Raw genomic sequence first — 57671 nt, 5'->3', positions numbered from 1 at the left:
TCCTTTTTGGGATCGCTGTGCGGCGTCTTCAGGCGGGGGTGGCCCGCGCGGCCCTTGAACGGGCAAATCATTTGGCGCAGGCGGCAAAACTGCCGGTCCTGATCGCGGAAATCGAAAAAGCATATGTAACTTTGAATGCACCGGCAGCGCGGCTTATTGCAAAGGGCGAGGAGCGGCTTGTCATCCTGCAGGAAGTCGAAGACCTGATGGCATCGGACATGCTTGTTATTGATGCGTGCCGGTATGGCGTTCGTCAGGGGCAGGTAGCAATTTCGCTTTCAACCCGGCCGGTGCTTTTCAACCTTCTACGTATTCTTGGCGAAAGCTGGCCCAAAGATGCCCCCAGAGATTCTCTTTTATCGGGAGCATTTGGTGTCCGGTATGTTGACGAAACGCATCGTGCCCGATTGCGGGTCGAAATCGGTCGGTTGCGTAAACTGATCCGGGTTTTCGCAAATATTACGGCAACGGATTCCGGTTTTATCCTGAAGCCCAAATCTGTTGGGAAAAATCAGTCGGTAATGGTTCTGCTTCCTCCGATGGAGGATAATAACGCGAACATTCTTGCGCTTTTGGCTGATGGCGAAGCATGGTCGAGTTCGGCATTGGCGATCGTGCTTGATACCAGTGCACGGACCGTGCAAAGGGCGCTTGAAGAATTGGCGCGTGCTGGCAAAGTTCGTGCAATTGGCCGCGGACGCGCACGGCGATGGACGTCACCACCACCGCCCGGTTTCACGACAACATTGTTACTCCCTGGCCGACTTCCCGTTGACTAGGCTGTGTCTTGCGTAAGCGAAACACAATCATAGAAAGGGCTTGAAAATGACTGATCGAAAAGCTGAGATTCTTGCCGAATATGGGCCTTTCCCGGGTATAGATAAGGTGCATGGGGTAACATATGATGGATGCCATGTGTGGATTGCTGCTGGTGAAACGATCCATGCAATTGATCCCGACAACGGAACCCCGATACGCATGATTGAAGCCGCTGCCGATGCTGGTACGGCCTTTAACGGTAGTCACATTTTCCAGATCGCCGAGGATCGCATTTACAAAATCGATCCGGAAAGCGGCCATGTTCTGGATTCCATTCCGGCACCCGAAGGTGGCAATTCCGGCATGGCTTGGGCAGAAGGCAGTCTTTGGGTAGGGCAGCATCGCAACCGGAAAATCCATCAGGTCGATCCGCAAACGGGCGAAGTCCTACGCACGATTGAATCAGATCGTTTTGTCACCGGTGTTACCTGGATCGATAACGAGCTTTGGCATGGAACGTGGGAAGGTGATGAAAGCGACGTTCGCCGGATTAACCCGCAAACCGGCATGGTTCTGGATCGGTTGACAATGCCAGCCGGTGTTGGTGTATCCGGTTTGGAAAGCGACGGTATCGCGCGTTTCTTCTGTGGTGGTGGTCCCAGCGGCAAGGTTCGGGTCGTCGGGCGGCCGGCACGGCCATAATCGTCAGTGAAGATGCCCGTGGTTGCCTTCGTCATCAAAACGATCGGACTGTTCTATCCATTCCTCGACCTCGTGGGCACTTTGCATCGCCAGCGCAATTTCAAGGTCGTTTTGAACATGGGCGAGACTGTCAAACATCGGGCACCAGCCAAATGCCTGAATACGTTCATCTGTCGTAGATGAAATCGTATACAGATCACCATCGATCCGGTGCACAAGGCCATGGATGACATCATCTTCACCGATGATCATCCAGCCATCCGTTGCACCGGCAAGCGTGCCAAGCTTCACTTGCTTCAATTCGATTTTGGCTGTTTTCATGGTTGATCAGTCCGATTTCTGGGGCAGGTGTAACAATATCAAAAGAAAAAGGGACCGAACAAGTTGTTCGGTCCCTTTTTAATTGGCTCCGGCAGCAGGACTCGAACCTGCGACCCAATGATTAACAGTCATTTGCTCTACCAACTGAGCTATGCCGGATCAGGGTTGACGCTCCGTTCGAAGCGCGTGGCAGGGGTATAATAAAACGGCTTTGTTCCCGCAAGACCTTTTTGTGAAAAAATGACCCGAAATTTGTCTTTTTTAACTGTACCGGGATATCCGTCGCTTTCCGGTTTATTGAATACAGGTTTCCTGTGCCTTTAAATGCTTACGGGACCGGATGACATTGTGCGGTGACCAGAATTTCAAACCAGTCCTGACGGTCAAACTGAGTGCTGCAAGACAGTGTCGCGTCTGCAATGCGATGGGCTTTCATGGTGCCAAGTACTGGCACCGGCTGACAGGGCAGGTGAAGCAACCAGGCTATCGCTACTTCGGCAATGCCGGGCAGGGCGTATTTGTCGCGCATTCTTTCAAGAACGGGGCGCAGACGTTTGGCTGCCACGTCGTTTTCGGTGTTAAACAGGCGTGCGCCGCCCAGTGGCGACCAGATCATCGGGTGAATGCGGTTTTGTTGCATCTGATCGAATGTGCCATCAAAGATCGCAGCAAGTTCTAGCACCGAACATTCGACCTGATTGGTGGCAAGCGGCACATCAAGGCGGCTTTGCAAAAGATTGAATTGTGACGGAGTGAAGTTTGAAACACCGAAATGGCGTACTTTTCCCGCCCTGCGAAGTTCGTTGAAGGCTTCGGCAATCTCGTCTGCGATCATCAGGGGATCGGGGCGGTGGATCAAAAGCATGTCGATATGACTGGTTGCCAGATTGCGCAGTGAATTTTCAACCGATTGCAGGATATGGGCCTTGGTCGTGTTGTAGTGATTGATCCGGTGATCGGGCCGCGTATCCTTGACCAATGCCACGCCACATTTGGTGACGATTTCCATTTTGCGGCGCAATTCCGGCGCTTTTGCCAATGCCTCGCCGAAATAGGCCTCGCATTCGTAACCACCATAAACATCAGCATGGTCAAATGTCGTAATGCCAGAATCAAGGCAGGCGTGGACCAGTTCCAGAATATCCCCGGTATTCCTGATATCCGCGCTGTTGCGCAGACGCCATGCCCCCCACGCCAGTTGCGAGAAACTCAGATCCTTGGCCATTTGGCGGCGTGAGACAGGAGATGACATCTATCGATCCTTCGGGAAATTTATTGCGACTGGTTGCGTCATTGGTAGCAATTTGCGGGGCAGGGCACAAAAGCAAAAACCCCCGGAACAGAGTTCCAGGGGTTTGTGGCTCCGGCAGCAGGACTCGAACCTGCGACCCAATGATTAACAGTCATTTGCTCTACCAACTGAGCTATGCCGGATTAGTGGAGGCGCGAGCCGGAATCGAACCGGCGTGCAAGGATTTGCAGTCCTCTGCGTAACCACTCCGCCATCGCGCCTTAGCGTTGGCTGGCCGGTGTATAGCCCTATCGAATACAGGCCGTCAAGCACCCAATTTTACATTTTTAAACAGAATGCAGACCGGGGGATCGCCAACAAACAATTTGCGCCCGGGTAAATCCATTCTGGATATGTTTTCAACATGTTTTAGCGAATAATTGCTCCGATCTTCTTGATCCGTTGTTGTCAGTTGCCCATGTGCTGACTATAAACAGGGCAACATCTGTGACGTGGTTTTGGGGACAAAGACCGGTTGCAGGCTTTTTCTCGCGAGAATTTTCAGGTCAGATAAACATGGATTACCAAATCGCGCGCCGTAACATGGTGGAAAATCAGGTTCGGACCAACAAGGTCACCGATCCCTTGGTCATCGCTGCGATGGAGGAGGTTCCACGCGAACTGTTCCTGCCGGAAGGCAAACGTGGCATTGCCTATGTCGATGAAGATATTCCTGTCGGAAATGGCCGGTATGCGATGGAGCCGATGGTAATTGCGCGCCTGATGCAGTCTGCCGAAATCTTACGGAGTGACGTCGCCCTGGTGATCGGTGCGGGATATGGCTATACGGGGGCGGTTCTGTCACGTGTTGCCGAAACCGTGGTTGCGGTCGAAAGCGACAAGGAAATGGCATCGATTTCCGAAAAGACCTTCCAGGCTCACAGCTATGACAATGTCATCGTGGTCGAAGGCGATCTGGCCGACGGCTATGCCAAGCAGTCACCTTATAACGTTATCGTCTTTGACGGTGCGGTTGCTGAGGTTCCGGCCAATATTCTTGGTCAGTTGTCCGAAGGTGGTCGTTTGCTGGTTGTGGTCCGCGCACCGGGCAAGGTTGGCGTGGCACGTCTTTATGAACGTGAAAATGGTGTTGTCGGGCATCGTGATCTTTTCGATGCGAACATTCCCTATCTTCCCGGGTTCGAGCCGGCGGAAAGCTTCATATTCTGATATGACTTTGTTTTGCCCGGGGATATCTCCGGGCAAAATTTTATCTAAACCAGCCGAACAACCTATCAGGAAACCAAGGCAGGCAAATGGTGCGCGATATCCGATGCAGTGAACTGGCAGCGAGCCTTGACGGAACCAATCCGCTTTTACTGGTCGATGTCCGCGAAGATTGGGAAATCGAGATTTGCGCAATTGCGGGCGCGATCCATATTCCTCTTGGCAAACTGGCTGACAGGGCAGGGGAATTTGCCCCGGAAAAGCCGGTAGCACTTCTTTGCCATCATGGTGTTCGCAGTCGTCATGCCGCGATGCTGCTTGAGGATCGCGGATTTAAAGATGTTTTTAATGTTGCGGGCGGTATAGATGTCTGGGCGCTGGAAATTGACCCGGATATGACACGTTACGATTGATGATTTGACGGTGGGAAAAGACGGCAATTTTATTTTTTCTCAAACAATTGCCTCTTTTCTTGGAAAATTTTCGTTCCGTCGTTACCATATGCGAAACTGCGCCGGGGTCGGGACTTGGTGTAGGATCTTACAAGGGTAGATAAATGTTAAAACGGTTCTTGCTGACCTGCAGTATTCTGGCCACCGGCGGTATCGCTGCCAATGGGGCTTCTGCAGAGAGCCTTGAAGAAGCTTTGATCAAGGCATATCAGAGCAACCCGACGCTGGAATCCGGTCGTGCGGCGCTCCGTGCGACGGATGAAGAAGTCTCGCAGGCGCTGTCAAACTGGCGCCCGAACGTTTCGCTTTCGGGCGAAGCTGGCTTCCGGGACTTGAATACTGATCAAAATGGTACTGAAACCGACAACAGTCTGACGCCTTATACTGTTGGCGCAGAAGTTGTTCAGCCACTGTATCGTGGTGGTCGTACCGTTGCTGAAACTGATCGAGCGGAATCGCGTATCCGTGCGGCACGTGCAGCCCTTCGTTCTTCTGAACAGGATGTGCTGCTGCAGGTGGCGACTGCTTATTTCAACGTTCTGCGTGACACAGCTGTTGTCGAATTGAACCAGAACAACGTTCGCGTTCTGGAACGTCAGCTTGAAGCAACGCGTGACCGTTTTTCGGTTGGTGAAGTGACCCGTACCGACGTTTCACAGGCCGAAGCCCGTCTTGCCGGTTCCAAGGCCGATCTGATTTCGGCTCAGGGAAACCTTGCAAATACCCGCGCGCAGTACGAGCGTCTGGTAGGGAACAAGCCCGATAACCTTGAAATTCCGAACCCGCTGTCTGGTTTGCCAACCAGTGTTACGGATGTTCTGGCTATTGCCCAGGAACAGCATCCGGACGTGGTTCAGGCCCAATATACCGAAGACGCGGCGAAATCTGACATTCGCCTGAGCGAAGGTTCGCTGTATCCGGAAGTCAATTTCACCGCCGGTGTTCAGCGTGCTTACGAATCCTCGCAGGAGGATTTGACGGCTGACAGCGCCGAAGTCCTCGCTCAGGTCACTGTGCCTCTTTATCAGCAGGGCGCGGTTTATTCATCGGTTCGTGCCGCTAAACAGACTGCCGGTCAGGCCCGTGTTCAGGTCGACGAAGCACGTCGTGCGGTGATTGAGAACGCCACCAGCTCTTGGGAAACCCTTGTGACGGCACGTGCCAGCATCGAGTCACAGCAGGCACAGGTCGCTTCAGCCGAAGTCGCCCTTGATGGTGTTCAGCGCGAAGCATCTGTCGGTTCGCGTACCGTTCTTGATGTTCTTGATCAGGAACAGGAATTGCTGCAGGCACGCGTTAACCTTGTTGGTTCGCGCCGTGATGCCGCGGTTGCCGAATTCCAGGTCAAGGCAGCGATGGGTGCCTTGAATGCGCAGGTTCTCGGCCTTCCGGTCGAAATTTATGACACTGAATCCAACTACAATAAAGTCAAGGATCAGTGGTGGGGAACGGACTGACCTGAATACTGACAGGGCCTTCGGGCCCTGTTAGACCTTGGGGAGAAGGGCGGTTCGGTAATGAAATCTAGTGCGGAAGTTAAAAAATGAGTGACGGGCAACAAGAACCTTCAATGGAGGACATCCTCCAGTCCATCCGCAAGATTCTTGCTGATGAAGGGGATGACGACAAGAAACAGGCCGCTCCTGAACCAGAACCGATGCCGGAACCTGAACCAGAGCCCGAACCGGAAATAGAAGAAGAGATCGACGAGCTCGAACTTGACGAAGAGCCCGAAGAACTTGAATTCGACGAAGAACCCGAAGAACTCGAACTTGACGAACCCGAGGAAGAGCTCGAACTCGACGACATGCTCGATTTCGACGAAACCCCGGAAGAAGACGAATTCGAAGAGCCCGAACCAGATCCGATTGATGACTTCGATGAACCCGAACCGGCAATGCCGGCGGTTTATGAGGACGACGAAGATGACGAGCCGCTGATTTCGCGTGTTACCGAAAACACGGCAACCGGAACCATCTCGGATTTGGCGCAAGCAGTTGCAAAGAAACGCGCTGTTGCTCTCGGCCTTAATGCGGGCCATATCACGCTTGAAGATCTGGTGCGTGATATGTTGCGCCCGTTACTTAAGGAATGGCTTGACGAAAACCTTCCCTATATGATCGAACGCCTTGTGAAAAAGGAAATCGAGCGGATCGTGAACCGCGCCGAAGACCTGTAGGCGAGCCGAAATATGATTCACAGCGGCGCGCCACCGGTGCGCCGCTTTTTCTTTGTACAGTGATAAAACCCGCAGCGGATCAAAAGACCATGTTGGAGAAGACATACAGCCCGGCCGACGTTGAAGGCAGACTTTACGATAAATGGGAAAAATCGGGGGTATTTGCTGCCGATCCGGCATCGAATGCCAATCCCTATGTCATTATGATGCCGCCGCCCAACGTGACCGGCAGCCTCCATATGGGGCATGCGCTGACCTTTACGCTGCAGGATATCCTGGTGCGCTATAACCGGATGTCGGGCAAAGACACCCTGTGGCAACCCGGTACTGACCACGCAGGTATCGCAACGCAGATGGTTGTTGAGCGTCAGCTGGGCGAACAGAACGTCACGCGCCATGACCTTGGCCGCGAAAAGTTCGTCGAAAAAGTATGGGAATGGAAAGAAAAGTCAGGCGGTACCATCACCAACCAGCTTCGTCGTTTGGGCGCATCGCCGGATTGGCCGCGTGAACGTTTCACCATGGATGATGGCCTCTCGGCTGCCGTGCGCAAGGTGTTCGTGACCCTGCACAAACAGGGCCTGATCTATCGCGACAAGCGTCTGGTCAACTGGGATCCAAAACTTCTGACCGCGATTTCTGACCTTGAAGTCGTTCAGAAAGAAGTCAAAGGCCACTATTGGCACTTCAAATATCCGATCGAGGGCAAAGAAGGCCAGTTCATCACTGTTGCCACCACCCGCCCGGAAACCATGCTGGGCGATACCGGTGTTGCGGTTCATCCGGATGATGAACGTTACAAGGACCTGATCGGGCAATATTGCATTCTGCCGATCGTCGGTCGCCGCATCAGAATCGTTGCCGATGAATATGCCGATCCTGAAAAAGGGTCGGGTGCGGTTAAAATCACCCCGGCACATGATTTCAACGACTTTGAAGTTGGCAAGCGCAATGATCTGGAAAAAATCAACATCATGGATGACCATGCGCGCATCAATGATGAAGCGCCAAATGAATATCGTGGTCTTGATCGTTTCAAGGCACGCGAACTGATCGTTGCCAAAATGGAAGAGCTCGGTCTTCTGGAGAAGATCGAGGATACCGTTCACATGGTTCCGTATGGCGACCGTTCAAACGTCGTGATCGAGCCTTACCTGACCGATCAGTGGTTCGTGAATGCTGAAGTTCTTGCCAAACCGGCGACCGAGGCAGTTGAAGACGGCCGTATCAAGTTTGTGCCCAAGAGCTGGGAGAACACGTATTTTGAATGGATGCGCAACATTCAGCCTTGGTGCATTTCGCGCCAGCTGTGGTGGGGCCATCGCATTCCGGCATGGTTCGGTCCGGATGGTGAAATCTTTGTCGAGGAAACCGAAGAAGAAGCTCTGGCTGCTGCCAAGGCGCATTTCGGCAAGGATGTTGAACTGACCCAGGAAACCGACGTTCTTGATACATGGTTCTCGTCGGCATTGTGGCCGTTCTCGACCCTTGGCTGGCCGGATAAGACCCCGGAACTGAACAAATATTATCCGGGCGATGTGCTGGTTACCGGTTTTGACATCATCTTCTTCTGGGTTGCCCGCATGATCATGATGGGCATGCATTTCATGGATGGTAAAGTTCCGTTCAAGGATGTCTATATCCATGCACTGGTCCGTGATGAACACGGTCAGAAGATGTCGAAATCCAAGGGTAACGTGATTGATCCGCTGGAGCTCATTGACGAATATGGCTGTGATGCTCTGCGTTTGACCCTGACGGCACTGGCTGCACAGGGGCGCGATATCAAACTTGCCGCGTCCCGCGTCGAAGGGTACCGGAACTTTGCGACCAAGCTTTGGAATGCGGCCCGCTTTGCGGAAATGAACGAATGCAAACCGGTTGACGGTTTCAATCCTGCCAATGTCAATTCGACACTGGCACGCTGGATTGTTGGCAAAACCGCCGAGGCTGCCAAAACCGTTGCTTTGGGTATCGAAAGCTATCGCTTCAACGATGCCGCAAATGGTGCGTATCAGTTCGTTTGGGGGACTTTCTGCGACTGGTATCTGGAACTGGCAAAGCCGGTTCTGATGGGGCAGGACGAAGAAGCAAAGGCCGAAATTCGCGCGGTGACTGCATGGGTTCTGGATCAGATTCTTTTGATTCTGCATCCGGTCATGCCTTACATCACCGAAGAACTTTGGGAAAAGTCTGCCGACAATCGTGCAACACTTCTGATGTCGCAGGCTTATCCGAAATTCGACGATGTGCTGATCGACCGTGTCGCCGAAGATGAAATCGATCTTGCCATCCGACTGATCGGTAACATCCGTGGTGTTCGTTCCGAAATGAACGTACCGCCTGCGGCCGAAGTACCGATCTATCTGGTCGATGCGTCTGATGCCATGAAGGCTGCGGTGACCGCACAGGAAGCCCAGGTTAAACGTCTGGCACGTGTGGCCGCGGTTGAATTCAACGGGCAGGGCGATGTCGAAACCATCGCCAAAGGGGCAATCCAGACCGTTGTTGATGGTGTGACCGTATTTGTTTCGGTTGCCGATTTCATTGATATTGCGGCTGAAAAATCCCGCCTTGAAAAGGAAATCGACGGCAAAACCAAATATATCAAGGGGCAGGAAGGCAAGCTTTCCAACGAAAGTTTTGTGAGCCGCGCACCTGAACATATTGTCGCGACCGAAAAAGCCAAGCTTGAGGAAGCCCGCGATACCCTTGCCAAACTGCAGGAAGCACATGCTCGCATCGCGGCGATGTAATTCCGGTTGATGTCATTACGTCAAAGGGCCAGTCCATCGGATTGGCCCTTTTGCGTTGCGCACATCAATATCTTTGACAGATTTTTGAAATTCATCCTCGCCAGAATGCCAGAATCGCATAAATTGGCGGCCATTCCGTCACACCGCGATCCGCCGAAACGTTATCCAGACCACAGGTCGAAACCGTAAAATGCTGATTGAAGAATGCCCCTATATCGAACCGCTTGACGCTTATGGCGCTTTTTCCGGATTCGCAGACAGTCATTTTCTTGATTCTGGTGACCGGGACCGCTTTGCTTATGTCGTTGCATCTCCGCTCCATAAACTGACGACCAAGAACGGGCAGGTGGTGCTTGACGGTTTTCCTGTTCCCGGTGATCCCTTCGCGGTTTTTGCCGATCTGATGGCGCGGTATCGTATGGAATCAGCTCCGGATTTGCCGCCGTTTCAAGGCGGGGCTGTCGGTTATTTCGGATATGAGCTTGCGCAACAGCTCGAATCGCTTCCCAAAGCCCCGCAAGACTGGCTCAATATGCCCGATATGGCGGTTGGTATTTATGATCTGGTCATCGCATTCGATCAGATTGAACGCCGCATGTGGCTTATTTCGACGGGGATTCCCGAAGCATCTGCGTCAGCACGGGAAAAGCGCGCTGAGGATCGCATGGAATTGATTCGCAAATACCTGCGTTTGGCACGCCCCATGGGCGAGATTCCCGATGTACCGCATGTGCCCGATATAATGCCGTGGCAATCAAACTTTGACTGCACCGGGTACGAAAACGCAGTTCAGACCGTTGTCGACTACATTCATGCCGGAGATATTTTTCAGGCCAATCTGTCGCAAAGCTTCCGGGCCGAATATGCCCATGATGCTGTCCCGAAACGGTTTGACCTTTATCGTCGTCTAAGTCTTGCCAGCCCGGCACCTTTCGGGGCTTTCCTGAATTTTGGCGAGGTCGCGGTTTTGTCAAACTCGCCAGAACGGTTTCTGAAGGTCACCAACGGCCATGTTGAAACCAGACCGATCAAGGGTACCCGACCACGTGGCAACATGCCCGTCGAAGATGCTGAGCTGGCACAGGAATTGATGTTATCTGCAAAGGATCGTGCAGAAAACATTATGATTGTTGATCTTTTGCGCAATGACTTATCAAAAGTCTGCAAGCCGCACACAGTTGAAACACCACAGATTTGCATGCTTGAAAGCTATGCCAACGTCCATCATCTGGTTTCGACCGTCACCGGTGAATTGCAGGATGGCAAGACTGCCGTGGATTTGCTGGCCGCCTGTTTCCCGGGCGGATCCATCACGGGGGCACCGAAAATCCGTGCGATGGAAATCATCACCGAACTTGAAGGGGCTACACGCGGCGCCTATTGCGGAGCAATCGGCTTCATCGGCTTTGATGGCAGTATGGATACCAACATTGCGATCCGCAGTATTTGCGTGAACCAGGGGCGCATGGCATTCAATGTCGGCGGCGGTATCGTTGCCGATAGTATCCCGGCAGGGGAATATGATGAAACGCTGGTCAAGGCTGCCAAGCTTTTCGAAGCGCTGGGGATTAATCCCGATGGATTAAAACCTCACTGAACCAAACCTAAGCTAGGTTTTCGCCATTTTTACTCCTCTGTCAGGAGGATTGCGGCCGCGGGCACAATGAGGTTGCTGCTAGATATAATTAAGAACATAATGGGAACATATCAAGCCGGACGAGAATACTTATACCGGTTTCCAAATCCGGCGATGGTTCGTCTGCACGGTAAAATGTGCTGTATTAGCCAGAGTATTCTCGGAACGTTTTCGTGTTTACAGGCCTTTATATTCTAGCAATCAGGGGAAGATAATATGCCCTACACTAATTCCGCTGCCTCAAACCTCAATCATGGGTTTGCTGTTGCCATCAATATAGTGGCCAAAGAAGGCAAGGGTGATGCCATGGCCGAGATTCTACGGGGGCTGATTGAACCGACAATGTCGGAAGAAGGTGTGAAATTCTTTGTGCCATATCGTTCTCCAACTGATCCCTTGTCATTCTTTGTTTATGAGCTCTATGTCGACGAGGCCGGATGGGAAGCGCATAACAATGCACCTCACTTCCTGGACGTTGTTGATGAACTGGTTTCTCTGGCTGCCCATCGTCAGCGGATACCATTCGTTCCTTTTGCCTAACGCAGATAACCCGCTGCGGGATATATAGAATTAATCCCGATGAGATGTAAGATCACCACGCTTAAACAATGCCTTGAACAACATCATAGGTGGATTGGATCGAAATGATCCTGTTGATCGACAACTACGATTCCTTTGTTTTCAATCTGGCACGCTATTTCGTGGAACTTGGCCAGCAGGTTGAAGTCGTGCGTAATGACCGGATTGACGTTGAGGAAGTTCGCCGGTTGAACCCGGATGCTGTTGTCTTTTCCCCCGGTCCCTGCGGCCCGGACGAGGCGGGAAACAGTATTGCTCTGATTACCGCATTGGCGGGCGAATATCCGATGCTGGGGGTCTGTTTAGGACATCAGTCGATCGCTCAGGTATTCGGTGGTACGGTCAAACGTGCGAACCGTCCCGTTCACGGGATGACATCGGCGATAACACATGATGGATCGGCACTTTTCAACGGCATCAAATCTCCGTTGACGGTGACGCGGTACCATTCGCTGATTGTTGATCTGCCGGTGGATGGCTCTTTGGTGCAGACCGCCACAGGTCCAAACGGCGAAATAATGGCCTTTGCCCATCGGGACCTGCTGATCTTTGGCGTTCAGTTCCATCCGGAAGCCGTCCTTACCGAGCAAGGGCATGATCTGCTAGCGAACTTTCTAACTATTGCCGGGGCAGCCGTTCAGCGAAAGGTTACGTCGTGATGAAAGTCTGGCTTAACGGCAATATCATTGATCAGGCGGATGCGCATATTGCGGTTACGGATCGCGGATTGCTGTTGGGGGATGGTTTTTTTGAAACCATGCGTTCACACAGGGGCAGGGTCGCATGGCTTGACCGACATTATGAACGCCTTGAAAGCCACGCGGAATTAATCGGGCTTACCCCGGATTTGCTGCCAAACATTTCCGAGATCGCGGATGCTGTTCGTCTACTTTGTGCTGAAATTGACGGGGAAGGTGCCGTTATTCGCCTGACCGTTACGCGAGGCAGCGGTCCGCGCGGCTTGTTGCCGCCCGTGGAATGCCATCCAACAGTTTTGATGACGGCGGCCCCATTTTCTAGACCGGCACACGATAACGGTTTGGCCCTAGCGACATCAAAACAGGTGCGGCGCAATCCGTGGTCCGTTGCAAACCGGATCAAAAGCCTGAATTATATGGATAATATTGCCGCGCGTCGTGAAGCTGCTGCTTGCGGTGCGGAAGAGGCGCTTGTCCTATCGGTCGACGGTTCTGTTGCGGAAACGACAATTGCCAATCTGTTCGGTGTTCGCGATGGTGCATTTTACACGCCACCTACCGATAGTGGTATTCTCTCCGGACTGGCCCGGCAATTCGTCATTGATTGGTGTAATGATCTTGACGTTGTTGTGCATGAGACATCTATTCTTCCGAATGAACTGTCATCCATGGAATCGGTTTTTGTCTGTAATGCCTTGCAAGGAATACGATTTGTTCGGTCGATTGATGAGGTTGCTTTCAAGTCTGATCTGATCAAAACAGATATTCTTATGCAATTGGCAGACGATATCGAAAAATCCCTATGCCTTGGTATAGATGTTTAGCTAAAATTAACTTCAATAAGGCATGTTCATCCCCCACGCCTTTGGACGGGAATGCATATGACCGCGTCTTCAACAAAATCTGAACTCAGCCTCGCAAGGTTTGTTGAAAGCCTTCGCAAATATGCGGCGAACGGTAAAAGGCCGATTGTTGGTCTTCTTGATATTTCGGTATCCTTGCGTCTTGAGCCGCAGGACTATCAGGATATTTCACGTGACGCATTCCATCATCTTCCAGAAAAGACACAGGAATACCGCCTTGAAAACGGGATGGTCGTTTTTATCAGGTTGGTCAAAGCGTTCGGCGATGTTGATACATTCATTACCAGTGTCAACGAAACGCTAAAGGATGTTATCAGTCGTCAGGGGCTGGGTGATTTGCCCGTTAAACTTTGGCATGAATTGCGCTGGCCCGAGGATCGTAACACCCTTTACAATCTGCTTGACCTGCCCGAAGAGAACCATTTCGCAAACGAAAGCCTGCAACGTTTTGACATGGCTGAAATGCTGCGCGGGGCGGTCACCGAGGAAGCGGTTTTTGACTCCTGTCGTCGTCAGGCGATCCTCGAGTTCCATGACAGTCGCCGCGAAATTCTTGGCCATGAACTATATTGTTCACTGGATTATCTGCGCCAGCATCATCTGGCCAGTTTTCTGCTTGAGGGCTCCGGCGAAGTCGAAATTCTATCGCGGGTTCTTGATGAAAAGGTGATGGATATCACCAAAGGTCTGGCGCCGCAGATGCTACCAGATACCTTGCATCTAAATATGATGGTGCAGACGATATTCAGCGATCGCTTTGCCGAGTTTCTTGGGTCGGAGGACAGCCGGTTCGCCGAAAATCTGTCGATCGAGATATCACTTGAAAACGCGATTGCTGATTGGTGGGAATTTGAAGATGCCTGCAAATTGTTGCATTCTGCGGGGGTCCGGGTCGGACTTGATCGCATTACCCTACCATCACTCGAATTCCTTTCCCCGCGCAAGATCAATGTCGATTTTATCAAAGTCATATGGGATCAAAACATCATAGGATCGAAACGGGCGGAGGCAACAGACCGTCTGCGCGAGTTTGCGTCCATTTTTGCAGATCGCAATTTGATCCTGACCAGGTGCGACAGCCGTACGGCATTGCGTATGGGCCGAAGCCTTGGTGTGGATGCCTTCCAGGGCAGTTACATTGATGCGCTTCTGGGCAAGTACCTTAACAAGGAATGCAAATCGCGGGGTACAACGTCAGACCGCAAATGTGCGGTTTGCCAATGGGCACCGCGCGAATTACGCAAAAACGGGTGTGATTTCCATTTCAAGGCCGGAAAAATCCTAGCAGAGATTTGACGCGCGCAAATCTTTTGTCAGCAACAAAGTGTTTCCTGGAATGTTGCGCCAGCAGGTTTGACAACTATCTTTTCATTTTCTAAAGTGCGGATGCTTGATCAAGGATGATCAGGCATGTCGTTGAAACACGGCGCTTATTCTCAGGGCAGGGTGAAATTCCTGACCGGCGGTAATTCTGATTTCAGGAAAGCCCGCGAGCGCCTGCCAAAGCAATTTGGCGGGGTCAGCAGATCCGGTGTAACTCCGGAGCCGACGGTAACAGTCCGGATGGGAGAGGATAAAGCGTGACGGATAACGGGGGAACCCGTTGTCGTCTGCCTATGACTGACGTGCGGCGTTGACGTACGTTCAGGCCTTTCTTTTGATGCCTTGATTCGTAAGCTCCTTAAACGGAGAACCGTTATGAATCAGAGTGTTCATCAGGAACCGGAACTTTCGATCTTTGGCAACCCGATTACGCGTATGGAACGTGCGCTTTCGGATTTGCGCAATGGCAAGGGGGTTCTGGTCGTCGATGATGAAGATCGCGAAAACGAAGGCGATCTTATTTTTTCCGCAGAAAATCTGACCAATGAACAGATGGCGATGCTGATCCGCGATTGCAGCGGGATCGTCTGCCTGTGCCTGACAGATGAAATGGCAACGGCACTTGATCTGCCGCCGATGGTTGCCAACAACACATCGAGCATGGGAACCGGCTTTACCGTTTCGATTGAGGCCAAGGTCGGTGTTACCACCGGTGTTTCGGCTGCTGATCGCGTGACCACGGTCAAAACTGCGATTGCCGATGGGGCAAAACCGGGTGATTTGGCTCGTCCGGGACATGTTTTCCCGTTGCGTGCGCGTGCAGGTGGCGTCCTGGAACGTCGTGGTCATACCGAGGGTACGGTTGATCTGATGCGTCTGGCAGGTTTCAAACCGGCTGGCGTGCTTTGTGAGGTGACCAATCCGGACGGCACGATGGCACGTTTGCCAGAACTGATTGCCTATGCGCAACAGCACGACATCGTCGTGATCAGCATCGAGGATATCGTTGCCTATCGCGGTGTTCTGCAGCAGGCCGCAGAATAGGGAAAAGCGGTCGTGGCTTTGTAAACGCAGAGACAACCGGATTTTCGACCATTTGCGTTCAAAGTAGCCAATCCGATTACAAATCAAAGAGGGCAGCAGATAGTCCTGCTGCCCTTTACATTTCATATTCGCTATCAAATCCCGGTTGATTCGGGTTTTCGAATCATTCGTCGATCATGCACCAGACCGGGGTGTGATCCGATGCCTTTTCCTTGGCGCGTGGGTTGCGATCAATATCCGATGCGCTAAGACGGTCGGTCGCCGCCGGGGTCAGCAGCAGGTGATCAATGCGAAGGCCGTTATCCTTGTTCCATGCCCCGGCGCGATAATCCCACCAGCTATATTGATGCCCCTGCGGATTGAAGGTCCGGAAGGCATCGGTGTAGCCCATATTCATCATGGTCCGCAGCTTCTTACGCTCTACGGTTGAGCAGAGAACGGTTTCGTGCAGTTTGATCGGATCGTAAACATCGGAATCATCGGGCGCGATATTGTAATCGCCGCCCATGACCGCCGCATCACCACTTTCGCGGATTTTTTCAAAGCGTTTGACCAGGCGGTCCAGGAAATTCAGTTTGTATTCGAATTTCTCCGATCCGACCTCGCTTCCCATCGGGACATAGATCGAAGCCACGCGAATCGGGCGATGAGCGGCTATAACGGCTTCGATATAGCGGGCCTGTTCGTCACCATCATTGCCCGGAAGGCCACGTTCAATATCCTCAATGGGGAACTTTGATAGGATCGCGACCCCGTTATAGGTTTTCTGGCCATGAAGGGCGATGTTATAGCCGAGATCCTCGATTTCCATGGCCGGGAAACCTTCATCGACGGTTTTTGTTTCCTGAAGCAGGACAACATCGGGCTTTGCGTCGCCAAGCCATTCAAGGATGTTGGGCAGACGGGCCTTGATCGAGTTAACGTTCCAGGTGGCGATTTTCATAAGGGCCTCGGTGTTCGGGATTAATTTTGCGGCTTTATGCGCAAGCAAAAACGGGGTTCGTAAAACACGAACCCCGTTTTATAAATCGTTTTTCCGATGCGGATCAAATCGAGAAACTGGATCCGCAACCGCATGATGACGTTGCGTTCGGATTATTCACACGAAAGGCCGCACCGACCAGTTCGCGAACAAAGTCGATTTCCGCGCCGCCGAGCAGGTCGAGCGACACGTCATCAATCACCATTTTCGCACCGTGGTTTTCGAAAATGTGGTCTTCTTCGGTCTTGTCGGAATCGAGCGAGAATTCATACTGAAAACCGCTGCATCCGCCGCCCGAGACCTGAAGGCGCAACATCATGTCCGATTTGCCGTCGCTGGCAATCAGTTCCTGGATGCGTTTTGCCGCACTTTCGGTCATCTGGACCTGCCGGGCAGTTTCCGTCATTCGACACTCCTTGATGTGCTATCCCGCGATATTCCATTTAGCGGACCATCCACGGGCAACCCAACGGGTATATTGACGATCATGGTGCCAACTTTAGCACAGCCTGATCGTGTTCCTTAAGGCTCTATTTAGCGTGCATGGCAGAAATGTCAAAACCTGTGATCAGGGCAACCAAGCGGTTGCTTGCGTTTTGATGCGAAATGTCCCAAAACAGCCACATCAAAATGGTCGTGATGGACCATGAACGAAATTTGCAAAGACCAAAAGTGATGAATGTTTTCAGCCTGTTGAAAAGCGACATCGAGAATCAGATTCTCGCCCTTGAAAAAGACGGCGTTTTGCCCGCTGGCAGCGATACCGCACGTATCACGGTCGAACCGCCGCGCGATGCCGCGCATGGCGATGCCGCGACCAATGCCGCGATGCTGCTTTCCAAGGCTGCGGGAATGAAGCCGCGTGATTTGGCCGAAAAGCTTGCTGAAAAGCTCGGCTCGCTTGACCATATCGAACAGGTCGAGATCGCCGGACCCGGTTTCATCAATCTGCGCATGGCCGATGATTTCTGGCTATCTCAGATCACTGAAGTGCTTGAAAACGGCAAGACCTATGGCAACAGCAATCTTGGTGCAAACACCAAGATGAATGTCGAATATGTGTCGGCCAACCCGACCGGTCCGATGCATGTCGGCCATTGTCGTGGGGCGGTTGTCGGTGATGTTCTGTCAAATCTTCTGGCCAAGGCCGGTTATGATGTGACCAAGGAATATTACATCAACGATGCGGGTGCACAGGTTGATGTTCTGGCGCGTTCCCTGCATCTGCGTTACTGCGAAGCGCTTGGCGAAACCATCGATGAAATCCCGGCAGGTCTTTATCCGGGGGATTATCTGGTCGCGCCGGGCAAAAAGCTTGCGGCACGTGATGGTGATAAATGGGTCAATGCACCCGAAGAAGACTGGTTGGAAGAATTCCGCGGTTTTGCCATTGTCGAGATGATGGCATTGATCAAGGAAGACCTGCGTCTTCTGGGCGTTGATCATGATGTCTTTACATCCGAAGCAGGATTGGTTGCCGCAGGCAAGGTACAGGCTGCGTTCGAACATCTTGAGAAGAAGGGCGACATTTATGTCGGCGTTCTGGAACCACCAAAAGGCAAAACCCCCGATGATTGGGAGCCGCGCCCGCAGACCCTGTTCCGGGCGACCGAATTTGGCGATGATGTTGATCGCCCGCTGAAAAAGTCGGATGGCAGCTGGACCTATTTCGCGTCTGACATTGCCTATCACTTCGATAAATACGAACGTGGTTTTAACCACATGATCGATATTTTCGGTGCCGATCATGGCGGTTACGTCAAACGCATGAAGGCAGCGACCAAGGCGATTACGGGCGGCGAGGGCGACCTTGATGTCAAGCTGTGCCAATTGGTCAGCCTGTTTGACAATGGTGAGCCGGTTAAAATGTCAAAACGTGCCGGGACATTTGTGACCCTGCGTGATGTTGTCGAGCGCGTCGGCAAGGATGTCGTGCGTTTCATCATGCTGACACGTAAAAACGACGCGACACTTGATTTCGATTTCGCCAAGGTCACCGAACAGTCCAAGGACAACCCGGTCTTTTACGTTCAATATGCCCATGCACGTGTCAATTCGGTGTTCCGTCAGGCCCGTGAAGCGTTCCCTAATCAGGATTTCTCGGATGCGGCGCTGGTCGGGGCTGATCTGTCGGCCTTGGCGTCTGAAGACGAAAAGATGCTGGTGCGTCGCATGGCGGAATGGCCGCGTATCGTTGAACAGGCTGCCGTTGCCCACGAACCGCACCGTATCGCATTCTTCCTGAGCGAAATTGCCGCCGAATTCCATGCATTGTGGAACAAGGGGCGCGATAACACTGCACTGCGCTTTATCGTTGCCGATGATCTTGCGGTGACGCAGGCGCGCCTTGCTATGATCCGTGCCGCCGCACTGGTGATTGCGTCGGGGCTTGATGTACTGGGCGTTGCCCCGGTCGAGGAGATGTAATCACGATGAACGAAGAACAGGGTTTCGGCCTTCGTGCGGAGCAACGTCACCAGGAGGCAGGCAGAAAAGCCCCGGGTGGGGGCTTGGCAAATGGGGTTGGAACCATCGTTCTTGGTCTTGTGATTGTTGTTGGTGGTTTGGGTGGTGCGGGTTACTGGTTCTATAATCAGGGGCAACCGGCACAGGAAGAAGGCAAGTTGCCGATCCTTTTGCCCGATCCGCTACCGATCAAGTTGCGGCCTGATGATCCCGGCGGAATGGAAGTTCCGCACCGGGATACGACAATTTACGAGCAGCTAGACAGTAGCCAGCCCGAGGATCAGGTGGTTCTTCAGGAATTGCCGGATATGCCGAAGGCCCCCGATGTCATGCCATCCCTTGATAGTGCTGAAGCCCCCGCCGTGATCGAACAGACGCCAGAGGCAGAAATTGTTGCCGGTGCCGTGTCAAATGGTTCGAACGGGGATGATAATGCGGCTGCGACAGCACCGGTCGGGATGACGACAGCTGCCCCAAGTGACGCAGAAAAGGCGATTGCCGCCGCCAAAGCCAGAGAGCAGGACGCCCAACCGGATGTCTCCAGTACAGGCAGCGTATCGGAACAGGATTTCCGCATTCAATTAGCGTCGGTTCGCGATACATCAGGTGCCGAAGCGGAATGGAAAAGATTATCGTCGAAAAACAAGGACTTGCTTGGTAGTCTTCAGATGTATCTGAAACGTGCCGATCTTGGCGACAAGGGCGTATTTTATCGGCTGCAGGCCGGTCCACTGTCAGATGCTGCTGCGGCTGAAACGCTTTGTGGTAAATTAAAACAACGCAATGTGGGGTGCCTGATTGTCCGGCCTTGAGGTAAGAAAACCGCGCGCCTGTATTCTTGGTGTTGAAGGTACAGAGTTAAGCAATTGGGAGAAGGGCTTTTTTCGTGAAGCCGATCCTTATGGCTTTATCCTGTTCGCCCGCAATATCGCGGATCAGAAGCAGGTCAGGGCACTGAACAATCAGCTGCGCGAGGTTGTCGGCAATATCAATGTGCCGATTTTCGTTGATCAGGAAGGCGGACGCGTCATGCGTCTGAAGCCGCCACACTGGCGCAAAATTCCGGCGGCCGGTGTGTTTGGCCAATTATTTGAATCCGCACCTGAAGATGCACGCGAAGCCGCCTATATCAATGCGCGCCTGATGGCCGTCGACCTGCGTGATGCCGGGTTTAATATCACCTGTGCACCGGTGCTTGATATCCGTTTTCCTGGCATGAGTGACGTGGTTGGCGATCGTTCCTATGGGGAGAGGGTCGAACAGATTGTGCCGCTGGCAAGCGCGGTTGCAGCCGGATTGCTTGACGGCAGCATCGCGCCGGTCATCAAGCATATTCCCGGTCATGGCCGCGCGTCGGTTGACAGCCACAAGGATTTGCCGATCGTGACCGCATCGCGTGAAGAACTGAGCCGCCTTGATTTCGAACCGTTTCGTCAGATGAAGGATGTGGTTGCGGCGATGTCGGCCCATTTGCTGTTTACCGCGATAGATGATCAGCGTCCGGGCACCGTATCGGCCAAGGTCATTTCCGAAATTGTCCGCGGTGATATCGGGTTTGAAAATCTTCTGATCAGTGATGATCTGTCGATGGAAGCCCTTGGTGGTTCGATTGCCAGCCGGACCCATGAATGCCTTGCCGCAGGCTGTGATATCGCGCTTCATTGCAATGGCAAACGCACGGAAATGGAAGAAGTCGTCTCGATGGCTCCGAAACTTGCCGGCGAGGCGCTGACACGTTCGCAATTGCTGAGCAATCAGATTGCCGGTTTTAACGTTGCGCAGCCATCTTCGGCGCAGATTGCCGACTGGCAGGCCCGACTGGATGAGTTGTTGTCACCGGTCTGGTCGGCCGAGGTTTAAGCGCAGAGGAAGCTCAATACGTGAACGACATTATCGAGATTATCATTTCCGCGTCCACGTGGGTTTTGCCCGTATTACTGGCAGTGACGCTGCACGAGGCGGCACACGGCTTTGCCGCCAAGCTGTTTGGTGACGATACGGCACAGCGCGCCGGTCGGCTTAGCCTGAACCCGATCCGCCACATTGATCCGGTGGGGACGGTTCTGATCCCCGGTTTGCTGTTATTGACCGGTGCACCGTTCCTGTTTGGCTATGCCAAGCCGGTGCCGGTTGCGTTCCATCGTCTGCATCCACAGCGTCTTGGCGTGATCGGAGTTGCGATTGCAGGACCGGCAACCAATGTTTTGCTGGCGATTGTATCGATCCTATTGCTGGTCGGGCTGCCGTCCTTTTCACCGGCGGTTAATGACTGGCTGGCAACAACATTGCAGCAGTCGATCTGGCTGAACTGCATCCTTGCGGTGTTTAACATGCTGCCAATCCCGCCGCTGGATGGTGGGCGCGTTTTGACGGCGATATCGCCGATGCCCATCGCGCGGGTCTTGGCGCGTATGGAAAAAACCGGCATGATCCTTTTGATCGCGCTGATTTTCCTACTGCCTTATGTCACGGGGCTTCTTGGCGTCGATCTGCCGATTTTCCATTGGCTGGTGATTGAACCGGCATCGGCACTTGTTGATTTTCTGGCCGGTATTTTTGCCTGATAACAGGCAGACGGTCCGGGGGGATTATGGCCAAACAGTTCGAGCTCGATATTCCGGATGAGATATTTGACCAGGCGCCCGTTGATGATGGGCCAAGCCTTGCCGAACGCCTTATGCTGGATCTGGACGGGTTTGAGGGGCCGCTTGACCTTTTGCTGGAGCTGGCACGTGATCAGAAGGTCGATATCATCCGGATTTCGATCCTTGAACTGGCCGAACAGTATCTGAATTTCATCAATACCGCGCGTGAATTGCGGCTGGAACTGGCTGCGGACTATCTGGTGATGGCCGCTTGGTTGGCATATCTGAAATCGCGACTGCTGCTACCAAAACAGGACAGCGACGAGGAAGAACTTAGTGCCGAGGAAATGGCCGAACTTCTGGCGTTTCAGCTGAAACGTCTGGAAGCGATGAAAGCGGCCGGTGAAAAACTGCTGGAGCGGCCCAATCTGGGTCGGGATTTCTTTGGTCGCGGTGATCCGGAAGAAGTCCGGGTCACGACGGCGTCGGTTTACGATGCGTCGCTTTATGACCTGTTGAAAGCCTATGCGCAGATTATGCTGACATCTGAATCCAAGACATTGGAGATCGAGGCATTTGATCTTTATGCCATGGATGATGCGATTCGGCGGTTGCGTGATTTGTTCGGGCGTCGCGTGGTGCCAACCTGGACCAAGCTTTTGGAATTTATGCCCCACGGACTTGGTACGCCGTTAAAGGCACGGTCAGCATTGGCAGCGCATTTTGTCGCCAGCCTTGAAATGTGCCGCGATGGCGAGTTGGAAATCTCGCAGGAGCAGGTATTTGGCCCGATCATGTTGAGATCACCGCAAAAAAGACGCGATCCCGAATTGGACATCACATCCGGCGATTACAGCGATATGGACAAGCTCGGAGTCAAATCCGGGGCAGGGATGGATAATAATGGCGACTGAGACAGTAACCGACCCGCAGTTTGAAATCGACGGTATCGAACATGGTCCGCAAATCGATTTTCAGCATCTTCGAATTGTTGAAGCTGTGCTGTTTGCATCTGCCGAACCGGTCAGTGAACGGGTTCTTGCCGCGCGTTTGCCCGAAGGTTCGGATGTTTCCGTTTTGCTCAAAGAATTACAGGCAAATTATTCAGAACGCGGAATAAATTTGAACCGCGTTGGCGAGAAATGGGCGTTTCGCACAGCGGCCGACCTTGCGGGTGATCTGCATATCGAGGTCGAAAAAGCCAAGAAGATGACGCGTGCGACGCTGGAAACGCTGGCGATCATTGCCTATCACGAACCGGTCACGCGTTCCGAGATTGAAGAAATCCGCGGTGTCGCCCTGTCCAAGGGGACGCTTGATATCCTGCTGGAAGCGAAATGGATACGGCCACGCGGGCGTAAACGCGTGCCGGGACGTCCGGTTCTTTGGGCAACGACGGATGATTTTCTTGATCACTTCGGGCTTGAACATCGCGACGATCTGCCGGGGCTTGCTGATTTGAAGGCCGCAGGATTGCTTGATAGCCGTCCGGGTATGGGGCGGTATGGGGCCAGTTCCGACGAGGAAGCATTGCCCGATCTTGTTGACGATGGCGAGGTCACGGATGCTGTTGTCGAGGAAGCCCTTACGACCCGCAATCTGGCCGATCTCGATGAAACCATCTATAGCGACAATCCCAATCTGGAAGAAGAATACGACGCAGAGAACCGTTAAAGAGGCTCTTTGGCCATCTTTTATCAAGCTTCTTTGATCCGGCTTCTTGCATGCACTGTTCGGTAGGATTAAATCTGGGAAAGATTTTGCAACTTATTTGCAGGGCTTCCCCGGCAAAAAAATAAAGAGAGATCTGATGCCAGACGGCTTGAGAATGTCCAATGTCAGCCATGATTTTGGCAGCACCCAGGTTCTCAAAGATATCAGCTTTGATGTGGCACCGGGCGAACTTGTTTGTCTGCTGGGGCCTTCGGGATGCGGCAAGACAACCGCATTGCGCATTGCCGCCGGGCTCGAAAAGCTTCAGCAGGGCAGTGTTTCCATCAATGATCAGCTTGTTGCGCGGCCGGGAGAATATCTTGAACCCGAGAAGCGCGGTGTTGGGATGGTGTTTCAGGATTACGCCCTGTTTCCACATTTAAGCGTTGCAAAGAATATCGGGTTTGGTTTGCGATCCCAAAATGATGCGGAACGCAAAGAAGCGGTCGAGCGCGCGCTTCGGCAGGTTGGCATGGCCGATTATTACAATGCCTATCCGCATGAATTGTCCGGTGGGCAGCAGCAGCGCATAGCCCTTGCGCGGGCACTTGCACCGACCCCGCGTGTGATGCTTCTGGATGAACCGTTTTCGGGGCTTGACGTTGCGCGCCGTGCAGAACTGCGCGATACCACATTGCATGTTTTGAAAAATGCCGGGATCGCGACGATCATGGTGACCCATGATCCCGAAGAAGCGATGTATATGGCGGATCGAATCATCGTGATGAACGAAGGGCAGGTGATGCAGGATGGCACACCCGAAAACCTTTATTTCAGTCCGCAGAACCGTTTTGTTGCGTCCTTCTTTGGCGAGGTGAACCGTTTTTCCGGAACAGTGCAAAGCGGTGTCATCGCAACACCGCTTGGCAAAGTGTCCCATGATGCATTTGCTGATGGCACCAAGGTCGAAGTGCTTGTCCGGCCAGAAGGATTGCATGTCGGCGAGGCGATGAATGGGCATGACGTTCTGGCGCGTGTCGATGCGGTCCGTTCGCTTGGTGAAATAAGCCTGATGCATTTATCTTTGCATGAAGGCGGCCATGTTCATGCCCGCGTGCCTCGTAGACTTTCGTTAGTAAATCAGGGTCCAGTCGCTATTACGCTTGATCCTGACATGACCTTTGTGTTTCCTATGAATTAGGCTGGTTTCAAACGTGAATATCGGCATGATGAGACTAAGAAACAAACTTACAGATTCGTAGCGGTGCGCGGTATATTCACAATCGTTGCATTGCACAGTGGGGGGCTTTCTGCCATTATCCGGGCATTCTCGCCTTATGGCAGATAGGATCATTGGAGATAGAAGTTATGGGTATTGGCGTTTGGCAAATCGTTCTGATTCTGGCGATTGTCCTGATCATCTTTGGTGCCGGCAAGCTGCCGAAAGTCATGGGTGATATGGGTAAAGGGATCAAGAGCTTCAAAGCAGGCATCAACGAAAAAGACGAAGACAGCGCTGCTTCGGCCAAAACCATCGAAAACAACACGTCTGCTTCGGTTTCTGCCGAAAGCAAAGACAAGGATTCCGTGAAATCCTGATCGTCTGTCGGATTTCCTTCAGATAGGCGTGTTCCATGTTTGATATCGGCTGGACCGAAATGGCACTTGTGGCCGTCGTCGCGTTGTTCGTTGTCGGCCCCAAGGATTTGCCCCATGTGCTGTACAAGCTTGCCGGGTACTGGAAAAAAGTACGCGGTATGGCGCGCGAATTTCAGGGCGGCATCGATAATCTGATTCGTGAAGCCGAACTTGATGATCTGCGCAAGCAGGTTACAGATGCGCGTTCGAGCACATCGGACTTCATTGAAAACAAGATTGCCGAACCGAAAGCCGCCCCCAAACCGGCGGATAAACCGGCAGGCAAGATCGATAGCAAAACGGAAACCAATACCACAGCGCCGAAGCCCGATGCCGCTGCATCGGCGAAACCTGCTGCTGCGGATAAGAAGACTGATCATCCGGAGAGCCAGGCGTGAACATGCAGTCGCATGACAAGCAGATGCCCATTATGGAGCATCTGATCGAGCTTCGGAATCGTCTGACCTGGGCGGTTCTGGCACTCTTTATCACTTTCGGTATTTGCTATTACTTCGTCGAGGATATTTACGGCTTCCTTGTCCGGCCTTTGGCCGACGTTATGGGGCCGGACCGGCGCATGATCTATACCGCGTTAACCGAGGTATTCTTCACTTATGTGAAGGTCTCGTTTTTTGCAGCCTGCTTTGTTTCGGCACCAGTATTTCTTGGGCAGTTATGGGCGTTTGTCGCACCGGGACTTTACAAGAATGAACGTTCGGCATTCATGCCGTTCCTGTTTGCAACGCCGATACTGTTCTTGGCTGGCGGGGCGCTGGTTTACTACCTGATCATGCCGCTGGCGTGGAAATTCTTCCTCAGCTTTGAAAGTGTGGGTGGCGCAGCGGGGCTTGCCATTCAACTTGAAGCAAAAGTTGGCGAATACCTTTCGCTTGTTATGAAGCTGATTTTCGCTTTTGGCCTGTGTTTCCAGTTGCCGGTGTTGCTGACGCTGATGGCGCGTGCCGGGATCGTGACCGCAGAATCACTTGCCAAGCGGCGGAAATATGCGGTTGTGATCGCGTTCGTTTTTGCTGCGGTCCTGACGCCACCGGATCTGATTTCTCAGGTTGGTTTGGCTATTCCGATTATCATCCTGTACGAAATTTCCATCGTGATGGCACGGATATCGGAACGTAAACGAACAAAGCGCGAAGCGGAAGAAGACGCCGAGCTTGACGGTGACGAAGAAGATACTGAAAGCAGCAAAAACGACGTCGATTCCCAGGGGTCGGCTGCTGCGGCCGCAGATTATGGCGACGGAAAACCGGACGACAAGAGCGACTTCAAGGCTCTTTCCGGTTCTGCGTCAAAGTCTGGTACGCCTTCGTCATCCCGATCGTCGGGCTCTGCGAAAGGCGACGATGACGAGGATGATTTCAACAGTGCGCGCTGATTGAATTATCCGGTTCTCGAAAGACCGATCTGACGGGGTGGACCAAGCGTCCACCCCATCGTATAAAAGCCCGAATAATTGCCCGAATAGTTGAAGTATAAGGTGCCGTTTCATGCACGACATTAAATGGATTCGTGACAATCCCGAGGCCTTTGACGCGGCGATGACCGCGCGCAAGGTCGAAATGACCGCCCAGCGTCTGATCGATATCGATGCAGACCGTCGTCGTCTGATGACCGAACATCAGGAAATGCTGGCGCGCCGCAAATCCATTTCCGGTGAAATCGGCAAACTGCGCCAAAGTGGCGGCAATGCCGACGATCTGATGGCCGAGATGGGCACGCTCAAAGACCGGATCAGGGATGCCGAGGACGGGCAGGCGGGCCTTAACGAGCAGCTTGATCTTTTGCTGTCGTCGCTGCCAAACGTTATGGATGCCGACGTACCTGAGGGCGAAAACGAAGATGACAATGTTGAAGTGCGCAAATGGGGAACACCCGGCAGTTTTGACTTTCAGCCGCTTGAGCATTTCGAGATTGGCGACAAGCTTGGCATGATGGATTTTGAAACCGCAGCCAAACTCTCGGGATCGCGTTTCGTTATTCTGCGTAGTGGTCTTGCCAAACTTGAACGTGCACTTGGCCAGTTCATGCTGGACCTTCATGTGAACGAACATGGCTATGAAGAAACCATCACGCCGATGCTGGTGCGTGACGATGCAATGTTTGGCACCGGTCAGCTGCCGAAATTTGCCGAGGATTCGTTTAGAACCACCAATGATATGTGGCTGATCCCGACATCCGAAGTAACGCTTACCAATCAGGTGGCGGGCGAGATTATAGACGAAGCCGCATTGCCGCTGCGTTATACCGCACTGACCCAGTGTTTCCGGTCGGAAGCCGGTTCGGCGGGGCGTGATACGCGCGGCATGATCCGGCAGCACCAGTTTTCAAAGGTTGAAATGGTGTCGGTTGTGGCCGCCGAGAAATCGAATGAGGAACTTGACCGTAAAACCCGCTGTGCGGAAACGGTTCTGGAACGTCTTGGGCTTCCATACCGGACAGTAGTTCTGTGTTCGGGCGATATCGGTTTTGCCGCGCGCAAAACGTTTGATATTGAAGTCTGGCTTCCGGGGCAGGGAAAATATCGCGAGATTTCGTCCTGCTCGAATACGGGTGATTTCCAGGCACGCCGCATGAATGCACGTTATCGTGCAGCAGGTGACAAGAAAACCAGCTTTGTTCACACCCTGAACGGATCGGGACTTGCTGTTGGCCGTTGCCTGATTGCGGTGATGGAAAACTATCAGCAGGCTGATGGCTCGATCCGCGTTCCTGACGCATTGAAGCCTTATATGGGCGGTGTCGAGGTTATTTCTCCGCGCGGATAGGGGACCGATATGGTCGATCTGAAAAATGCCCGCATCCTGATCAGCAATGATGACGGGGTTGATGCGCCGGGGATCAGGCTGCTGGAAAAGCTTGCCTGTTCGCTTTCCGACGATGTCTGGGTTGTTGCACCAACAACCGAGCAAAGCGGGGCAGGACATTCGCTTACCCTGCGTCATCCGTTACGGATACGAAAACGTGACGAGCGGCATTTTTCAGTCGACGGGACACCGACTGATTGCGTTCTGCTTGCTCTGCAGCAGATCATGCGCGACAGTCCGCCTGATATTGTTTTATCGGGAATCAACCGGGGCGGTAACCTTGGCGAGGATGTGACCTATTCCGGGACTGTCGCGGCCGCGATGGAAGCAACCTTGCTAAATGTGCCGGCGATTGCGTTTTCGCAATATTTCTCGGGCAACCTGATTGACTGGTCGGTCGCGGAAAAGCACCTTTTGTCAGTGGCTGAGACCCTCATTCGCACGACCTGGCCCAAGGGGGTCCTGATCAATGTGAATTTCCCGGAAACCGAACGCAAAGGCGGAGCCCGGATCGAGGTTTCCAGACAGGGGCAGCGCAAGATTGGCGATCATATTGCCGAGCGCCTTGATCCGCGTGGCGAGCCTTATTATTGGATCGGAGCTATCAAGTCGGAATTGCCCAAGGATGAAAATGCGGACTTGCGGGTCATCGAGAGGGGCGATATTTCGGTAACTCCGATCAGTCTCGATTTTACCCATTACGAGACGCATGCAAAACTGACAAAGGCATTTCCGTGAACGAGCCTGTCATTGCCCGAGAAGCCGAAATCGAAAATCTGCTTGCGATCCTGCGCAATGACGGGATCCATGACGAAAGCGTTTTACGTGCTTTGGCCAGTATTCCGCGCGAAATTTTTGTGGCCGAGCCGTTTGTCAGCCGTGCATGGGAAAATGTCGCCCTTCCTATCAGCAAGGGGCAGACGATTTCGCAGCCCTATATCGTTGCCCTGATGACGCAGGCGCTTGAGCTTAACGATCGCATGAAGGTGCTTGAGGTCGGAACAGGGTCGGGATATCAGGCGGCGATTCTCGCCAAGCTCGCACGCCGGGTTTATACGCTTGAACGTCACAAGCCGCTCCTGCGTGAGGCCGAAGACAAATTCCGCGAGCTTGGCCTGCATACGATTTCGACGCTGCATGGCGATGGCGGGCTTGGCTGGAAGGCACAGGCGCCGTTTGATCGTATTATCGTTACGGCCGCAGCCCAGGATGTGCCACCGGTTTTGGTCGATCAGTTGGCGATTGGCGGGATCATGGTCGTGCCGGTCGGTGAGGTATCCCACACCCAGTTGTTGCTACGTGTTCTGCGTACACCTACAGGAATTGATGTGACCGAACTAATGCCAGTACGGTTTGTGCCGATGTTGCCGGGCACCGAAGAATTCTGAGCCGATTATTGCATCTGCTTACGGATTGTTAACGGCTGATCGCAGACAATCCTTGGCATGATGGAAAATAGTGTCAAACAGGCAGTTCGAAGAATACGGACGCTGGCGTTTGTCTGTGGGACAACGGCGGTGCTCGGGGGCTGTTTGCTGAATTCCGTCCCTGTGCCGGTGGTTTACGGCGACGGTGCGACATACAGTCCGTACAGTATGCCGAAACTCAATAACGGCGAACGGGTCATTACCGTCGAGCCGGGCGATACTGTTTCTGCACTTGCCAGCCGTTACCGTACCGATTTTGGTCGGTTTACCGCGCGCAACAAGCTTGAACAGCCCTATGTGATATATCCTGGGCAGCGTCTTGTCCTGCCGCCTTGGGATCCATCCTATGACAGCAACACCCAGACCGCAGTTGCCAGCCGTTCATCGTCAGGCACGACAAGTTCGGCGCCGAGCAAGACGGTTACGATTGGCGGCAAGCGCGAAGTTGTCAGCGTGCCACTAGGGACGCCGGAACCAACCGTTGCGCCGGAACGCTCGACAACGGTGCAGATGGCCCGCGTGAGTCCGAACAATGGTGGCAGTATTCCGACACCAGGACTTAAGCCACAGGACTTTGCCGCACGCGCCGAACAGCGTTATGCATCGGTCAATACATGGAAAACCGATACACGTGAAATGCCAACAACAACGCCGGTCGCTGGACAGGGCAGTGCGGTTCGCAAGAATGTGGTTATTGCCGAACCTGAAAACCGCAAAGGATTTGTCTGGCCGGTGCACGGGGATATCGTGCTGAAATACGGTGCCAGCGCGGGCGGACTTTACAATGACGGGATCAATATCAAGGCGGATCGTGGTACACCGATACTTGCAGCAGATAATGGTGTTGTCACCTATGTCGGCAACGAACTGCGCGGATTTGGCAATTTGATCCTTATCAAGCACGCCGATGATTATGTGACGGCCTATGCGCACACAGAAAACCCGATGGTGGCGCGCGGGGATATGGTTGAACGCGGTCAAAAGATTTCAAGTGTCGGCAGTACGGGGGCAGTCAATCAGCCGCAACTGCATTTTGAAATCCGGCGCGGACGCAAATCCGCCGACCCGATGAAATATCTGCCACAGATGATGGTATCACGGTAAAAGAAACGCCTGGAACCATGCAGTCCGGGCGTTTCTTTTTCTAGGTGCGCTTAGGTTAGACAATATACTCAGCCAAGCCTTTTGCCCATTTCACCAGCAATTTCCTGAATGAACTGCCATGCTACCCGACCTGAACGGCTGCCGCGTGTAGCCGTCCATTCCTTGGCGCGTGCACGCAGGTCTTCAACCGGCATATCCAGTCCAAATTCCTTGGCGTAACCTTCGATAATCTCGAAATAGACGTCTTGCGAGATATTGTGGAACCCAAGCCACAGGCCGAAACGGTCCGAAAGAGATACTTTTTCCTCGACGGCTTCAGAGGGATTGATCGCGGTTGAGCGTTCATTTTCGATCATATCGCGTGCCATCAGATGGCGGCGGTTCGAGGTGGCATAGAAAATAACATTGTTGGGGCGACCCTCAATTCCACCTTCAAGAACTGCTTTCAGAGACTTGTAGGATTCATCCTGCATATCGAATGAAAGATCGTCGCAAAACAGAACTGTCTTGCGCCCGCTTTCCTCCAGAATATGCAAAAGATGGGGCAGTGTCGGGATGTCTTCACGATGGATTTCGACCAGCGCCAGTGCACCGGACCGTTCGGCATTGATCCTGGCATGCATTGCTTTGACGATCGAACTTTTACCTGTGCCACGCGCCCCCCAAAGCAGGGCATTGTTGGCCGGAAGGCCATCGGCGAACCGTTTGGTATTGTTATAAAGAATCGTCTTTTGCTGTTCGATTCCCTGCAAAAGACCGATTTCAATGCGGTTCACATTTCGGACCGGTTGCAAATAACCGCTTTCTGCCTGCCAGACAAAAGCATCGGCAGCCGACAGATCGTTGGATTTGCGCGCAGGTGGGGCCATACGTTCCAGCGCATCGGCTATGCGCTCCAGGGCAGGCAAAAGTTTATCGAAATCGTTGGTCATCAAAGCCTCTTGGATGTTTCTTTTTGTCGTGGTGGTGGCATATGCATGCAAAACGCTATCACAAGGCGAACTGGCAATAACAGTGCCATATGATGTAGCTTGCTTTCATTGACGTGAACAGAACCACAGAATACGGGATTAAACCGATAAAAATCCTGTTCTTCCTTGCGTTGACGTAGCACACCGTTATATTCCGGCAGTTGATTTGTTTTGTTGTATGGGATTAGGAGTTCCTAATGTTGATTTCGCCGGCTTATGCGCAGGCCGCTGGTGGCGCAGGTGGTGCAGATATGCTTACCAGCTTCCTGCCGCTGATCCTGATTTTTGTCGTTTTTTATTTCCTGCTTATTCGTCCGCAGCAGAAAAAACAGAAAGAGCATAAAGCGATGCTCGCTGCTGTTCGTCGTGGTGACAAGATTGTCACTGCGGGTGGTCTGATCGGTACCGTTGCCAAGGTTATTGGCGATGACGAGCTTTCGGTCGAGATCGCCGAAGGCGTTAAGGTCAAGGTTGCACGCGGCATGGTTTCGACCGTTCTGTCGAAAACCGAGCCAGCCAAAGGTGACGACAAAGACGAAGACGACGCAAAAGAAGCTGAAGAGACCAAAAAAGACTGATCTCTTTGATGACTTGCAAGGCGGGGCAAAATGCTCCGCCTTCTTGTTTCCAGCCGGTGGCCTGCGGGGCGAACAGCACCCGATGTTCGATAGAACCAGACCTAGGTTTTCCAGACAAATCTGGTTAAAGGACACATGCTTTATTTTACGAAATGGAAAGCAGCACTGGTTCTTCTGGTGTGTGCTTTGGGCGTTATATACGCCGCACCGAATTTCCTGCCAAAGGGCACATTCGCGACGGATGCAAGCTATCTGCCGGGTAAACAGATCAATCTTGGTCTGGATTTGCGTGGTGGCTCGCACATGCTGCTTGAAGTTGATATCAACAGCGTCATTCGCGAGCGCTATGAGGCACTTGGCGATACGATCCGGTCAACCCTGCGCGAGGAACGCATTCGTTACCGTCCGCGCGATGCTGGCCTGAACGGGGCAGAGGTCACCGTGGTCAACGCCGACGAGGTTGAAAAAGCCCGCGAACTGATCCGTAATGTCGAACCCGATACCGTAATGAGCGGCGAGGGTAACAACATTATCGTTTCTTATACCGATCAAGCCCGCAAAGAGCTTGTTGATCGCGCAATCAGCCAATCGCTTGAGGTTGTTCGCCGTCGTGTGGACGAACTGGGAACGACCGAACCGTCGATCCAGCGTCAGGGTGAAGACCGCATTGTGGTTCAGGTTCCTGGTCTTGACGATCCGTCGCGTTTGCGCGCGATCCTTGGCCGCACCGCAAAGATGAACTTCCACCTTGTGAACGAGGAAAAGACCGCGTCCGAGGCGCGTGCCACGGGCCTGCCGCCGGGAACGATGATCCTGCCATCGGCCGATGCCGGTGACCGGGCTGCCGGTATCAACGAATATCTTATTGATCGCCGTGTCGTTGTCTCGGGGGACAACCTCGTTGATTCGCAGCCGACCTTCAACGAAGGCCGACCGGTTGTTTCGTTCCGCTTTGATGCCGCCGGTGGGGCACGTTTTGGCGATATGACGTCAAAAAATGCCGGTCGTCGACTGGCCATTATTCTTGACGGCGAGGTGATTTCGGCACCGCGGATCAACGAGCCGATCCTTGGTGGCAACGGTATCATTACCGGCCAGTTCAGTGTCCAGGAAGCCAACGATCTTTCGCTGCTGCTGCGTGCTGGTGCATTACCGGCACCGATGCAGATCCTTGAAGAACGCTCCGTTGGTCCGGGGCTTGGCCAAGATTCGGTCGAAGCCGGTGAAATTGCAGCGATCCTTGGTCTGGTCTTCGTCGTTGCCTTTATGGTGATCAGTTATGGCCGGTTCGGGGTCTATGCCGATATCGCGCTCTTGATCAACCTGATCCTTGTGCTGGCGGTGATGTCGGTCTTGCAAGCGACCCTGACCTTGCCGGGTATTGCCGGTATTGTTCTGACGGTTGGTATGGCGGTTGACGCGAACGTGCTGATTTTTGAACGTATCCGCGAGGAACGTAACAATGGCCGCACCATTATCAATGCGATTGATGCCGGTTATCGAAGTGCGATGTCGACCATTCTTGATGCCAACCTGACCACGCTGATTGCAGCGCTTGTGCTGTTCAGCTTTGGTTCCGGTCCTATCAAGGGATTTGCCGTGACACTTGCGATTGGCATTGTCACGTCGATGTTCTCGGCAATCTGGGTGACCCGACTGTTGATTGCGGTCTGGGTCAAACGCCGTCGCCCGACGGAACTGGTAATTTGAGGAAGGGAGCAGGAAGAATATGAAACCATTGCATCTTGTTCCGGACGACGTGAACGTCCCGTTCCTCAAGTTCCGGAAAATTTTCTATATCGTTTCGCTGGCCATGGTGCTGGTATCCGTTGGTTTGTTTTTGACCAAAGGGCTGAATTTCGGGATCGATTTCCGGGGTGGGATTCTGGTTGAGATCAAAACCGACGGTCCGGCCGATATTGGCGCGCTACGTGACAATCTTGGTTCGCTTGGTCTTGGTGATGTTTCGATCCAGGAATTCGGTGAGCCCGATGATGTTCTGATCCAGTTGCAGCGTCAGGACGGTGATGAGCAGGCCCAGATGGCGGCGCTTGCCATAGTAACCAAGGCGCTTGGTGATGATGTTACCATTCGTCGCAGTGAACTGGTTGGGCCGAAAGTCGGTGACGAGCTCAAGGAAGCCGGGGTCTATTCGGTTGCCATATCGCTGCTGCTGATCATGATCTATATCTGGTTCCGATTCGAATGGCAGTTTGCCGTAGCGTCGGTTGTGGCGCTTCTGCATGACGTTCTGATCACGATCGGGTTCTTTGTCATCACCGGGGTTCAGTTTGATCTGGCAACCTTGGCGGCGGTTCTGACTGTTGCGGGTTATTCGATCAACGATACGGTCGTTGTGTTTGACCGTATTCGTGAATATCTCCGCAAGTTTCGCAAGATGGACATTCCCGATCTGCTGGATCTTTCGATCAATTCGACCCTGTCGCGTACCACTATGACCTCGTTTACCACTTTGCTGGCGCTGATCGCGTTGTTTGTGTTCGGTGGTGAAGCGATTCGCGGTTTCACGATGGCGTTGATTTTCGGTATTGTGATCGGGACTTATTCGTCGATCTGCGTAGCATCGCCATTGCTGATGGTGCTGCGTCTGCGCCGCAAGATCCCGGAAGGCGAAGAAACCCAGGAAGCGGGTGCCTGATCGCTCCGATCTGCTGAGAGACATTTACAAAAAGGCCGGGTTTGTGCAAAAACAACTCGGCCTTTTCTTTTGGCCCAATAAGGCAAGCGAGACCTTTGCAGGCTGAATAACCCTTTTGAAAACTGGTTCCTGCCCGTGGCGCAAAACGTCGACGCGACTAATGGTAATCGTGCAAATGTGCTTGGTAGCCTTTGGATGATGACGGCAATGGCGGCTTTCGCCGTCGAAGATGCATTTGTAAAGGCTGTTTCTGGATCGCATCCTGTCGGTCAGGTATTGATCCTGTTTGGTATTGGCGGTGCCGTTCTGTTTGCAATTATCGCCAAGGTGCAGAACAAGCGTTTGCTGGACCCTGCCGTTCTTTCGCGCCCGATGTGCATACGTATCGTGTTTGAGGTTGTCGGGCGTCTGTTTTATGTGCTTGCCCTTGCACTTACGCCTCTTTCTTCGACCACGGCCATTTTGCAGGCGACACCGCTTCTCGTAGTTCTTGGTGCGGCGGTCATATTCGGGGAAAAGGTTGGGTGGCGAAGATGGCTGGCGATCTTTATCGGCTTGATCGGTGTCCTTATTATTCTTCGTCCAAGCGGGGATGGTTTTTCTGCGTTGTCGATGTTTGCTGTAATCGGGACAATCGGATTTGCTGGGCGTGATCTTGCCAGTCGTGCAGCGCCGATATCAATTGGAACAGCCATTCTTGGACTCTACGGTTTTATCGCCGTCATCATAGCTGGTATCGTATTTTCTGTTTGGGATGGAAAAGCTTTCACGACACCGGATGGTCAAAGTCTTTTCTATTTCGCGGGGGCGGTCATGATGGGAATTTTTGCCTATGCCGCCCTGATGAAGGCAATGCGCAGCGGCGATGTTTCATCGGTTACGCCGTTCAGATATACAAGGCTTTTGTTCGGTCTTGCCTTGGGAGTATTCCTGTTCGGCGAGGAACTCGACATACCGATGTTGATCGGGTGTAGCATCGTTGTTCTTTCCGGGTTGTTTATTTTATGGCGCGGTAAAAAAGTAAAGGCAGATGCGACTGCGCTGGAACACAGCTAACCCGAAGAAAATTCTAGGTTACGTCAAAAGGGAATAATATGTCTTTGGAAGTAAGTCCGCTGGTCGCCGAGGGCCGAAAAATCGTTACCAGCTATGGTGATGGCCTGTTTCGGTTTGGTGAGGAAACTGTCACCGGGTCGGTTTTGCTGTTTCCCAAGAATGTCTATTCCTGGCCTTATGCAAGTATTGATCAGATTGATGTCGATGCCTTCAAGCGTGTCATTGATGCATCAGACGAGATCGATATTTTGCTGTTGGGTATGGGAAGTGGCATGAAACCGCTGCCGACTGAATGGCGTATTGTATTGCGCAAGTATGGTATCGTAATTGAGCCTATGGATACGGGGGCAGCGTGCCGAACCTATAACGTGCTGGTATCGGAAGCCCGCCGAGTTGCTGCGGCGCTGATTGCAGTTTAATCCTCACCAATCCTGCTACAAGTCGCGCAGTTTCATATATTCGTGCAACTGTGCGCGTACCGTCCTTACACTCGCAATAACAGCAGCCGGTCCGGGCGGATAGTCAGGCGGAAAGGCATCACCACATAAGAACAGGTTTCGCCAAGGGGGAGTCAACCGGTGGCGAAGGGCTGCGACGCCGGGGCTGAGTTCCGGAAACGGTGCTTCACAATCGACATAACTGAATGCCGGGCACTCGCCGTTGCTTTCGATTTTTGTGCGCTGGGACAGATCAAGATTTAAGTGCTGGTCACATAATTCCGTGACGCGTTGCCAGATGGTTGCTGCCAACTGATCCGCTGTTCCGTCACTTGGCAGGATCAGACTGCTGTTCATGCTGACCTGTATGTGACGCCGATTGCAATAGATCGCGCGCACCAGATCATCGTCAGCTAGAACGCAACATGGCTCGGCAAAGCTTTTACTAGCCTGAAAGACAAATGTTCGCCGATGAGCCGGGGCAGGTGGCATGCCGATATCCGGCACTGCATCACAAAGCGGTCGTGGATGAAGGGCAAGTACCACAGCATCCTGTGGACGAACTTCAATCTGCTCATCGCCGAAAAACAGGTCGGTTGCGAAATCCGCCGTACTGTCGATATCACCAAGTTCCATGCCGCTGATGATGTCGCCACCGGCAGCGATAAAGTGATCACGCAGGGCAGGCAGTGCAATATCATTCAGAATGATCGGATCAATAGCCGCGAAGGCATGACTCGCATTATGGCGTTGCATTTCCCGCCAAGTTGGCAGCAAAACACGCCCCAGCAACGAGGCCGAGCAATTATGTGCCGGCATCGAAAACAGGACTTCGGCCAGCGTCGCAAGTGCATCCTGATGATAGGTCGCTGTCGGTGCCTGCTGGTTCTCGATGGTATCAGCGGCAATTCTGACGTGTTGACGGACACGCTTGTCTTCGCTGGCATAGCGTGACAACCATAAATTCCAGGCCGTGAACAACCGGGCAAAGATTGTTGGTCTGCGTGCTATCAAAGCCGCGGCAATACCATGATCAAGGTCAATGATGGCCGGGCTGCGTCCAGGATGTTTAAGACCGATAACCGCATGAGCCGGCCTTATCAGTTTTCGCGGTATTTCCGGCCATTGGGCGAAAAAATGCCTAACCAGATCCTCTGGATCATAGAAAATTTCCGGTTCGGCAACCTTGTGGTCTTCGGGGGCGGTTTTCATCCCGCGTGTCCAACGACTGGCGAATGGTTCACCGGAATCGTACAGCGTTACGGATACACCATCCTGCGCCATCTGAGTTGCAAGTGCGGACCCGGCCAGTCCGGCTCCAATGACATGAAGTCTTGGTGCAGCAAAGGATGCCATATGCCTGTCCTGTTTTAGTTGCTATACAGGGGCCGCAAGAAACAATCCGTAGCGGAACCGTTAAGTCTTTGTTTGGACGGAAACCTTAACAGCAGATTACACGTGAAGTCATGGATGAAATTACAACCGAGATTGACAGCCTGAATAGCGAAGTCATTGACCATATGACCAATTGGGTCGATATGCTGGGGGGCGGTGAAATCGGCAGATATGTTGTTGCTGGTGTTGTCCTGCTGTTCGTATTCGTTCTAAAGCGGGTTCTGGCTCACGGTGTAATTGGCGGGCTGCGGAAGCTGGCTCATCAGCGCAAACACAGCACCGCTGCCCATGTTCTGGATGCTTTCGAGGCCCCGGTTCAGCTTCTGGTTATTCTTGGTGGCGTGTATTTTGCCGTCGAAATTCTTGATATGCCGAAAAATGTCGATGCCGTTCTGTTCGAATTAATCGGCATATTTGCAACCTTCTCGGTTTTCTGGGCGTTGTTCAGATCGATTGAGCCGCTTGCCATGTCGTTCAACAATCTGGCAGGTCGGTTTGGTGGCGGTCTTGGCGATGATTTGCGCCAGTTCTTTATCCGGGCGGTTAAAACGTTGATCGTTGTGATCGGTGTTGTTGTCCTGCTGGAAAACTGGGGCATTGATGTTTCGGCGTTTCTGGGCGGCCTTGGTCTTGCCGGGATGGCTGTGGCGCTGGCTGCCAAGGATTCGGTCGCCAATATTTTCGGCGGGCTAACCATTCTTGCCGATAATCTTTACAAACGCGGAGACTGGATCGAAACGCCTCATTTCGAAGGGACCGTCGAGGTTGTCGGCCTTCGCGCGACCAAGGTGCGTACGTTTGCCAAGGCATTGGTGACCATGCCGAATGCGCAGATTGTCGATTCCCCGGTGATCAATTGGTCACGAATGACCCATCGCCGGATCAAAATGCTGATCGGTGTCGAATACCGTACCACTGCCGATCAGATTGAAAAGATTGTCGAGGATATCCGTTCGTTTCTGAAAAATGATGATGACGTCGCACAAACCGATGTTGCGCAGATGGTGCATTTATCGGATTTCGGGGCAAGTTCGATCAATATCGATCTGTATTACTTTACAACCACCACTGACTGGGTGAAATGGCGTGATATTCGCAATCGCCATATCATTGCATTCAAGCGTATTGTCGAAGATAACGACGCCGCGTTTGCCTTCCCGTCGCAGTCACTTTATGTCGAAACCCTGCCGGAAAAAATGCCTGAAGACATGGCAAACAAAACCAATAATGACCGTGCCAAAACAACGCGACAAATCGGATGATGCGCGATGACTGATACGCCAAAGCTTTCCTATTGCGCAGATTATGTTCGTCGGAATGACAAAGACCGTTTTTTATGCTCGCTATTTGCTGCTCCGGAAAAACGTGAAGGTCTTTCTACGCTTTACGCTTTTAATCAGGAAGTGTCCAAAACCCGTGAAATGGTTAGCGAAACCATGTTGGGACACATTCGGCTACAATGGTGGCGTGATACACTGGCGGAGATCGAGCAGGGCAAAATTCGTAAACACGAGGTTGTCGAGCCGCTTTCGGTTCTGATCCAGTCCGGACAGATTGAATCACGCGATCTGGAGATACTGATTGCGGCACGCGAATTTGACCTTGCCGACAAGGCACCGGCAAATCAGGCGGAACTGGATCACTATATTGACCAGACCTCTGGGCATCTTGCCGTTATGGCCGCCGAACTGCTTGGTGTAGCTGATAACGATGCAAGGCATGCCGCGCGGCTTGCCGGGAATGCCTATGGCCTGGTCGGGATTTTACGCGCTATGGTTTTCCATGGTCGGGCAAAACGGCTTTATCTGCCGCAGGATCGGATGGAAAAGCATGGTGTCGGGCAGGGCGATATTTTCGAATTTCGAAAAACCGACGCGGTCAAGTCGCTGACACGTGAAATCGCCGATCTGGCGCAAGACCGGATTGTCGAAGCCCGGAAGTTTCGAAAAAAACTGCCGTCAAATGCGTTGGCCGCGGCATTGCCGGTAGTTCTGGCGGATGGTTATTTGCGCAAGCTCGCAAAGGCCGGTTTTGATCCCTTCAGTGCCGAGTTTGGTCTTGCCCGTCCGGCAAGTTTCCGGCTGACCGTGAAGGCCATGCTGCATCGATACTGATTTCGTGCCCTAGATATTGGCAAAATCTCATCTAAATAGATGTAATGGATACAATATTTTCGTAAGGTCTGTGGTAGCGTTGCTTGACCCTGCTGCCTATTGGCTTCAAACGGGGCTACGGACATGAACATAACGAGGTCGAACATGATGAATTTGCATGCACCGATGAAAGCTTTGGGGCTGTTTGGTGTGCTTTTGATCGTGTGGCTTGTCGTTCCAGCCCCGTGCCATGCCGGAAATATTGGGCCGTTTGTCGGCGATTATCACGGAACGTCGATCTATAATGCCGAGGAAGAGCTTAAAGCGCGCGATCTCGATGTTAAGATCACGGAAACCGGCCGCGGATTTACCATCGATTGGTCAACTGTGATCCACAAGGCAGATGGTCGTGAAAAAAACGTATCGCTTAGCATCGAGTTTTATGCCACCGATCGCCCGGACATTTACGGCAGCGCAATGCGATCAGGCCTGTTTGGCAAACGTGTACCCAATGATCCTTTGCAGGGTGAACCGTTTGTCTGGGCGCGTATCGTTGACAAAACCCTGACCGTGCATGCCCTTTACATTACCGATGACGGTGGTTACGAAATGCAGGTCTATGAACGCAGTCTTGATGAAAATGGCGACATGGATTTGGTGTTCAAACGGTTCCGAGATGGGGAACCGATCCGCGATGTTACCGGCAAGCTCAAACGCCAGAGCAAGTACTAAATCGATAAAGGCCGCATCGGATGATGCGGCCTTGTTTTTTTATGCAGCGTTGATATCGGCAAGCCATTCGTCAAACAGCGGAATGGCGCGGTCGCTATAAAGTTTCTTGCGATCACGGCCCTTGACCCGTTTGGTCAGTTCAAGTTCCGGGAAAAGCCCGAAATTGACATTCATCGGCTGGAAGGTACTTTCATCTGCACCCTTGGTGATATGGTTCAAAAGCGCACCCATCGCGGTTGCCAAGGGTGGGGTTGGAATGGATTTTCCTTGCTTTTCTGCCGCAGCAAAACGGCCAACCATCAAACCGACAGCGGCACTTTCCACATAACCCTCGCAACCGGTAATTTGCCCGGCAAAACGGATGTCGTTACGCGCCTTCAGGCGGAGCGTACCGTCCAACAGGCGAGGCGAGTTCAGGAAGGTGTTGCGATGAATGCCGCCAAGACGGGCGAATTCCGCATTTTCAAGCCCCGGGATCATGCGGAACACATCGGCCTGTGCGCCATATTTCAGTTTCGTCTGGAAACCGACCATGTTGTAGAGAGTGCCCAACGCATTGTCCTGGCGCAGTTGTACGATAGCGCGTGGTTTGCGGGTAGGATCATGCGGGTTTGTCAGGCCGACCGGCTTCATCGGGCCATGGCGAAGTGTTTCACGTCCGCGCTCTGCCATAACTTCAATTGGTAGACAACCATCAAAATAGGGGGTGTCTTTCTCCCATTCCTTGAATTCGGTTTTATCGCCATCGATCAGGGCATCGATGAAGGCGTTGTATTGCTCTTCATTCATCGGGCAATTGATATAGTCCTTGCCATCGCCCTTGTCATAACGTGACTGGAACCATGCCTTGGAAAAATCGATGCTTTCCTTATAGACGATCGGGGCAATCGCATCGAAGAAGGCAAGGCTTTCCTCGCCGGTTACCTTGCGAATGTCTTCGGCCAGTGCGCTTGAGGTCAGCGGGCCGGTTGCAATGATCGTGCTTTCCCATTCGACCGGCGGCAGGCCATCAACTTCGCCGCGTTCCATGGTGACCAGCGGATGGTTCATCAGTGCATCAGTAACTGCCTGAGAGAAACCTTCGCGGTCAACCGCAAGGGCTGCACCAGCGGGGACCTTGTGCGCATCGGCACAGCGAATGATCAGCGATCCGGCACGGCGCATTTCATCATGGATCAGGCCGACCGCGTTATATTCCCTGTCGTCAGACCGAAACGAGTTGGAACAAACCAGTTCGGCACATTTGTCGGTGTGATGGGCGTCGGTTGGGCGGGTCGGCCGCATTTCATGCAAGATGACCGGAATGCCGGCCTCGGCCAACTGCCAGGCGGCTTCGCTACCGGCGAGACCGGCGCCGATGATATGGACGGGTTTGACCGTGCTCACGGTTGCGAACTCCTCAGCAAAACGGGGTTAAACTTTCTGGCACACACATAGCGGTGCTGATGGTTTGATTTCAAGTGAATTGCACCATTTCGCTGTCTCATATCACCCATGCGGCGACAAATTATTCACAAATTGTCCGCTTCTGCGTCCTTGATCCCATACACATCCATCACAAGGACGGCATCATGAGCTATCCGCATCGACCCTATGGTTACGATCCGGCCCATTGCCCCGTGATGGGACTTGTTCCGATCCGGCGATCCCGACAGACGATGACGATTGACTGCATTCCTGATGCCGATGGCGGGAATAGTGCGCCAAACAAAGATGGTGCGAACCGAAACAGCCCCGCGGCGGCAATCGGACGGATCGCCTTTCCTTTTGGCGATATCGGCGCCAACAAGTTTGGCTGCGCTGATGTCGAGAACATGATTGATTACGTTGTCGCCACAAGGCAGGGATGGCGGGCCTCGCTTGTCATGCGGTCTTTTCTACGCTGGTGGCGCAGGGATGAGGGGCTTGATGACGATGCGCAGGTGCGCAAAACATCAGATGCCATTGTCATGTTGCTGGCGCTCAATCAGGGGCGCGACGGGTTTGTCCATGGCTACCTTTCCGACCTTTCAGGCGGGCGCGATCATCTGGACAGCACACAGCGAGCATTTTTCCGATCAATGCGCGTGGCCGCAATCGCACTTGCTCTGTCACCGATATTGCTTGTCGTTTCGGTGATGCTGTTTTTGCAGGCAGACCAGGTTGTTAGTACCGGGAATGGTAAGCTGTTCGGGTTCAGCTATGACCTTTTGTTTTTTGTCGGCAGTTTCGGCGCGATAGGGGCGCTGGTCAGCATGATGATGCGGTTGGGTAAGGATGTCGACTGGGCGGAGATGGAACCGGCGTCGGTTTTCTTCAATTTCCTGTTTCGACCTTGCCTTGGTTTTTGCTTTGCGCTGATCGTATTACTGGCACTGCGTGCCGGTATTCTGCCGATACCGCTGGATCAGTTGCACAATATTTCTGACATGGACCAGATCGGAACGATCCCCGGTGCCGGACAGCAGATTTCCATCGTGCTGGTGCTGGCCTTCCTGTCAGGCTTTAGCGAACGGCTGAGTTCCGCACTGGTCAAACGGGTCGAGGATCGGGTCGAAGCGGGCTAGGGAGCCCGCTTCGTTTCAAGACATTACTTCAGGCCGAGATGACGTTTAAGGTATTTTCCGGTATAGCTTCCCTCGTTAGCCATAATAGCCTCGGGCGTGCCGCAACCAACCAGCTTGCCGCCGCCATCGCCACCCTCGGGACCAATATCGATGATCCAGTCGGCGGTTTTGATGACATCAAGGTTATGTTCGATCACAACCACCGTGTTGCCCTGATCGACAATGGTGTGCAGCACTTCCAAAAGCTTGCGAATGTCGTGGAAATGAAGTCCGGTGGTCGGTTCGTCAAGGATATAAAGTGTGCGGCCTGTTGCGCGTTTTGACAGCTCCTTGGCCAGCTTTACGCGCTGTGCCTCGCCGCCTGAAAGTGTTGTTGCCTGCTGACCTAGATGGATGTAGCTCAACCCCACCTGTTTCAGGGTTTCCATTTTGTCGCGAATGGACGGAACTGCCTTGAAGAAATCGGCACCTTCTTCAACTGTCATGTCAAGAATGTCAGATATCGATTTGCCTTTAAACGATATTTCCAGCGTTTCACGGTTGTATCGTTTGCCCTTGCACTGATCACAGGTGACGTAAACGTCGGGCAGGAAGTGCATTTCGATCTTGATCACGCCATCGCCCTGACAGGCTTCACACCGTCCGCCCTTGACGTTGAACGAGAAACGCCCGGGCTTGTAACCGCGCGTTTTGGCTTCGGGCAATTGCGCGAACCAGTCACGGATCGGTGTAAAGGCCCCGGTATAGGTCACGGGGTTGGAACGCGGGGTTCTGCCAATCGGGCTTTGATCGATATCGATGATTTTATCGATATGTTCGATGCCGGTAATGGTGTCATGCGCACCGGGATGATTGCGCGCATTATGCATCCGTTTTGCAAGCGCCTTATACAGCGTCTCAATAACAAGGCTGGACTTGCCACCACCCGAAACACCGGTAACGCAGATAAATTTGCCAAGCGGGAACTCGGCATCAACATTTTGCAGGTTGTTGGCGCGTGCCCCCTTGATCGCAATCGACTTGCCATTGCCTTTACGGCGTTCCTTGGGAACGGCGATCTGTTCGACCCCGACAAGGTATTTGCCGGTCAGGCTATTCGGGTTTTGCTGGATCTGTTCAGGGGTTCCTTCGGCAACGATCCGTCCGCCATGGATCCCGGCCCCTGGGCCCATATCGACGACATAATCGGCGGCACGAATGGCGTCTTCGTCATGTTCGACAACCAGGACGGTATTGCCCAGATCGCGAAGACGTTTCAGGGTATCAAGCAGCCGATCATTGTCGCGCTGATGCAGGCCGATGGATGGTTCATCCAGAACATAAAGGACACCGGTCAGGCCCGACCCGATCTGCGACGCCAGTCTGATACGCTGGCTTTCGCCGCCCGAGAGGGTGCCAGATGTGCGTGACATCGACAGATAATCCAGCCCGACATCGCGCAGGAATCGCAGGCGATCATTGATTTCACGCAGGATACGTCGCGCGATTTCGGTTTCTTTTTCATTCAGTTTGCCCTCAAGCGCCTGGAACCAGTCGGCAGCCTTGCCAATCGAAAGGTCGGTAATTTCCGAAATCGTGCATTTATCGATCTTTACGGCCAGCGCTTCGGGTTTCAGGCGATGACCTTCGCAGGTCGGACAGCTTGAAACCGTCTGGTATTTCGACAGTTCGTCGCGTGCCCACTGGCTATCGGTTTCGCGCCAGCGGCGCGACATGTTGGGAATGACACCTTCGAACGGGCGGGATACCTTGTAGCTGCGTGAACCGTCATCATAGGTTACCGTGACGTCTTCATCACCCGAACCATACAGGATGATGTCCTGTGCTGTTTTCGGAAGCTTTTCCCATGCGACATTGGTTTTGAAGCCGAAATGCTTGGCAACTGCGCGCAACGTTTGCAAATAATATTTCGACGTGGTGCTGGCCCAAGGCGCAACGGCGCCATCATCAAGGCTTTTGCCTTCGTCGGGGACGACCAGTTCCGGGTCGAATTCCATCTGGGTGCCAAGACCATCACAGGCCGGGCAGGCGCCAAACGGATTGTTGAACGAGAACAGGCGCGGTTCGATTTCCTCAATCGTGAACCCGGAAACCGGGCAGGCGAATTTTGCCGAGAACACGGTTGTTTCGCCGGTTTTGGCATCTTCGGTCAGGACGATACCGTCTGTCAGTTCAAGGGCAGTTTCAAAGCTGTCTGCAAGGCGGGTTGCAATCCCGTCCTTGACGATCAGACGATCCACCACGACCGAGATATCGTGTTTGAGCTTTTTGTTCAGTTCAGGCGCTTCGTCGATGTCATACATTTCGCCATCGATCTTGACGCGCTGGAAACCACGCGTGCGCAAATCGCGCAGTTCCTTTTTGTATTCCCCTTTGCGGCCACGAACAAACGGTGCCAACAGATAAAGCCGAGTGCCTTCGGGCATTTCCATAACGCGGTCAACCATCTGTGATACGGTCTGACTGACAATCGGAAGACCGGTTGCCGGGGAATAGGGAATGCCGACGCGCGCCCAAAGAAGACGCATATAATCATAAATCTCGGTAACCGTTCCCACGGTCGAACGCGGGTTGCGCGATGTGGTTTTCTGTTCGATGGAAATGGCTGGAGACAAGCCGTCGATATATTCAACATCGGGCTTCTGCATCAGTTCAAGGAACTGGCGCGCATATGCTGACAGGCTTTCGACATAACGACGCTGTCCTTCGGCATAAATCGTATCGAACGCCAGCGAACTTTTACCCGACCCCGACAGACCGGTGATCACCACCAGGGAATCGCGGGGCAGTTCAACATCGATATTTTGCAGGTTATGTTCTTTCGCACCGCGAACCGAAATTTTCGTCAGCATGTCGGGCCTTTTGTTCCTGTAATGTTCGGGAAAAGGTATAGAGGAGCCAAACCTGATACGCAAGCGCACCCCTGACAGTTCCTGTCAGTATCTGTCAGGAGTGGTTTGTTTTTGTCGTAGCGCAAGACAATGCACGAAAAAACCCGCCGGACAAACCGGCGGGTTGATCTGGCTTTTGCAATCCTGAACGATCAGCCTTTGGTAACCGAACGACCGGTTGCCCCAAGATCCTTGAAAGCTTCTTCGAGGCGGGCTGCCATCGAAAGTTCGGCTTCGCGAACCCAGACGCGCGGATCGTACTGTTTTTTGTAGGGCTGATCGGTATCCGGATCGACCTGATACTTGAACGCGCGTGCGTTGGCTTCGACATATTCACCAACCGGGCGCGAATAGGCGAACTGGGTATCGGTATCGATATTCATCTTAAAGACGCCATAGCCGACTGCTTCTTCGATTTTTTCTTTTTCCGAACCCGAACCGCCATGGAACACGAAGTCCAGAGGACGGTTGCCAAGATTATGCTTTTCCGAAACGTATTTCTGGGATTCCAGAAGGATTTCCGGACGAAGTTTTACGTTACCTGGTTTGTAAACGCCATGAACGTTGCCGAATGCCGCCGCGACCGAGAAATGGCCAAGCGGAGCAAGACGGCGATATGCTTCTTCGACTTCTTCGGGACGGGTATACAGACGCGGATCGATTTCCTCGACACTGGTGTCAAGATCATGGCCGATGCCGTCTTCTTCACCGCCGGTCACGCCCAGTTCAATCTCTAGGCTCATTTCGATTTTGGCCATGCGTTTGAGGAATTCTTCGCAAGTTGACAGGTTGTCTTCGAGCGATTCCTCGGACAGGTCCAGCATGTGGGAGCTGTAAAGCGCCTTGCCGGTCTCGGCATAGGCCTTTTCGCTCCATTTCAGCATTTCATCGACCCACGGAACGAATTTCCGGTTTGCGTGGTCGGTATGCATGACGACAGCAACGCCATAATACTCAGCCATCAGTTGGGCATGACGTGCTGCCGATATAGCGCCCACGACACGGGCTGCTGCAGCGTCCTTGATGCCCTTGCCGGCAAAGAACTGTGCACCGCCATTCGAAAGCTGAATGATGATGTCAGAACCGGCATTTGCAGCGGCTTCAAGGGCGGCATTCATCGTGCTGGACGATGTGATATTGACGGCGGGAAGGGCGTAACCGTCCTGCTTGCAGGCAGCAACAAGGTCACGGTAGGCAGAACCGGTAACAACACCGGGTTTAACGGAAGGCATGTGGGTACTCCTCCTGGGGGTCAGAGTATTATTGTTTCCCCCGTGCGTACCGACTGATCCGCAGCGAGGGCGATCCGTAAGGAGCCCAATGCATCTTCCATATGCTGCGTAAGGTCAAGGTTTTCCGTTATAGACTTTAGGAAAAATTGCTGTTCACGCAGACACAGGCCGTCATGATCGGGCTCGTCGTCTGTGCGGATGATTTCGTCAGATTGTGTAAATTTTCCGGCTGCATCTGTGGCAGCATGGTGAAGCTTTAAGGCATTCGTCTTTGTATGAGTGTCGATATCAGCCGAACCGGCACCTTTTTCTTCAACATCGGTGATGGAAACGCAACCCTTGGGGCCGATCACATCTTTGACGAAAAAGGCGGTTTCGCTGATCATTGGGCCCCACCCGGCTTCGTACCAGCCAACTGATCCGTCATCAAAGCGCACCTGCAATTGGCCATAGTTATACATTTCTGGTGCAACTTCGTCAGACAGACGTACGCCGATGGCACTGACCGATACCGGTTTCGCGCCGGTCATCAGGCACATCATATCCAGATAATGCACGCCGCAATCAACAATCGGGGAAACGCTGTTAAGCAACCGTTTGTGGGTTTCCCAAAAGGCGCCGCTGCTTTGCTGGTTCAGGTTCATGCGCATGACCAGCGGCTTGCCAAGTGTCTTTGCAACTTCAACGAATTTTGCCCAAGACGGATGATGGCGAAGGATATAGCCAATCACCAGCTTCCGATCATACTTTTTGGCGGCATTTACTACACGTTCGGCATCTTCGGCGGTCGCTGCCAATGGCTTTTCAATGAAGACATGCGCCCCCGCCTCAAACGCCGTGATGGCGAATTCGGCATGGGTTTCGGTATAGGTATTGATCGAGACCGCATCGGGGCTGGTTTCCGCCAACGCAGTGTGAAAATCGGTAAATTGCGGGTAGGCGGCAAAACCATCCGGAAGGTTTTCTGCCGGGATTTCGGAGCGTGCACACAGTCCGACAATTTCGTAGCCGTCAAGCGCATGATAGGCCTTGGCGTGGGACAAACCCATATTGCCAAGACCGACGACAAGGATACGAACCGGCTTCATGCTGTGCCTCCTGATAAGTTTTTAATGCTTTGTTATGCTGAGATTATTCTGTGCCCTTGATCCAGCTGCGCGTGACGTTGTAGTCATCATCAAACAGGATCATATCGGCCTGATAACCCGGTGCGATGCGCCCCATGACGTCATCAAGTTTCAGGAATGCGGCCGGATACAGGGATGCCATGCGAAGGGCTTCCCCAAGATCAATGCCGACCATTTCAACGCAGTTTTTAACCGCGGCGATCATATCGAGGTCTGATCCAGCCAATGTACCGTCAGCCAATGCGCAGCGACCATCGGCGGCAATGATTTCCTCGCCCCCCAGAACAAAACGTTTTTCGTCTGCTCCGACCGTTGGCATGGCGTCGGTCACCAGCATGATTTTGCCTTTGGCCTTGGCATGAATGGCCACTTTCAGAACGGCCGGATGCACGTGATAGCCATCAGCAATCAGGCCGCACCAAGTGTTGTCGTCGGCCATCGCTGTACCGGCAACACCGGGTTCACGGTGGGTCATCGGGCTCATGGCATTAAACAAATGCGTGAAGCCCCGCATGCCTTCGGCAATGGCAGCCTGCATGTGGCTATAAGTGCCCGCAGTATGACCGGCGCAAACCAGAACGCCACGATCGGCCAGCTTTTTAATTGTGCCTTTGGCGGCCTTTTCCGGGGCCATGGTCACCAGAACGCGGCCATTGGGCAGGCGGGTCAGAAGGTCAATCGCGTCATCTTCCATCGGGCGGATGATATTGGCGTCATGCACACCTTTGCGCTCGGCATTCAGATACGGACCTTCAAGATGAATGCCGACAATACCCGGAATGTTCTGATTGATTGCATCGGTGACGGCCTTAATCGCGGATTCCATTTTATCACGGTGATCGGTGATTAGGGTCGGCAGCATGGCGGTTGTACCGTATTTACGATGACCCGCCATGATCGCGCGAATACCGTCGATATTTGGTTCGTCATTTAGCAAGACGCCGCCGCCACCATTGACCTGAACATCGATAAGGCCGGGCGCAAGTATCTGATTTCCTGCATCAATCACCAAGATATTTTCTGGGATATGGCGGTTTCCGACAATCGCATCGACCTTCCCGTCGCGAACAATGACGGCCTTTTCGGACTGGAAATCGGTGCCGTCAAAAACGCGCGCATTGGTGATTGCAAAATCGGTCATCAGTGCGTCTCCGTGACTTTGGACAGGTGCGGCGGCGCATCAGGATTGCACCCGCGCTCCAAGGCAACATGTTCTGCCAAGGTATAGAATGTCTGGATCATAGCGATGGGGGCCAGAAGAGGGTGGATATCCTCGACCACAGGAAGATGGCCCTTGATATCGGCGTGACCGGTTTCGGCCGCAAAAAGGTTATCGGTTTTCGCCCGCATTTCTTCGAGGAAACCCTCGACACTTTCGCGCGACGCATCCTGTTGGGAAAAGACAAGCAAAGGGAAATCCTTGGTCACCAGTGCCATCGGGCCGTGTTTGACCTCGGCCGCGCTAAAAGCTTCGGCGTGCAGGCCGCTGGTTTCCTTGAATTTAAGGGCAGCTTCCTGTGCAATGGCAAAAGCAGGGCCGCGACCGATCACATAAAGACCGTCTGATTTTACAATCGCATCGGCAGCATCAAGCCAATCCTTGCCAAGTGCCTTTTCAAGTGATGCGGGCAAGGTGACAAGTGCCTTGTTGAATGCCGGATCCTGCGTCCATCCGCCAACGATCTGTGCGATGGCAGACAATGTTGCGATATAGGATTTGGTCGCGGCAACACTGGTTTCAAGGCCCGCCATCAGCGGAATGACGTGATCGACAGTATTGGCCAACGGGGAATCGGTCACATTGACCAATGCAACCGTGCGGGCACCGGCATCACGGGCGGCCACGGCATTTTTAACCAAATCAGGACTTTTGCCTGATTGGGATACGGCAATGAACAGGGCGTCCTTGCTGGCAATCGACCGGTTATAAATCGAAACAATAGACGGGGCCGCTGACACCACGGGAATGCCAAGCTGGCTTTCGATCAGGTATTTTGCATAAAGCGTTGCGTGGTCGGAACTGCCGCGTCCGCAGGTCACAACGAATTTCGGCGGATTGGCGCGCAGATCAGAAACCAGAGCATCAATTGCAGCCTTGTTGTGATCAAGCTGCTTGGCAACGACGACCGGGGCTTCGGCCAGTTCGCGGCCCATCTGGGTTTTTGGAGTCCAGCGTGTGCTCATATCCTTGGTTTCCTTAAAGCTTTTTGAGGTGGCGCAAGACGAGATAATTGTCAGCGTGCGTCGACCTGCATTTCGGCAATGAAGTCGTAACTGTCGCCGCGATAATAGGAACGGGTGAATTCGACCGGTGTGCCGTTGGCAAGGAAGGAACGCCGTTCGATATAAAGGGCGGCACTGCCATCGGGAACGCCAAGGATTTTGGCGGTTTCCCCGTCAAACAATTCAGCCCGTAGACGCTGAAGCGCGCGTTCCGGCTTTTTGCCGTATTTTGCCAGCGCATCATAAAGCGACTTTTCGACTTCATCGGGGCTTGGCAGAAAAGCCCTTGGCACGACCGCATATTCAAGTGCCATTGGTTTTTCGTTGGCTGTACGCAGGCGCCGTAGCCGGGTTACTTCGGTGCCGGGTGACAGGTTTAACGCCATAGCTTCTTCGGGCGATGCATGACCAAGGGTCTTTTCAATCCAGACTGCCCCCGGGTTCATGCCGCGTGTGATCATGTCCTCGGTGAAGGAGGTCAGGCGTGACAATGCCTGTTCAACACGTGGGGCAACAAAGGTTCCTGCGCCATGACGCTGGACAAGGACGCCTTCCTCGACAAGGGCCCGCATCGAATTGCGAACGGTAACGCGTGAAATGCCAAGTTCATTGGCTAGGTCGCGTTCACTTGGCAGCGCATCGTCTACTTTCAGGATACCATCATCAATAACGGCCTTGATGGCCGTTTGTAGGCGGCGATAAAGCGGGCCATGACCGATATTTTCGATGTCTCGGGCACGCAGGCTTGCAATGACGTCGGCTGTACTGATCATGCGTGCACCTTTTGATGTTTCCTGGCCATCAGGATTGCCCCATGCAGGGCATCGTTTTGCGCCGGAACCAGATCGGGCCGGATATCATCGGGCATGCGTTTTGCCATTTGTTCGGCAAGGCCCCCCATCAAACTCAGCCGTTTTGCCCCAAATTCCTGAAGCTTGTGCAGGATGTTGCGATTGGCGGTTACCGCGACATTGATAATGTCGGCGGCAATGGTGTCACCATGGCTGTCGGCATCGAAAACCATCGGGCAGAATGCGCCATAATCCGCCGGTCGGGCCTTCTCGGCGAAGGCAACGATTTCTTCGGGACTGTTATGGAAATGCAACATGATGGTGCGTGTCAGTTCGGATGACGGGGCTAAATCCTCGTGGGCGAGCAGGGCGGTTTCGATGGCTGTTCTCCCAATACGGGCACCGCTTCCGATATCGGAAATTTCAAACCCCCAACCGGCAAGCGCCAGTTCGCGACCGGCAACAATCGCTTGGCCACAGGTGCCGGTTCCGACTATCAAAATAGCACCGTCTGCGCCATCATGTGCGCCAAGACACGCGGTATAGGCATCGGTCGCAAAACAAACACTGGCAAACGGGTGAGCATAGGATTCGGCAAGTTTGCGTTCGCGCTCTAACGGTAATCCGGCCAGTCCAAGGCCTGCATGCAAATCCGAAAGGCGACGATCCGAAAGCCCGGCTTGTTCGAGTGCCATGGTTGCTGCGGCAATGATTTCGCCAAAGACATGATCGATTCCAAGGCGGGTATTCGCACCACCTCGCACGGCTTCACCAAGTATGGCGCCTGCATCATTTACAATGCGTGCGCGGCAGCGCGTGCCGCCACCATCAATGCCAAGGTAAAGCTTTTCTTTTTGTGCGTTTTGCATTCCGACCATCCCTAACTGATGGGATCATAGCAGAGTGGTATCTTAAAAAGCAATACCAATATAAATCCACTAATGTTGTTTCTGGTCCCATTTTGGCATTATGCTGATGAAGTCGATGCCACAGTAATAAATTGAAAATGCCTTTTATCTATTTGAAAATAAGTAAAATATGAGGTGAAGTTATGTAAATTTCGGGGTGTGTGCAGGAAGTGCCTTGCCTTGCTGGTATCATAATGGTATTTAATTGGTGGAGGGAGATTGGAAAATGGCATCACGCACCGAAGAATTTGATATGCGCTTTGCCGGGTTGGATCAGTGGTCCGACGCCGATTTCCTTATGGCTTTGTGGGAAGGCCAGATGCGCGCGGTCGCATCGCTAGGGCCGGTCCTGACGGATCTGGCGACAGCCGCAAACGGGATAGCAGGTCGCCTGGGGGGCGGCGGGCGTCTCGTTTATGTTGGTGCCGGAACTTCCGGCACGGTGGCATGGCAGGATGCCAAGGAACTTGGCGGAACGTTTGGCTGGCCTGAAGACATGACCATCGTCATGCTGGCCGGTGGCTTGCAAAGCGAGCCGGGCGTATTCAATTCCGCCGAAGACGATAGCAAAGCCGCCGAAGACGAAATTACCCGACATTGCATAGGTGAAGGTGACGCGGTTATTGCCGTCGCCGCCAGCGGCTCGACGCCTTATACCTTGTACGCGGTTGATCTGGCGCGCAAGCGCGGTGCTTATACAGTTGGTCTTTGCAACAACCCCGATGGCAAACTTTTGACCGCGGCAGCGTGCGGTATCTTTCTTGATAGTGCGCCCGAAGTTATTGCCGGTTCAACCCGCATGGGGGCAGGGACTGCGCAGAAGGCCGCCATCAATATCCTTTCATCGCTTGTCATGAACAAGCTTGGGCGTCTTTTCGACAACCTGATGGTCGGCATGCGTGCCGAAAACATCAAGTTACATGGTCGCGCGATCCGCATTACCAGCCATATTGCCGGTTGCGATGGGCATAACGCCGAAAGCGCCCTTGAAAAAGCGCAGTTTGATATCCGCATCGCGGTCCTGATTGCCAAAGGGCACGAGGCCGCGAAAGCCAAAGAAATTCTTGCGATGTTTAACGGAAATCTCCGGGCAGCGCTTGAGTATAAGGACTGACATCTGCAGAGATAGTAGTCCACCGACATTGATCAGAGGAGGCATAAATGTCGAATAAAGTGTTTGCAAAAGGCCTGGCAGTGGCTCTGGCGGCAAGTGTCGCCCTGGTTCCGTTGATGGCATCTGCTGGCGAACTCGTGATCGAGAGCTGGCGTAACGACGATATCGATATCTGGAATGATCAGATTATTCCGGCCTTTAAAAAGGAACATCCGGAAATTAAGGTGACTTTCTCGCCGACCCCGCCGACCGATTACAACGCGCTGATCAATGCGAAATTCGCTGGCGGCACGGCTGGCGATCTGATCACGTGCCGTCCGTTCGATGCGTCGCTTGAACTTTACAAGCAGGGCAATCTTGTTCCGCTTGACGATATAGCGGGCATGGACAATTTCTCCGATGTCGCGAAATCCGCATGGCAGACGGATGATGGTTCCGTCACTTTTTGCCTGCCGATGGCGTCGGTTATTCATGGCTTCATCTATAACAAGGAAGCCTTTGAGGCAGCCGGTGTAGAAGTGCCGAAGACCCGTGCAGAATTCTATGCTGCCCTTGATAAAATCAAGGAAGAAGGCAGCTATATCCCTATGGCGATGGGGACTGCCGATCAGTGGGAGGCCGCAACCATGGGTTTCCAGAACATTGGTCCGAATTACTGGAAAGGCGAAGAGGGCCGCAAAGCCTTGATCGATGGCAGCCAGAAATTCACCGATAAACCGTATGTTGACACCTTTACCGAATTGGCAAGCTGGGCAAACTATCTTCCGGACGGTTATGAAGCCATTTCCTATCCGGATGCGCAGAACCTGTTCTCGCTTGGCCGTGCGGCTGTCTATCCGGCTGGGTCGTGGGATATTTCGCTGTTTAACAGCCAAGCCGAATTTGAATTTGGCGCATTCCCGCCGCCCCCGGCAGAGGGTTCGGACACCTGCTATATCAGTGACCACACCGATATCGCGCTGGGCTTGAATGCCAAATCGCCGAATGCTGCCGAGGCAAAGGTCTTCCTCGAATGGATGACTGGCTCGGAATTTGCGTCGCTTTACTCCAACGCGCTTCCAGGCTTCTTCTCGTTGTCGAACCACAAGGTCGAAATCACCGATCCGGTTGCCAACGAGTTCGTGAGCTGGCGTCAGAAATGCGAATCAACCATTCGTAACTCGTATCAGATTTTATCGCGTGGCACGCCGAACCTTGAAAACGAACTGTGGAATATTTCCGCACAGGTTATCAACGGAACAGTTACTCCGGAAGAAGCAGGTAAAGCCGCTGAATCCGGACTTGCGAAGTGGTATGCGCCGCATCAGTAAGACCTGACTACAGATGGCAGGTGACTTCTTGCGCCTGCCATCCTTGTATCTACCGGGTATCTTGCAGTTTCGAACATCACGCCGATTGACAAACGGGGCGGACAGGACTGCAATCAGGCGCTCAGATGAACGCTTTCGACCGGGGACGCGTTCCCCGTACGCTTAATCTCAGAAAGACAGGATAAGGTATGGCGCATTCCGGGCCCATGACCGATTGGCGCAAGGCAAAACTGCCTGTGTTTGCCTTTCTGGCACCAGCGACGATCATCTACACATTGTTCATGATCTATCCGCTGATCGATTCCATTCGCCTCAGTTTTTATTCCACGCCAAACGGCGGGGAAATGGCCTTTGTCGGGCTCGATAACTATCGAACCATTCTGGGCGATCCGGACTGGTCTGCGACGTTTTGGAACAGTTTCTGGAACAATATGAAATTCTTTGCGGTTCACATGCTGGTGCAGAACCCTATCGGGATCGCGCTTGCGGGTATTTTGAGCCTGCCGCAACTGAGGTTCCGCAATACCTATCGCACGATGATGATCATGCCAACCATGCTGTCGGTGGTGATTGTCGGTTTCATCTGGCAACTGATCCTGAGCCCTGTCTGGGGTGTTGGCGTCGATATCCTTGATATTTTCGGCCTGAAATCGCTGTTTGGTCCGTGGCTTGGCAAGGAAGGTTCGGCCCTGATCACGCTTTCCTTTATCTCGGTCTGGCAGTGGGTTGGTATTCCGCTGATGCTGATTTATGCGGCACTTCTGGCGATCCCCGACGATCTTGTCGACGCGGCAATTGTCGACGGCGCAACCCATTTCGAGGTGTTCCTGCATATCAAGCTGCCGCTGGTTCTGCCGACGGTTGCGATGGTATCGATCCTGACATTTGTTGGTAATTTCAATGCGTTCGATCTGATTTATGCTGTAAAGGGTGCGTTGGCGGGACCGAATTTCTCGACCGACATCATGGGTACGCTGTTCTATCGCACATTCTTTGGCTACCAGTTGCAGCTTGGCGATCCAAGCCTTGGTGCCACTGTTGCCTCGCTGATGTTTCTGATCATTCTTGCCGGTGTTCTTTTCTATCTGTTCGCCGTGCAGCGCCGTCTGGCGCGCTACCAGCTGTAAGGAGGCGGCAAGATCATGATGACTAAAAATATCCGTCGTGAAGACATGTCGCGTGCCGTGATCGTGCATGCGATCCTGCTGACCTACACGCTGGTGGCGCTGTATCCGATCTTTCTTGTGATCATCAACGCCTTCAAATCCCGCAAAGGGATTTTCAGCGCCCCGATGAGCCTACCGAACGCTGAAACCTTCAGTCTTGAAGGCTTCACCAAGGTTCTGGCGAGATCGAATTTCGAGCTGTTTTTCTTTAACAGCTTCACCGTCACGGTCGTGACCATCGTTATTGTTCTGCTGCTTGCTTCCATGGCTGCCTGGGCGCTTTCGGAATACAAGTTTCCCGGCAATACCTGGCTTGCGCTTTATCTGGCGATTGGCATCATGGTGCCGATCCGGTTGGGCTCGGTTTCGATCCTGAACCTGATTGTTGAATTGGGCCTGATCAATACGCTGACTGCTCTTATCCTTGTCTATGTCGCGCAGGGACTGCCGTTGGCGATCTTTATCCTGACCGAATTCATGCACCAGATACCCAAGGATTTGAAAGAAGCCGCCCGTTGCGATGGGGTTGGTGAATTTAAGATTTTCTTTGCGGTTATTCTGCCGCTGATCCGGCCGGCCGTGGCAACGGTCGCAGTATTTACCATGATCCCGATCTGGAATGACCTTTGGTTCCCGCTGATTCTGGCACCGGGTGATGGCAAGCAAACCATCACGCTGGGGATCCAACAATTCATTGGGCAGTATGTGACCGACTGGAATGCGGTTCTGGCATCGCTGAGCCTCGCGATCATTCCGATCCTGATCCTTTATTTGATTTTCTCCCGACAACTCATTCGCGGCCTGACATCTGGCGCGGTGAAATGAGTATTGGTGTGACAGGAGCTTACCTAAATGGCTGATTTGAAACTTGACCAGATCCGAAAAAGCTATGGCGCTGTTGATGTGCTGCATGGCATCGATCTGGATGTTAAGGACGGCGAGTTTGTTGTCTTTGTGGGGCCGTCGGGCTGCGGAAAATCGACGTTGCTTCGCATCATCGCCGGTCTGGAAGACATCACCGGTGGTGATCTGATGATCGGTGGGGACGTCGTGAATACCAAAAGCCCGCGCGACCGCGGGATTGCCATGGTGTTCCAGTCCTATGCGCTTTATCCGCATATGACGGTTTACAAGAACATGGCGTTTGGCCTTAAACTGGCCAATCACAACAAGGCCGCAATTGATCAGCGCGTGCGCGAGGCCGCCCGCATTCTGCAACTGGACCAGCTTCTGGATCGCCGTCCGTCTGAATTGTCGGGTGGACAGCGCCAGCGCGTGGCGATTGGCCGCGCGATTGTGCGCCAACCGAAAGTATTCCTGTTTGACGAACCGCTATCGAACCTTGATGCCGCATTGCGTGTGCAGACCCGCATCGAGATTGCCAAGCTGCATCAGGAACTGAAGTCGACGATTGTCTATGTCACGCATGATCAGGTCGAAGCGATGACGCTTGCCGACAAGATTGTTGTGATGAATGCTGGCAATGTCGAGCAGGTCGGATCTCCGATGCAGCTTTATCATCATCCGCAAACACGCTTTGTTGCCGGTTTTATCGGATCGCCTGCGATGAATTTCACAACGGTTCATATTGATGCCGTCGAACAGGGCAAGGTAACCGTCACCGTGCCGGGAGGCGCCAAGGCTGTTCTGCCGTTTGACGTGCCTGCTGGTGATGTCGGCAAGGATGTCGAACTGGGAGTCCGGCCGGAGCATCTTTCACCGGGTGAGCAGGGGGATTTGTCGATTTCCGGCGAGGTCGATGTTGTCGAGAAGCTCGGCGACTCTACCTATCTGTACCTCAAGCTGGAGAACGGGGACCGCTTCACAGTTCGCGCGCCTGGCCACAGCCGTATTAAAATTGGCGAAACTGTCAGTGCAGCAGCCGAAGCCGGGGCTTCTCACCTGTTTGATGCCAACGGAAAGGCCTATGACAAGCTTCAATGCCCAGCGGAATATAGTGCCGACGAATAGGGCTTAGCTTCCAGATGTTTAGAT

Annotated in this window: 55 protein-coding genes, 3 tRNA genes and 1 riboswitch (1 of these 59 running past the window's edge); of the genes, 41 read left to right on the top strand and 17 right to left on the bottom strand. The window is 53.1% G+C overall.

From position 1 onward, the window contains the following. Positions 1-779 carry the 3' portion of a helix-turn-helix domain-containing protein gene (locus AUP42_RS03665; protein WP_231858145.1) on the top strand. Its footprint begins 460 nt before the window's first position, so the window shows 779 of its 1239 coding nt (coding positions 461-1239); its start codon lies beyond the left edge, outside the window; its stop codon occupies positions 777-779. A 46-nt stretch (positions 780-825) separates the two neighbouring features. Next, the gene (locus tag AUP42_RS03660; RefSeq protein ID WP_062948990.1) at positions 826-1461 is read left to right on the top strand and encodes a PQQ-binding-like beta-propeller repeat protein; all 636 of its coding nucleotides are present in this window, start codon (positions 826-828) and stop codon (positions 1459-1461) included. A gap of 3 nt (positions 1462-1464) precedes the next feature. On the opposite strand, the gene AUP42_RS03655 is transcribed toward AUP42_RS03660, so the two are convergent. The 5 genes from AUP42_RS03655 to AUP42_RS03635 all read right to left on the bottom strand — a co-directional run bounded on the left by AUP42_RS03655 (position 1465) and on the right by AUP42_RS03635 (position 3294). Then, positions 1465-1782, bottom strand: a complete 318-nt coding sequence (locus AUP42_RS03655; RefSeq protein ID WP_062948989.1) for a hypothetical protein — start codon at positions 1780-1782, stop codon at positions 1465-1467. An 83-nt stretch (positions 1783-1865) separates the two neighbouring features. Beyond that, positions 1866-1941: transfer RNA gene (locus tag AUP42_RS03650), tRNA-Asn, on the bottom strand. 169 nt (positions 1942-2110) lie between these two features. Then, positions 2111-3034, bottom strand: coding sequence for an aldo/keto reductase (locus AUP42_RS03645; protein ID WP_062948987.1), 924 nt, complete (start codon positions 3032-3034; stop codon positions 2111-2113). Positions 3035-3140: 106 nt separating this feature from the next. After that, positions 3141-3216, bottom strand: a tRNA-Asn gene (locus AUP42_RS03640). A gap of 4 nt (positions 3217-3220) precedes the next feature. Continuing rightward, positions 3221-3294, bottom strand: a tRNA-Cys gene (locus AUP42_RS03635). A gap of 295 nt (positions 3295-3589) precedes the next feature. Between AUP42_RS03635 and AUP42_RS03630 the strand changes: the two genes are divergently transcribed. The 11 genes from AUP42_RS03630 to ribB all read left to right on the top strand — a co-directional run bounded on the left by AUP42_RS03630 (position 3590) and on the right by ribB (position 15770). After that, a complete protein-coding gene (locus AUP42_RS03630; protein WP_062948985.1) occupies positions 3590-4243 on the top strand; it encodes a protein-L-isoaspartate O-methyltransferase family protein in 654 nt (217 codons plus the stop codon). A gap of 86 nt (positions 4244-4329) precedes the next feature. Continuing rightward, positions 4330-4653, top strand: coding sequence for a rhodanese-like domain-containing protein (locus tag AUP42_RS03625; protein WP_062948983.1), 324 nt, complete (start codon positions 4330-4332; stop codon positions 4651-4653). Between the two features lie 143 nt (positions 4654-4796). Further along, the gene (locus AUP42_RS03620) at positions 4797-6149 is read left to right on the top strand and encodes a TolC family outer membrane protein (RefSeq protein WP_062948981.1); all 1353 of its coding nucleotides are present in this window, start codon (positions 4797-4799) and stop codon (positions 6147-6149) included. A 113-nt stretch (positions 6150-6262) separates the two neighbouring features. Then, complete coding sequence (locus AUP42_RS03615; protein WP_062948979.1) at positions 6263-6871, top strand: DUF2497 domain-containing protein; 609 nt, start codon at positions 6263-6265, stop codon at positions 6869-6871. Between the two features lie 89 nt (positions 6872-6960). Further along, positions 6961-9627, top strand: a complete 2667-nt coding sequence (locus AUP42_RS03610) for a valine--tRNA ligase (protein ID WP_062948977.1) — start codon at positions 6961-6963, stop codon at positions 9625-9627. A 190-nt stretch (positions 9628-9817) separates the two neighbouring features. After that, the gene (pabB, locus tag AUP42_RS03605; protein ID WP_062948975.1) at positions 9818-11224 is read left to right on the top strand and encodes an aminodeoxychorismate synthase component I; all 1407 of its coding nucleotides are present in this window, start codon (positions 9818-9820) and stop codon (positions 11222-11224) included. Positions 11225-11479: 255 nt separating this feature from the next. After that, positions 11480-11803 (top strand): putative quinol monooxygenase, encoded by a 324-nt coding sequence (locus AUP42_RS03600; protein ID WP_062948973.1) that lies wholly within the window; start codon positions 11480-11482, stop codon positions 11801-11803. 104 nt (positions 11804-11907) lie between these two features. Then, on the top strand, positions 11908-12501 hold the full coding sequence (locus tag AUP42_RS03595; protein WP_062949371.1) for an anthranilate synthase component II: 594 nt from the start codon (positions 11908-11910) through the stop codon (positions 12499-12501). Continuing rightward, positions 12501-13364, top strand: a complete 864-nt coding sequence (locus tag AUP42_RS03590) for an aminotransferase class IV (RefSeq protein ID WP_062948971.1) — start codon at positions 12501-12503, stop codon at positions 13362-13364. Before AUP42_RS03595 ends, AUP42_RS03590 begins: the two co-directional genes overlap by 1 nt. A 57-nt stretch (positions 13365-13421) precedes the next feature. Further along, positions 13422-14699, top strand: a complete 1278-nt coding sequence (locus AUP42_RS03585; RefSeq protein WP_062948970.1) for an EAL domain-containing protein — start codon at positions 13422-13424, stop codon at positions 14697-14699. 132 nt (positions 14700-14831) lie between these two features. After that, positions 14832-14982, top strand: a riboswitch (FMN riboswitch). A gap of 119 nt (positions 14983-15101) precedes the next feature. Continuing rightward, a complete protein-coding gene (ribB, locus tag AUP42_RS03580; protein WP_062948969.1) occupies positions 15102-15770 on the top strand; it encodes a 3,4-dihydroxy-2-butanone-4-phosphate synthase in 669 nt (222 codons plus the stop codon). Between the two features lie 163 nt (positions 15771-15933). Here the strand turns inward: ribB and xth are convergent, their stop codons facing one another. Together xth and erpA are read right to left on the bottom strand one after the other, a co-directional pair. Beyond that, positions 15934-16713: an exodeoxyribonuclease III gene (xth, locus tag AUP42_RS03575; protein WP_062949369.1), complete on the bottom strand. Its 780-nt coding sequence runs from the start codon at positions 16711-16713 to the stop codon at positions 15934-15936. Between the two features lie 103 nt (positions 16714-16816). Beyond that, on the bottom strand, positions 16817-17158 hold the full coding sequence (gene erpA, locus AUP42_RS03570) for an iron-sulfur cluster insertion protein ErpA (protein ID WP_062948968.1): 342 nt from the start codon (positions 17156-17158) through the stop codon (positions 16817-16819). A gap of 269 nt (positions 17159-17427) precedes the next feature. On the opposite strand from erpA, the gene argS reads away from it, so the two are divergent. From argS to AUP42_RS03500, 14 genes are all read left to right on the top strand, one after another. After that, entirely contained in the window at positions 17428-19179 is a 1752-nt protein-coding gene (gene argS / locus AUP42_RS03565; RefSeq protein WP_062949367.1) for an arginine--tRNA ligase, read from the top strand. Between the two features lie 5 nt (positions 19180-19184). After that, positions 19185-20030 (top strand): SPOR domain-containing protein, encoded by an 846-nt coding sequence (locus AUP42_RS03560; protein WP_062948966.1) that lies wholly within the window; start codon positions 19185-19187, stop codon positions 20028-20030. Next, entirely contained in the window at positions 20017-21078 is a 1062-nt protein-coding gene (gene nagZ / locus AUP42_RS03555; RefSeq protein WP_062948964.1) for a beta-N-acetylhexosaminidase, read from the top strand. Before AUP42_RS03560 ends, nagZ begins: the two co-directional genes overlap by 14 nt. 20 nt (positions 21079-21098) lie before the next feature. Further along, positions 21099-21782, top strand: coding sequence for a site-2 protease family protein (locus tag AUP42_RS03550; RefSeq protein WP_062948962.1), 684 nt, complete (start codon positions 21099-21101; stop codon positions 21780-21782). Between the two features lie 26 nt (positions 21783-21808). After that, positions 21809-22717, top strand: coding sequence for a segregation and condensation protein A (locus AUP42_RS03545; protein WP_062948960.1), 909 nt, complete (start codon positions 21809-21811; stop codon positions 22715-22717). After that, entirely contained in the window at positions 22707-23477 is a 771-nt protein-coding gene (gene scpB / locus AUP42_RS03540) for an SMC-Scp complex subunit ScpB (protein ID WP_062948958.1), read from the top strand. Before AUP42_RS03545 ends, scpB begins: the two co-directional genes overlap by 11 nt. Before the next feature lie 136 nt (positions 23478-23613). After that, positions 23614-24657, top strand: a complete 1044-nt coding sequence (locus AUP42_RS03535) for an ABC transporter ATP-binding protein (RefSeq protein ID WP_062948956.1) — start codon at positions 23614-23616, stop codon at positions 24655-24657. A gap of 167 nt (positions 24658-24824) precedes the next feature. Further along, on the top strand, positions 24825-25055 hold the full coding sequence (gene tatA, locus AUP42_RS03530; protein ID WP_007089633.1) for a twin-arginine translocase TatA/TatE family subunit: 231 nt from the start codon (positions 24825-24827) through the stop codon (positions 25053-25055). A 35-nt stretch (positions 25056-25090) separates the two neighbouring features. Next, positions 25091-25492: a Sec-independent protein translocase protein TatB gene (tatB, locus tag AUP42_RS03525; RefSeq protein WP_062948954.1), complete on the top strand. Its 402-nt coding sequence runs from the start codon at positions 25091-25093 to the stop codon at positions 25490-25492. A gap of 2 nt (positions 25493-25494) precedes the next feature. Further along, positions 25495-26487 carry a twin-arginine translocase subunit TatC gene (gene tatC / locus AUP42_RS03520; protein WP_331710654.1) on the top strand — a complete coding sequence of 331 codons (993 nt, stop codon included), beginning with the start codon at positions 25495-25497 and terminating at the stop codon, positions 26485-26487. Between the two features lie 112 nt (positions 26488-26599). Continuing rightward, entirely contained in the window at positions 26600-27877 is a 1278-nt protein-coding gene (gene serS / locus AUP42_RS03515) for a serine--tRNA ligase (RefSeq protein WP_062948950.1), read from the top strand. A 9-nt stretch (positions 27878-27886) separates the two neighbouring features. Beyond that, on the top strand, positions 27887-28654 hold the full coding sequence (gene surE / locus AUP42_RS03510) for a 5'/3'-nucleotidase SurE (RefSeq protein WP_062948948.1): 768 nt from the start codon (positions 27887-27889) through the stop codon (positions 28652-28654). Then, complete coding sequence (locus AUP42_RS03505) at positions 28651-29304, top strand: protein-L-isoaspartate(D-aspartate) O-methyltransferase (RefSeq protein WP_062948946.1); 654 nt, start codon at positions 28651-28653, stop codon at positions 29302-29304. Before surE ends, AUP42_RS03505 begins: the two co-directional genes overlap by 4 nt. A gap of 144 nt (positions 29305-29448) precedes the next feature. Continuing rightward, complete coding sequence (locus AUP42_RS03500; RefSeq protein ID WP_231858144.1) at positions 29449-30447, top strand: peptidoglycan DD-metalloendopeptidase family protein; 999 nt, start codon at positions 29449-29451, stop codon at positions 30445-30447. Positions 30448-30515: 68 nt separating this feature from the next. Here AUP42_RS03500 and AUP42_RS03495 read toward each other — a convergent pair whose 3' ends face one another. Beyond that, complete coding sequence (locus AUP42_RS03495; RefSeq protein WP_062948942.1) at positions 30516-31379, bottom strand: ATP-binding protein; 864 nt, start codon at positions 31377-31379, stop codon at positions 30516-30518. Between the two features lie 236 nt (positions 31380-31615). Here AUP42_RS03495 and yajC point away from each other — a divergent pair, with 236 nt between their 5' ends. From yajC to AUP42_RS03470, 5 genes are all read left to right on the top strand, one after another. Then, a complete protein-coding gene (yajC, locus tag AUP42_RS03490; protein ID WP_062948940.1) occupies positions 31616-31996 on the top strand; it encodes a preprotein translocase subunit YajC in 381 nt (126 codons plus the stop codon). A gap of 135 nt (positions 31997-32131) precedes the next feature. After that, positions 32132-33706: a protein translocase subunit SecD gene (secD, locus tag AUP42_RS03485; RefSeq protein WP_062948938.1), complete on the top strand. Its 1575-nt coding sequence runs from the start codon at positions 32132-32134 to the stop codon at positions 33704-33706. A 19-nt stretch (positions 33707-33725) separates the two neighbouring features. Continuing rightward, entirely contained in the window at positions 33726-34655 is a 930-nt protein-coding gene (secF, locus tag AUP42_RS03480; RefSeq protein WP_062948936.1) for a protein translocase subunit SecF, read from the top strand. Between the two features lie 135 nt (positions 34656-34790). Then, positions 34791-35711 carry a DMT family transporter gene (locus AUP42_RS03475; RefSeq protein ID WP_331710650.1) on the top strand — a complete coding sequence of 307 codons (921 nt, stop codon included), beginning with the start codon at positions 34791-34793 and terminating at the stop codon, positions 35709-35711. Between the two features lie 38 nt (positions 35712-35749). Then, positions 35750-36130: an Mth938-like domain-containing protein gene (locus AUP42_RS03470; RefSeq protein ID WP_082824657.1), complete on the top strand. Its 381-nt coding sequence runs from the start codon at positions 35750-35752 to the stop codon at positions 36128-36130. 15 nt (positions 36131-36145) lie between these two features. On the opposite strand, the gene AUP42_RS03465 is transcribed toward AUP42_RS03470, so the two are convergent. Beyond that, positions 36146-37504, bottom strand: coding sequence for an NAD(P)-binding protein (locus AUP42_RS03465; protein WP_062948934.1), 1359 nt, complete (start codon positions 37502-37504; stop codon positions 36146-36148). Between the two features lie 110 nt (positions 37505-37614). Here AUP42_RS03465 and AUP42_RS03460 point away from each other — a divergent pair, with 110 nt between their 5' ends. From AUP42_RS03460 to AUP42_RS03450, 3 genes are all read left to right on the top strand, one after another. Beyond that, positions 37615-38805 (top strand): mechanosensitive ion channel family protein, encoded by a 1191-nt coding sequence (locus AUP42_RS03460; RefSeq protein ID WP_062948932.1) that lies wholly within the window; start codon positions 37615-37617, stop codon positions 38803-38805. A gap of 6 nt (positions 38806-38811) precedes the next feature. Further along, a complete protein-coding gene (locus AUP42_RS03455; RefSeq protein WP_062948930.1) occupies positions 38812-39657 on the top strand; it encodes a phytoene/squalene synthase family protein in 846 nt (281 codons plus the stop codon). Between the two features lie 144 nt (positions 39658-39801). Further along, on the top strand, positions 39802-40368 hold the full coding sequence (locus AUP42_RS03450; protein WP_062948928.1) for a hypothetical protein: 567 nt from the start codon (positions 39802-39804) through the stop codon (positions 40366-40368). 39 nt (positions 40369-40407) lie between these two features. On the opposite strand, the gene trmFO is transcribed toward AUP42_RS03450, so the two are convergent. Continuing rightward, complete coding sequence (gene trmFO, locus AUP42_RS03445) at positions 40408-41754, bottom strand: methylenetetrahydrofolate--tRNA-(uracil(54)-C(5))-methyltransferase (FADH(2)-oxidizing) TrmFO (RefSeq protein ID WP_062948926.1); 1347 nt, start codon at positions 41752-41754, stop codon at positions 40408-40410. A gap of 185 nt (positions 41755-41939) precedes the next feature. Here trmFO and AUP42_RS03440 point away from each other — a divergent pair, with 185 nt between their 5' ends. Further along, complete coding sequence (locus tag AUP42_RS03440; protein WP_231858142.1) at positions 41940-42914, top strand: hypothetical protein; 975 nt, start codon at positions 41940-41942, stop codon at positions 42912-42914. Between the two features lie 23 nt (positions 42915-42937). On the opposite strand, the gene uvrA is transcribed toward AUP42_RS03440, so the two are convergent. The 7 genes from uvrA to AUP42_RS03405 all read right to left on the bottom strand — a co-directional run bounded on the left by uvrA (position 42938) and on the right by AUP42_RS03405 (position 52047). Further along, a complete protein-coding gene (gene uvrA / locus AUP42_RS03435) occupies positions 42938-45766 on the bottom strand; it encodes an excinuclease ABC subunit UvrA (protein ID WP_062948922.1) in 2829 nt (942 codons plus the stop codon). A 191-nt stretch (positions 45767-45957) separates the two neighbouring features. After that, positions 45958-47037, bottom strand: coding sequence for a class II fructose-bisphosphate aldolase (gene fbaA, locus AUP42_RS03430; RefSeq protein WP_062948920.1), 1080 nt, complete (start codon positions 47035-47037; stop codon positions 45958-45960). Positions 47038-47057: 20 nt separating this feature from the next. Next, the gene (locus AUP42_RS03425) at positions 47058-48125 is read right to left on the bottom strand and encodes a Gfo/Idh/MocA family protein (RefSeq protein ID WP_062948918.1); all 1068 of its coding nucleotides are present in this window, start codon (positions 48123-48125) and stop codon (positions 47058-47060) included. Between the two features lie 43 nt (positions 48126-48168). Continuing rightward, a complete protein-coding gene (nagA, locus tag AUP42_RS03420) occupies positions 48169-49305 on the bottom strand; it encodes an N-acetylglucosamine-6-phosphate deacetylase (RefSeq protein WP_062948917.1) in 1137 nt (378 codons plus the stop codon). Next, positions 49305-50348 carry an SIS domain-containing protein gene (locus tag AUP42_RS03415; RefSeq protein ID WP_062948916.1) on the bottom strand — a complete coding sequence of 348 codons (1044 nt, stop codon included), beginning with the start codon at positions 50346-50348 and terminating at the stop codon, positions 49305-49307. The genes nagA and AUP42_RS03415 overlap by 1 nt, the downstream gene beginning before the upstream one ends. A gap of 50 nt (positions 50349-50398) precedes the next feature. Then, positions 50399-51160 (bottom strand): GntR family transcriptional regulator, encoded by a 762-nt coding sequence (locus AUP42_RS03410; protein WP_062948914.1) that lies wholly within the window; start codon positions 51158-51160, stop codon positions 50399-50401. Continuing rightward, the gene (locus tag AUP42_RS03405) at positions 51157-52047 is read right to left on the bottom strand and encodes a BadF/BadG/BcrA/BcrD ATPase family protein (protein WP_062948912.1); all 891 of its coding nucleotides are present in this window, start codon (positions 52045-52047) and stop codon (positions 51157-51159) included. The genes AUP42_RS03410 and AUP42_RS03405 overlap by 4 nt, the downstream gene beginning before the upstream one ends. 265 nt (positions 52048-52312) lie before the next feature. Between AUP42_RS03405 and AUP42_RS03400 the strand changes: the two genes are divergently transcribed. The 5 genes from AUP42_RS03400 to AUP42_RS03380 all read left to right on the top strand — a co-directional run bounded on the left by AUP42_RS03400 (position 52313) and on the right by AUP42_RS03380 (position 57647). Next, positions 52313-53200: an N-acetylmuramic acid 6-phosphate etherase gene (locus tag AUP42_RS03400; RefSeq protein ID WP_062948910.1), complete on the top strand. Its 888-nt coding sequence runs from the start codon at positions 52313-52315 to the stop codon at positions 53198-53200. Positions 53201-53247: 47 nt separating this feature from the next. Further along, a complete protein-coding gene (locus AUP42_RS03395) occupies positions 53248-54510 on the top strand; it encodes an ABC transporter substrate-binding protein (protein WP_062948908.1) in 1263 nt (420 codons plus the stop codon). A 188-nt stretch (positions 54511-54698) separates the two neighbouring features. Beyond that, the gene (locus tag AUP42_RS03390; protein WP_062948907.1) at positions 54699-55637 is read left to right on the top strand and encodes a carbohydrate ABC transporter permease; all 939 of its coding nucleotides are present in this window, start codon (positions 54699-54701) and stop codon (positions 55635-55637) included. A 15-nt stretch (positions 55638-55652) separates the two neighbouring features. Further along, on the top strand, positions 55653-56501 hold the full coding sequence (locus AUP42_RS03385) for a carbohydrate ABC transporter permease (RefSeq protein WP_062948906.1): 849 nt from the start codon (positions 55653-55655) through the stop codon (positions 56499-56501). 27 nt (positions 56502-56528) lie between these two features. Next, positions 56529-57647, top strand: a complete 1119-nt coding sequence (locus AUP42_RS03380) for an ABC transporter ATP-binding protein (RefSeq protein WP_062948904.1) — start codon at positions 56529-56531, stop codon at positions 57645-57647. The last annotated feature ends 24 nt before the right edge of the window (positions 57648-57671 follow it).

Source organism: Thalassospira lucentensis (assembly GCF_001613805.1).
Lineage (GTDB): Bacteria > Pseudomonadota > Alphaproteobacteria > Rhodospirillales > Thalassospiraceae > Thalassospira > Thalassospira lucentensis_A.
This window is presented reverse-complemented; position numbering and strand designations above follow the sequence as displayed.

Bases quoted from the DNA above. Each gene is read 5' to 3' on its own strand.
- nagA (WP_062948917.1), bottom strand. From the start codon at position 49,305: ATGACCGATTTTGCAATCACCAATGCGCGCGTTTTTGACGGCACCGAT.
- AUP42_RS03590 (WP_062948971.1), top strand. From the start codon at position 12,501: ATGAAAGTCTGGCTTAACGGCAATATCATTGATCAGGCGGATGCGCAT.
- ribB (WP_062948969.1), top strand. From the start codon at position 15,102: ATGAATCAGAGTGTTCATCAGGAACCGGAACTTTCGATCTTTGGCAAC.
- AUP42_RS03660 (WP_062948990.1), top strand. From the start codon at position 826: ATGACTGATCGAAAAGCTGAGATTCTTGCCGAATATGGGCCTTTCCCG.
- AUP42_RS03405 (WP_062948912.1), bottom strand. From the start codon at position 52,047: ATGCAAAACGCACAAAAAGAAAAGCTTTACCTTGGCATTGATGGTGGC.
- AUP42_RS03465 (WP_062948934.1), bottom strand. From the start codon at position 37,504: ATGGCATCCTTTGCTGCACCAAGACTTCATGTCATTGGAGCCGGACTG.
- AUP42_RS03620 (WP_062948981.1), top strand. From the start codon at position 4,797: ATGTTAAAACGGTTCTTGCTGACCTGCAGTATTCTGGCCACCGGCGGT.
- AUP42_RS03630 (WP_062948985.1), top strand. From the start codon at position 3,590: ATGGATTACCAAATCGCGCGCCGTAACATGGTGGAAAATCAGGTTCGG.
- tatB (WP_062948954.1), top strand. From the start codon at position 25,091: ATGTTTGATATCGGCTGGACCGAAATGGCACTTGTGGCCGTCGTCGCG.
- AUP42_RS03645 (WP_062948987.1), bottom strand. From the start codon at position 3,034: ATGTCATCTCCTGTCTCACGCCGCCAAATGGCCAAGGATCTGAGTTTC.
- fbaA (WP_062948920.1), bottom strand. From the start codon at position 47,037: ATGCCTTCCGTTAAACCCGGTGTTGTTACCGGTTCTGCCTACCGTGAC.
- AUP42_RS03655 (WP_062948989.1), bottom strand. From the start codon at position 1,782: ATGAAAACAGCCAAAATCGAATTGAAGCAAGTGAAGCTTGGCACGCTT.
- AUP42_RS03600 (WP_062948973.1), top strand. From the start codon at position 11,480: ATGCCCTACACTAATTCCGCTGCCTCAAACCTCAATCATGGGTTTGCT.
- AUP42_RS03440 (WP_231858142.1), top strand. From the start codon at position 41,940: ATGAGCTATCCGCATCGACCCTATGGTTACGATCCGGCCCATTGCCCC.
- AUP42_RS03595 (WP_062949371.1), top strand. From the start codon at position 11,908: ATGATCCTGTTGATCGACAACTACGATTCCTTTGTTTTCAATCTGGCA.
- secD (WP_062948938.1), top strand. From the start codon at position 32,132: ATGCTTTATTTTACGAAATGGAAAGCAGCACTGGTTCTTCTGGTGTGT.
- AUP42_RS03390 (WP_062948907.1), top strand. From the start codon at position 54,699: ATGGCGCATTCCGGGCCCATGACCGATTGGCGCAAGGCAAAACTGCCT.
- xth (WP_062949369.1), bottom strand. From the start codon at position 16,713: ATGAAAATCGCCACCTGGAACGTTAACTCGATCAAGGCCCGTCTGCCC.
- uvrA (WP_062948922.1), bottom strand. From the start codon at position 45,766: ATGCTGACGAAAATTTCGGTTCGCGGTGCGAAAGAACATAACCTGCAA.
- AUP42_RS03415 (WP_062948916.1), bottom strand. From the start codon at position 50,348: ATGAGCACACGCTGGACTCCAAAAACCCAGATGGGCCGCGAACTGGCC.
- AUP42_RS03545 (WP_062948960.1), top strand. From the start codon at position 21,809: ATGGCCAAACAGTTCGAGCTCGATATTCCGGATGAGATATTTGACCAG.
- pabB (WP_062948975.1), top strand. From the start codon at position 9,818: ATGCTGATTGAAGAATGCCCCTATATCGAACCGCTTGACGCTTATGGC.
- AUP42_RS03460 (WP_062948932.1), top strand. From the start codon at position 37,615: ATGGATGAAATTACAACCGAGATTGACAGCCTGAATAGCGAAGTCATT.
- AUP42_RS03385 (WP_062948906.1), top strand. From the start codon at position 55,653: ATGATGACTAAAAATATCCGTCGTGAAGACATGTCGCGTGCCGTGATC.
- AUP42_RS03455 (WP_062948930.1), top strand. From the start codon at position 38,812: ATGACTGATACGCCAAAGCTTTCCTATTGCGCAGATTATGTTCGTCGG.
- AUP42_RS03495 (WP_062948942.1), bottom strand. From the start codon at position 31,379: ATGACCAACGATTTCGATAAACTTTTGCCTGCCCTGGAGCGCATAGCC.
- AUP42_RS03625 (WP_062948983.1), top strand. From the start codon at position 4,330: ATGGTGCGCGATATCCGATGCAGTGAACTGGCAGCGAGCCTTGACGGA.
- AUP42_RS03560 (WP_062948966.1), top strand. From the start codon at position 19,185: ATGAACGAAGAACAGGGTTTCGGCCTTCGTGCGGAGCAACGTCACCAG.
- AUP42_RS03450 (WP_062948928.1), top strand. From the start codon at position 39,802: ATGATGAATTTGCATGCACCGATGAAAGCTTTGGGGCTGTTTGGTGTG.
- AUP42_RS03470 (WP_082824657.1), top strand. From the start codon at position 35,750: ATGTCTTTGGAAGTAAGTCCGCTGGTCGCCGAGGGCCGAAAAATCGTT.
- AUP42_RS03425 (WP_062948918.1), bottom strand. From the start codon at position 48,125: ATGAAGCCGGTTCGTATCCTTGTCGTCGGTCTTGGCAATATGGGTTTG.
- AUP42_RS03535 (WP_062948956.1), top strand. From the start codon at position 23,614: ATGCCAGACGGCTTGAGAATGTCCAATGTCAGCCATGATTTTGGCAGC.
- AUP42_RS03610 (WP_062948977.1), top strand. From the start codon at position 6,961: ATGTTGGAGAAGACATACAGCCCGGCCGACGTTGAAGGCAGACTTTAC.
- AUP42_RS03400 (WP_062948910.1), top strand. From the start codon at position 52,313: ATGGCATCACGCACCGAAGAATTTGATATGCGCTTTGCCGGGTTGGAT.
- tatC (WP_331710654.1), top strand. From the start codon at position 25,495: ATGCAGTCGCATGACAAGCAGATGCCCATTATGGAGCATCTGATCGAG.
- secF (WP_062948936.1), top strand. From the start codon at position 33,726: ATGAAACCATTGCATCTTGTTCCGGACGACGTGAACGTCCCGTTCCTC.
- argS (WP_062949367.1), top strand. From the start codon at position 17,428: ATGAATGTTTTCAGCCTGTTGAAAAGCGACATCGAGAATCAGATTCTC.
- serS (WP_062948950.1), top strand. From the start codon at position 26,600: ATGCACGACATTAAATGGATTCGTGACAATCCCGAGGCCTTTGACGCG.
- AUP42_RS03585 (WP_062948970.1), top strand. From the start codon at position 13,422: ATGACCGCGTCTTCAACAAAATCTGAACTCAGCCTCGCAAGGTTTGTT.
- surE (WP_062948948.1), top strand. From the start codon at position 27,887: ATGGTCGATCTGAAAAATGCCCGCATCCTGATCAGCAATGATGACGGG.
- tatA (WP_007089633.1), top strand. From the start codon at position 24,825: ATGGGTATTGGCGTTTGGCAAATCGTTCTGATTCTGGCGATTGTCCTG.
- AUP42_RS03410 (WP_062948914.1), bottom strand. From the start codon at position 51,160: ATGATCAGTACAGCCGACGTCATTGCAAGCCTGCGTGCCCGAGACATC.
- AUP42_RS03395 (WP_062948908.1), top strand. From the start codon at position 53,248: ATGTCGAATAAAGTGTTTGCAAAAGGCCTGGCAGTGGCTCTGGCGGCA.
- erpA (WP_062948968.1), bottom strand. From the start codon at position 17,158: ATGACGGAAACTGCCCGGCAGGTCCAGATGACCGAAAGTGCGGCAAAA.
- AUP42_RS03380 (WP_062948904.1), top strand. From the start codon at position 56,529: ATGGCTGATTTGAAACTTGACCAGATCCGAAAAAGCTATGGCGCTGTT.
- yajC (WP_062948940.1), top strand. From the start codon at position 31,616: ATGTTGATTTCGCCGGCTTATGCGCAGGCCGCTGGTGGCGCAGGTGGT.
- scpB (WP_062948958.1), top strand. From the start codon at position 22,707: ATGGCGACTGAGACAGTAACCGACCCGCAGTTTGAAATCGACGGTATC.
- AUP42_RS03615 (WP_062948979.1), top strand. From the start codon at position 6,263: ATGGAGGACATCCTCCAGTCCATCCGCAAGATTCTTGCTGATGAAGGG.